This is a genomic window from Arthrobacter sp. B10-11 (genome assembly GCF_033142195.1).
In the GTDB taxonomy this organism is placed as follows: Bacteria; Actinomycetota; Actinomycetes; order Actinomycetales; family Micrococcaceae; genus Arthrobacter; species Arthrobacter oryzae_C.
Genome location: NZ_JAWMTH010000007.1, coordinates 56,177 through 112,908 on the forward strand (window position 1 = coordinate 56,177; position 56,732 = coordinate 112,908).

Genomic DNA, 56,732 nt, shown 5'->3' on the forward strand with positions numbered 1-56,732 from the left:
TTGTGGGTACGGGCGGTGCCGCAACGGCGACGCGCTTTGCAGTGAACCGCGAACCGCAGGTTACGGCGGACCGCCAGCCGGGCCCGCCCCCGGGCGCGGCCCGATGGGTTGCCCGTTAGCCGTGCCCGTTAGCCGCCCTACCGCCGGACGCCGGTAATTTTTCCCGCCACCAGGGAAACAACCGTGATGATGATTGCTGCCAGCACCGCGGTCCAGAAGAAGGAGTCAATGGTGAATTTGACCGGGGTGTAGCTGCTCAGCCAGGACGTCAGGTACAGCATCGCCGCATTGATGACGATGGTGAACAGCCCAAGCGTCAGGATGGTGATCGGCAGGGACAGCAGGCTGACAATCGGCCGCACCAGGGCATTGACCAGCCCGAAGATCAGGCCGATGAACAGGTAGGCAAGAGCGATGCCCAGCGGGTCGGTGCCCTGCGTCACGCCACCCTGGGCAACGGCTTCGGTCGTCGCGGTGGTGGAGATATCCAGGCCCGGCAGGATCCAGCTCGCAATCCAGAGAGCCAGGCCGTTGATGAGGACCCGCACGATGAAAGAAAACATGGCCCCATGCTTTCACACGGGAAAGGAAAGCGGCAGGAGTGGAGAAGTAGGCTAGTTGGCATGACTTCACCAGAGAACCCCGCCGGCGGAATCAGGCCCCGCCCGGTGGTGGACAGGCTTCCGCGCTATGCCGCCGGCAAGCCTCCAGCCGCCGTCGAGGGCCTTGCCAGCTACAAGCTGTCATCCAACGAGAACCCGCTTCCGCCCATCCCTGCAGTGTTGCAGGCCATCGCGGACCAGACCGACTTCAACCGGTACCCGGATCCCCTGAGCAGCAAGCTCCGCGGCGCGCTCTCGGACTTCCTGCAGGTCCCGGCCGAGGACATCGTCACCGGTGCCGGCAGCCTGGGCGCCCTGAACCAGCTGCTGGTGACCTTTGCCGGACAGAACGACGACGGCAAAGCCGACGAAGTCATCTACGCCTGGCGGTCCTTCGAGGCCTATCCCATCTCTGTCGGGCTGGCCGGTGCTGAAAGTGTCCGGCTCCCCCTGACCGCGGACGGGCGCCACGACCTTGATGCCATGGCCGCCGCAGTCACCGCAAGGACCAAGGTCATCCTGCTCTGCACACCGAACAACCCGACGGGGCCCATCCTCGAGAAGGAAGAAACGGAACGGTTCATCCGGTCCGTCCCGTCCGACGTCGTCATTGTCATCGACGAGGCCTACCAGGAGTTCGTGCGTGCCGGAAACGCCGTGGACGGCATTGAGATGTACCGCAAGTACCCCAACGTGGTGGTCCTGCGGACCTTCTCCAAGGCGCACGGGCTGGCTGGCCTTCGCGTTGGCTACAGTGTCTCCAACCCCGACCTCACGCAGCATCTCCGCGTAGCTGCTACGCCGTTCGCCGTCTCCCAGATCGCCGAGCGGGCAGCGGTCACTTCCTTGCAGAATTTCAGCCAGGTTGTAGAAAGGGTACAAAGCCTGGTGGACGAGCGCGACCGCGTCACGGCAGGACTGCGGGATCTCGGCTGGTTCGTACCCGACGCGCAGGGCAACTTTGTGTGGCTCGATCTGGGGGAAAACAGCGCGGAATTCGCCGCACTGGCGGGAGAGCGTGCCCTGTCCGTCCGGGCATTCGGCAATGAGGGCGTCAGGGTGAGCATCGGCGAGGCGGAAGCGAACACCCGTTTCCTCGAGCTCTGTGCGGACTATACAAAGCCGCCACGGCGTTCCTAGCGCTTAACATAACCCCCGGCGTCCGCCTACTGCGGATAAAGTAAGGGACAGTAAGCCAAAATATATGCCGGACCGGGAATGTATTCCTGATCCGGCATATATCCCAGCGAGATTGCGACGCATTCAGGTGCGGCAAGCAAGGAGACGGTATGGGCGCCACACATCTGCCCGCTACCGAGTTCGACGGAACCGGGGTAGACGATCAGCTCGAGGCGGAAGCCGAGGCCGTGCTGGGTGCGCCCGACGCCCCCATGGTCCAGCTCCTGGGGCCGGACGGCGCCCTGGGCGAGGACCCGGTCTTCTCGGAATACGCCAGCCGGCTCGACGCTGAAAAGCTGCGCGGTTTCTACGCGGACATGGCGGCCATCCGGCGGTTCGACCAGGAAGCCACAGCGCTGCAGCGCCAGGGCCAGCTGGCCCTGTGGGTTCCCCTCACCGGCCAGGAGGCGGCCCAGATCGGTTCGGGGCGGGCCAGCCAGCCGCAGGACTACATTTTCCCCACCTACCGCGAACACGGGGTCGCCCTGACCCGCAACGTGGACCTGGCCGAGTTGCTGCGCCAGTTCCGCGGCGTGTCCAACGGGGGCTGGAACCCCAAGGACACCAACTTCCACCTCTACACCCTGGTCCTGGCGGCGCAAACCCCGCATGCTGTCGGCTACGCCATGGGCATCCAGCGGGACCAGAAGCTCGCGGCCGCCAACGCCACCCCGGGCCAGCCCCAGGAGCCCAAGGCCGCCGTCATGGTCTACTTCGGGGACGGCGCCAGCTCCGAGGGCGACGTGCACGAGTCGATGGTGTTCGCGTCGTCGTACAACGCGCCGGTGGTCTTCTTCTGCCAGAACAACCACTGGGCCATCTCGGTGCCCAGCACCGTGCAAACCCGCGTCCCGCTGGCCGATCGCGCCAAGGGCTACGGCTTCCCGGGCATCCGCGTGGACGGCAACGACGTCATCGCAGTCCACGCCGTGACGGAGTGGGCACTGGAACGCGCCCGTGAAGGAAAGAGCCCGGTACTGATCGAGGCCTTCACGTACCGGGTGGGCGCCCACACCACGGCTGATGATCCCACGAAATACCGCGGCTCCGAAGAGGAAGCGCAGTGGCGGGCGAAGGACCCCCTCGAACGCCTGGAGAAGTATCTCCGCGCCGAGGGGCTGGCCGATGACGCCTTCTTCGCCAAGGTCAAGGCCGACGGCGATGAGCTCGCCGCCTACGTGCGCAAGACCACCCACGACCTCGAAACCCCGGACATCCGGACGGCGTTCGCCAACACGTACGCCGAGGCCCACCCGCTGGTGGCCGAAGAGCTGGCCTGGTTTGAGGAATACAGTGCGGGATTCGCTGATGAATCAGAAACAGCCGAAGTAAACGCCGCCGAGGCAAATACAGACGGGGCAGCCAACCGATGACCACCATGACCATCGCCAAGGCCATCAACGAGGGCCTGCGCGCAACGCTGAACAACAACCCACGCACCCTGCTCATGGGCGAGGACATCGGTCCGCTCGGCGGCGTCTACCGTGTCACCGACGGACTGATCGGCGAATTCGGCGCCGACCGCGTGGTGGACACTCCGCTGGCAGAGTCCGGCATCATCGGCACAGCGATCGGACTTGCCCTCAGCGGCTACCTGCCGGTCTGCGAAATCCAGTTTGACGGCTTCGTTTTCCCGGGCTTCAACCAGATCACCACGCAGCTCGCCAAGATGCACTCACGCAGCAACGGAAACCTCACGGTGCCCGTCGTCATCCGTATCCCGTACGGCGGCGGCATCGGCTCCATCGAACACCACTCGGAGTCCCCGGAGGCGCTGTTCGCCCACACCGCAGGACTGCGCATCATCACCCCGTCCAACCCGCACGACGCCTACTGGATGATCCAGCAGGCCGTCGACTGCCAGGACCCCGTCATCGTCTTCGAGCCCAAGCGGCGCTACTGGCTCAAAGGCGAGGTTGACACCGAATCGCCCGGCCCCTCGGGCGACCCGTTCAAGGCCCATGTCCTACGCGAAGGCACGGACGCCACCGTGGTGGCTTACGGCCCGCTGGTGCCGGTTGCCCTCGCCGCTGCCGGCGCCGCCGCCCAGGACGGCCGCAGCGTGGAGGTAATTGACCTGCGGTCCATCTCGCCGATCGATTTCGACACCGTCACAGACTCGGTCAAGAAGACGGGCCGGCTCATCGTGGCCCATGAGGCACCGACATTCGGCGGCATCGGCGGCGAAATCGCGGCCCGCGTCAGCGAGCGGGCGTTCCTGTCCCTCGAGGCCCCCGTAATCCGGGTGGGTGGCTTCCATATGCCCTATCCCGTGGCCAAGGTGGAAGAGGACTACCTGCCGGACATCGACCGCATCCTCGAGGCGCTGGACCGCGCCCTTGCCTACTGACGACGCCTTCCAAACCGAGGACCCCATGACTGTAAACAAGTTCAACCTCCCCGACGTGGGCGAAGGACTCACCGAGGCCGAGATCGTTTCGTGGAACGTCAAGCCCGGCGACAGCGTCGCGGTCAACGACATCCTCTGCGAAATCGAAACCGCGAAGTCCCTCGTGGAACTGCCGTCCCCGTTTGCGGGCACAGTCACCGAGCTGCTCGTGCCAACGGGAGTGACGGTCGACGTCGGCACCCCGATCATCAGCGTGAGTGACACGGTGGCCGGGGATCCCACACCCGCGGATGCGCCCGTTCCGCCGGCCCCGGCAGCAGCCGCACCGCGTCCGGCGCCGGCACAGCCGGTTCCGGGCACGGCCGCGGCCCCCTTGGTGGGGTCGGGTCCCAAGGCCGACGCCGTCAAGCGCCGCCCGCGCAAGTCCTCGCCGTCCCCGGCGGCAGCTTCCGCTGCAGTGCTCCAGCCAGTTCCAGCGGTCGTGCCGGCCCCGGTCGTCGAGCCTGTCGAGACCCAAGGCATCTGGATCAACGCCGGGGCACCGGACGCCACAGACACCACAGACGCCGGGGCTCACGGGGAAGCCCCGGGGCGGCCCACCCTCGGCGGTACCATCAGCGGCCTGGTGAACCGGGTCCTGGCCAAGCCTCCGGTAAGGAAAATCGCCCGGGACCTCGGGATCGACCTCGCCGACGTGGTGCCTACCGGTGCGCGCGGCGAAGTCACCCGCGAGGACCTGGTCAGCTACCAGGCCCAGCGCGACGCCGAGGTGGACAAGGCGGACACCTTCTGGGGCAAGTCCGGCCGGCCGCAGGAACAGCGCATCGAGCGGATTCCCGTCAAGGGAGTCCGCAAGGCCACGGCCAAAGCCATGGTGGAGTCCGCGTTCGCTGCACCGCACGTCAGCATCTTCGTGGATGTCGACGCCAGCCGCACCATGGAGTTCGTCAAGCGGCTCAAGGCCTCGCGCGACTTCGAGGGCATCAAGGTCTCGCCTCTCCTGATCCTGGCCAAGGCCGTGATCTGGGCGGCCGCGCGGAACCCCAGCGTCAACGCCACGTGGGTGGACAGCGCGGACGGCAGCGATTCGGCCGAGATCCACGTCAAGCACTTCATGAACCTCGGCATCGCGGCGGCAACCCCGCGCGGCCTGATGGTGCCCAACATCAAGAATGCCCAGGACCTCTCGCTCAAGGAACTGGCACTGGCGCTCAATGACCTGGCCATCACTGCACGCGCCGGAAAGACCCAGCCCGCCCAGATGCAGGGTGGCACGCTGACTGTCACCAACATCGGTGCCCTGGGCATCGACACCGGCACACCGATCATCAATCCCGGCGAGGTGGCGATCGTAGCTTTCGGCACCATCAAGCAGAAGCCGTGGGTGCTGGACGGAGAAGTCATTCCGCGCTGGATCACCACCCTTGGCGGGTCGTTCGACCACCGGGTGGTGGACGGAGACCTGTCGGCCCGCTTTATGGCCGATGTTGCGGCGATCCTTGAGGAGCCAGCCCTCCTGCTGGATTAGTACTTCTTCCAGTCGAGAGGCACCGATGGAGACGCGACACCTCAAGTACTTCATTGCGGTGGCTGAAGAGCGGCATTTCGGCCGTGCCGCGGTCCGGCTGCACATGGCCCAGCCTCCGCTGTCGCAGCAGATCCGCCAACTCGAGGAGCAGCTGGGAACACAGCTGCTGGTCCGGACCACGCGGAAGGTGGACCTGACGCCCGCCGGTCAGCTGCTCCTGGACCGGGGCCGTCAGCTGCTGCACGAACTCGAGGTGTTGGAATCGGACGTGAAGCAGGTCGGTGCCGGCGCTACGGGCGTACTCAGGGTGGGATTCACCGGAACAGCTACGTACCGGCTGATGCCGGCAGTGGTGCAGGCGGCACGGCGCACTCTTCCCGGCCTGCGGATTACTGTCCAGGGCGAAATGCTCACCCCGCAAATGGAGGCGGCACTTGAGGAGGGCCGGCTCGACGTCGCCGTTCTTCGGCCCCCGGTCCGCTCAGGTGACATTGCCTTGAAGCTGCTGGAGCAGGACCAGCTGGTGGCAGCGCTCCCGGCCGATTCGCTGCTGGCCGGAGAAGGGCCGCTGGAGCTTGCGGACTTGTCGTCGCACGATTTCATTGGTTATCCCGCGTCATCGGCGGTGAGCAGCATCGTCATCGACGCGTGCCGGCAGGCGGGGTTCCAGCCGCGGCTGGTTCAGGAGGCCAAGGAAACGTCCACGCTGTTGTCCCTCGTGGCTGCGGGCATGGGGATAGCGCTGGTGCCTATGACTTCACGGATGTTTTCGTTCCAGGGCGTGGTGTTCCGCCCGCTACGGAACCCGCCCCCGGTGGACCTTGCTGTGGCGTGGAACCGCACCAACGAAACGCCGCTCATGGAAAGTTTCCTGGCACTTTTCGATTCGCTGCCCGCGTTTCCCGTGCCCGACGTGCCAGGGGCCGAGTAGGCGGCAGCGCCCATGGGTCCGGTAGGCCCGCCTAGTACGCGGGGTAGTTTGAGAGCATCTGGGCGAGGGCGGGATCGGCGGTCATTCCGCTCAGTCCCACTGCTGCCGCGATCATCACGCCGGAAAAGCCGGTGACGCAGGCGGTGACAACCGCGAAGAATTTCCAGTCATCGCGCATGACGCTGCGGATGGTTTCCGGCAGGTTCAGGCCGGGCTCAATAAGGTTGGGCGCGGTGTCGGTGGATCCGTCGTCGAGGAACGCGATCACCCGGTCGTTGGCCCGGTCCACCCGCATGGTGCTGATGTGGTTGCCGTGGCGGGCAAGAAGGATGTCGTGGCCTACCAGCTGGCGGCGCTGAAGCGTCAGCATATCGTTCCCCTGAAGTCGTCGGTACTCGGATGTCCGCACCATCGAGCACCCTTCAATTTTATCGCCGTAAACCGCGTGATTCCGGCGAAAATGGGGTGAGACTGCCCACCAGGGGGAGTGACGCCGGTCAACCCGGGGCCGGGACGACCTAGGGCCGGGACGACCTAGGGCCGGGACGACCTAGTCGGCGTCGTCGGTCTTGGCGATATAGACGTCGCACGGCGCATTGTGCGCCACGCTGTTGGCGACGCTGCCCAGCACCCGGCCCAGCCCGCGCATCCGGCGGTTGCCCACCACGATCATGCGGGCGTCGAAGCGCTCGGCTTCCCTGATGAGGGCTTCCGCCGGCTTGCCGCGGGCCGCAGAGTAGGTGACCTTGAGGTCTTCCGTGCTCAGCCGGGCCGCTACGTCCTTGGCCACCTTCTCAGCGTCCCCGGCGTCGGAGACAATCCAGCGGTCGCTGCCGCTGCCGAACACCTCGGTGCGGTCACTGTCGAAGGCCGTGACCACGTGGAGAGTGGCCCCCAGCGATGCGGCCAGTCCCCGCGCCGTCTCGGCGGCCCGCATTGCAGTCTCGCTGCCGTCAACACCGACAACAATTATTCCGGTCATGCTCCAGCTCCTCAGGGTTCGGTCAGCCTCATGAAAGTGCCCGGCTGCATGCAGTTATGACTCAGGCTACAGCGCCGCTATGGCGTCCCGCAGTACCGGCGCGAGGCGCCGCACGCCCTCCGCGATGGTCTCCGGAGGAACGGCACTGAATGCGAGGCGCAGCTTGTTGGACGGTTCGTCCGACGGCGTGAACGCCGCTCCCGGAATGAACACTACGCCCGCGTCGATTGCCTTGCGCAACAGCGGGTACGTGTCCACGCCCTCGGGGAGGGTCACCCAGACGAAGAAGCCGCCCTCCGGCCGGGTCCAGCTCAGTCCCTCCGGCATGTACTCAGCCAAGGCGGCCAGCATGGCCTGGCAGCGCTCGGCGTAGAGCCCGCGGTAGGTTTCGATCTGCCCTTTCCAGTCGTAGTCCCGCAGGTAGGCGGAGACCAGCATCTGGTTCAGCGTCGACGGGCAGAGCGTCACGGCCTCGGAGGCCAGGTAGTAGCGGCGCTGGAGATGGGCCGGCACCAGCGCCCAGCCGATCCTCAGCCCGGGAGCGAAGATCTTCGAGAATGAGCCCATGTAGATGACGTCGTCCGGATTGGCGGCCCGCAGCGGCGCCAGCGGTTTGCCGTCGAAGCGCAGCAGCCCGTACGGGTTGTCCTCCAGGACCAAAATATTTGCTTTGCGGCATATGTCGACGATTTCCTGCCGGCGTTCCTCTGCGAGGGTGATGCCTGACGGGTTGTTGAAGTTGGGGATGGTGTACAGGAACTTGATGTTCCGTCCGGCCGTCTGGAGGGCCGCGATCCGGGCTTCCAGGAGGTCCGGAACCAGGCCGTGCTCGTCCATGGGTACGGTGGCCACCTCCACCTGGTAGGCCTCGAAGGTGTTCAGGGCGCCCACGTAGGTCGGTTCCTCCACGAGTACCACGTCGCCGGGATCGCAGAACACCTTTGTGGCCACGTCCTGGGCGGACTGGGAGCCCGCGGTGACCACCACGTTGCGGGGATCCGCGTCAAGGATTCCCTCGGCTGCCATGACCTCGCAGATCTGGGCGCGGAGCTCTTCGGTCCCTTGGCCGCTGCCGTACTGGAGGGCGGTCATGCCCTGTTCCGCGATGATCTTCGCCGCTGTCCGGCCAAGTCGTTCCAACGGCAGCGACTGCAGGTACGGGCTGCCTCCGGCGAGCGAGACAAGGCCCGGGCGCAGGGAGATGTCAAAGACGTCGCGGACCGCGGATTGTTTGATGTTTGCTGCGCGCTCCGAGAACAGTTCGTCGTGGCGGTGTGCGGACGTTGCCGCGCGTTCGATTGCATCAATTGCCTCGGCCGGCAGGACATCGGCGGCGGCATCAAGTGTTTCGTGGGTCACATCCACAGGATACAGCCATATGTTGTCCATTAGGCAACGGTTGTTCACTCAATTTGCCAAAGTCCTGGGTTCCAGCCTGAAGTGCTTTACCTGCGGCGACGCAGGGCATGGAATGGAGCCATGGCAACGAACAGTCACCTCGGATCCCTGGCCGCCTCCTTCCATGCGCTCCACGAGGGCACGGCCCCGCTGGTCCTGGTGAATGTCTGGGACGTGGCGTCCGCCCGCCTCGTGGAGGAAGCGGGAGCAGCAGCGCTGGCCACCTCCAGTTCGGCCCTCTCGTGGAGCCTGGGCTTTCCGGACGGCAACCATATGCCGCGGGAACTGGCCATGGCGGCCCTTCGCCGGATTGCGGCATCCACGGCCTTGCCGGTTACGGCAGACATTGAGGCCGGGTATGCGCATGTTGGTGGCGGGTTCGATGACGGCGAATTGCGCGAAACCGTCCGCGCTGTGCTTGCCGCCGGGGCGGTGGGCGTGAATTTCGAGGACTCCGCTGAGCAGCCGCTGACGGACGTTGACGAGCAGGCGCGCCGCATCGCCGTCGTCCGCCGCGCAGCGGAAGAGGAAGGGGTAGACCTGTTCATCAACGCCCGTACGGACACCTACCTGTCCGGCCGGTTTGCGGAGACTGCATTTACGGAGACCCTCGGAAGGGCTGAGGCCTACCTCGCCGCCGGGGCCAACGGAATATTCGTGCCCGGGGTGCAGGACCTGCACGTGCTCCACGACCTGGCGCAGCGGATTGCCGCTCCCTTGAACGCGCTGGCGGGCCTGGGGGCGCCGTCCGTGGGGGAACTTCACGACGCCGGCGTCCGCCGGATCAGCATCGGCGGCAACACGGCGAAGGCCGCGTATGCCGCGGTGTCCCGGGTGGCCGAAGACGTGCTCGGCGACGGCAACTGGTCCGAGCTCGCGGGTGCCCGCAGCCACCAGGCCATGGACGATCTGTTTGGGGGCAGCTGACTTGACCGGGTTCCCGGTCGGGGGCCGCCCGTCGGAGCGCCGCCCGGGCCTGTCGCCCGGTCCTACCGAAGGCTCAGGATGTCTGCGAGCCGGCGCCCGTCAATGTAGAACTCGGCCCGGGCCGCACCCACGGCTGATACGGCCGTGTGCGTGAGCTGGGCTTCCAGCCGGGGGATGTCGCAGGTGCCGCCCGGGCGGAGGGTCCCGGTCAGGTTCACCACCACGGTGGTGCCGTCGAAGTACGCGGAAAGGTACTTCAGCGCGGAGTTGTCCAACGAGTTGTACAGCCCCTCCGGAGGGTTTCCGCCGCCCAGCAGGATGGCGAGGGAAGTCCGGAGCGGTTCCTCCGCCGCGGCGGGGCTGTGGAAGACGGCCACCAGGCTGTCATTGCAGCCGAACCGCACGCCGGTGCTGCCGCCGTCGTCCACTGCCACGAAGTACACGGGTGTCCCGCCGGGCACCAGGCCTTCCGGCGCGGCGCGGCCGCCGGCGGCCGGCAGGGTGTCGGTGGCGGAATCGTCTATCGTGGCGGCGGCTCCGCCATTGGCACCGGCCTGCGGAGCGATGCTCTCTGCCGCCCTCGGTTTGGCGGCCGGACCGGCGGGGGCGGCAGCCGTCGGGCCGGAAGCCGCAGCCTCCGGGCCGGACGAAGCAGCCGTCGCCGGAGCCGATTCGGGGAGTGCGGCAGCGTTGCTTGTGGTACCGGTGCTTGCGGTGACCAGGAATGGTGCTGGCAGCGGCTGCGGAACCGGCATGCCGCCGGGCTGGACAGCCGTACTGACCGGTGAAGCTCCGGGAGGCAGCGAGCACGATCCGAGCCACAGCGGAAGCATCAACGCGGCAGTTGCCGCAATTGCCCGGATCCCAGGCGTGGACATCATGAACGCACCGCACTTCCAGCTCTCGCACGTCCCCGTCTCCACGTTACGGCGGAGCGTCTGTGCGCGGAATATGCGCCGAGTGACGGTTGTGCGTCAGCTCCATCACGGAATGGTGACGCAAAACGCCCCCGGCTGCTGCCGGGGGCGCTACGTGGAGTGAATCTGACGTGGTGCGTTGGATCAGGCTGCTTCGGCTGCAGTTTCCGCGTTGGCCAGGGCAGCGAAGACGCCCTTGATCTGCTCCACAACTTCGGCGTCATCCTTGGGGTGGACTTCGGCGAAGCGCACCATGGAGCCCGGAACGGCAAGCTTGGCGTCCTCGACGACCTTGGCGCCGGCGATGCCGACAGCCTTACGGGCTTCGTCCTGCGCCCAGACGCCGCCGTACTGGCCGAACGCGGTACCCACGACGGCGGTCGTCTTGCCGTTGAGGGCCCCGGCGCCGAACGGGCGGGACAGCCAGTCGATGGCGTTCTTCAGCGACGCGGGCACGGTTCCGTTGTGCTCCGGGGTGACCAGCAGCAGGACGTCGGCGTCGTTGGCGGCGGCGCGGAGGGCGGCGGCAGCAGCCGGAACCTGGCCCTCGACGTCGATGTCCTCGTTGTAGAACGGGATGTTGCCCAGGCTCTCGTGGATAACAACATCAACCTGCTCAGGCGCGTTCAGCTGGATGGCCTCGGCGAGCTTCTGGTTGGTGGATTCGGCGCGGAGGCTGCCGACCAGGGTAAGTACGGTGCTCTTGGACATGTGAACTCCTAGTGTCTGGCCGCGGGAGTACCCGCCGGCTGATTGGTCATGGAGGCTGGGTGATGCCTTCACTCATGCTAAACGGACTGCGGTCCGATTATTATTCCCGCAACTTGAATCTCCCCGTGTGAGCCTCGTCGCAACGCGCTCCCCGCCCGCCGCTCGATTAGACTCAAAGGCGGTCGCTCGTCCGTCAGCGGTTCATGATCACTGGGGAACGGGACTGCGTCCCCAATGGAAGTTCGCAGCCAAGCCCACGGAGTCGATGTGCCCCACCCCCCAGAGACAGCCGAACGCCGTGCAGCCGCGGTGGCTCAAGGCCGCCCGTCCCGGCCATGGAACCGCAAGGTCGTTGGCATCTGCCTCGGGCTCGTCGTCATGGCGGGATTCCTGCTGCTGGTTCAGCTTCAGCCTCTTAGCGGGTGGTGGGTCCTGGCACTGACAGGTGTGCTGGCCCTTGCGGTGCCAACGGCACGTCAGTTGTCGCAGCGGATAGTCATCCTGGGATGCCTGTACTTTGGCGCGGTTCCCTTGCTGTGGTGGATGCCCCTTCCCGCGGAATTCCCGGGGTGGGGCCAGCTACTCCTCGGCGGGCTGATTTCCGGGCTTGCGATGTGGATCATCGGGTCCCCGGACCGGAAGGCGGCCGCAGCCTCGCTCCTGCCGTCAGCGGGCAAGGCGGACACCCTGCTCCTGGTTGCCGCGGCACTGGCCTCAGCAGTGTTAGTGCCGTATTTTCGCGTCTCAACGGGTCCACAGGCCCTGGGGCTCCTGCTGGCCAGCTGGGACAACTCTTCCCACTTCAGCATGTACAACATGATCCGAACCCACGGCACGGTGGTCCCGATGGCCGGCATCTCGGAGAGCGGCCATCCGTGGACCTTCATGGAGTATCCGCAGGGGTTCCACACCGCTCTCGCAACCATGGCGGACCTTGCGGTGGGACATGCACCGGGGCTGCTGGGGACTGAATTGGTGACCTACAGCCGGCTGAGTTCCCTCGCTGCTGTTGGTGCCACGGTGATGGTGACCGCCGCACTCACCTCCTTGCCCTGGATCAGGGAGCGGCCCATGATGTGTACGCCTTTTGTGGTGCTGGCCATCACGGCGTGGTCCTTCGGCACCGCCTCCATAGCCACGCTCCATGCGTTCCAGAACTTTGTTGTCGGTGTTGCGTTGCTGGTTTGCCTGATGATCGTGGTGTCCTTCGCGGACTCCCTGGCAAAGCCTGTGGTTTTCACCACCTGTGCTGCCGCGGTTGTCGGAATTGCCAACACGTGGGCGCTCTTACTGCTCCTTGTTGTGCCGGTGGCCGCCTTTGCCGTCTTCCCGTGGTCGCGGCAACGGTGGCAGGGTACGAGGGCAGAATGGCTGGCAAACAGCGTGACGGCGGCGGCGGGCTTACTCGGACTGGCCCTGGTCGGCCTGCAAATTTCCCGGATCGAGACCGGCACAGTCGTGACAGCCATTGGCAGGGTTCCGAGCTCAACCCACGGCGTGGAAATCGCCACGTTCCTTGTTGCCCTGGCCGCGTCAATATTGCTGGTGCACGGTAACCTCAGGGAATTCCTGGCCGGTCAAGGACAGCTTCCTGCGGCCGCCAGGCTTGTGGTGACTCCTGTCCTCGGCCTGGCAGTTGTCATTGCGCTGGGCACGTACCAGATAGTCACTGCCGGAAAAGTCAACTACTACTCCCTCAAGCTGGCCTTGGCGGTAGAGCTCATCCTGCCCGTCATTGCGTGCGTTGCCGTGACAGCACTGGTCGGCCGGTGGCTTGCGTCCCAAAGGTATGGCCGCCCCAGGGGGCTGGCGGTCATGTCTGCGTTGGCAGCCCTGGCGTCCACGCAAGTCTTCGGGCTCACCGTCCAGGACACCCGGCCGCTCGGCATGGATCCGATGACGCCGTACCAGCAGGGGATGTCCACCATCGAGTCGCACACCAGCAAGAATGCTGATGCCGCCACGCAACTGTTCCGCGCCGCGGAGACCCACACGGCCGGTCGGGGGGATGCCATGTACATCATCAATTCCGAGCAGATAGATCCGCTCCTGGCGGCCACGTGGTACCTGGCGCTGACGGGCACCCACAACCAGAACACGAACGGGCTGGTGGAGGAACTGCGGCCGCTCCACGAGGGCTACGGAGGCAATCTGGCCCACGTCGCAGAAGATGTGCTGGAAGCGGATCCGGACGTTTCCCTTGTCCTTGATGCGGCCCTTCGAGACTTTCTTGCCTCGGAAGGACTGTCCGAGCAGCTCCTCAAGCGAACCATCAGCGTGAACTGATTTCCCCGAACAAAGCGGGGCTACAATGTCCGGTGTGAGCCTCATCCCAATCCGGTCCGGATCGCAGCTGGGCGGGGAAGCGGAACGCAGCGATGCCGTCCGCAACCGGGAGCTGCTGCTCAAGGCCGCCCGCGAACTTATTGAGGAGTGCGGCGCCGACGGCCTCACCATGGACCGGCTGGCCGAACGGGCCGGAGTCGGCAAAGGCACCGTCTTCCGGCGCTTCGGCTCCCGGGCCGGGCTGATGATGACGCTGCTGAGCGACTCGGAGGCGGAGTTCCAGGGCCGGTTCATGTTCGGCCCCCCGCCGCTCGGTCCGGGCGCACCCCCGCTGGACAGGCTCGTGGCCTTCGGCGCGGAGCGGATCGCCTACGTCCTGGAGTACGGGGAGCTGGCCCGCGCCGCGGACTCCTCCGCCTACAACCGCTTTGATGTACCGGCCGCCGTGCTGTGGCACCGGCACATCGAAATGCTCCTCCGCTCGGCCGGGGTGAGCGCGGATCCGTGGCTCATGGCGATGTCGCTGAGCTCCACCCTGGATCCGGAACGCCTGCTCTATGCGGTGCGGGTCCACCATGTGGCTCCGGAACGGCTTGCGGAGTCCTGGCGCGAGCTGGTGACGAGCCTCGTCAGATGCCCTGGCGGCGTCGACCGCCGGGAGGGCAACGGGCCTGAGGGACGGAGGATATTCCCACCGGGCGAAGCGTAAATCCACCGGCTGGCCGGCCACTCAAATCAACCATCATGATTTATTCATAACGATCTGGTACAGGACCCCCGTGTTTCCGGTTCAGGGCATCCTGGCGGCTTCTCCATATGTGGTAGTTTCCTCTGGAATGTGACCCGCAACATAGTCCACCAGGACAGTGCCCTTGGGCGTGCGGGCGGCCAGACACCCGCTGGCCATGATCCCGGATCGGCGGAGGAACCCTCGCCGGTGCGGGGGATGACGGAAGGATCGACTGCTGTGAATGCTGAAATGACACCCGCCGGGAATGGCACCTCCGCAGCGCCGCCGTCACTGCGCGGCGCGGAACTGGCACCGGCGATCCAGAGCTAGGCAGACATGTTCCGCTACCTCGCCAAAAGGGCAGCCACCTACCTGCTCATGATCTTCCTGACCACGACGGCGGGCTACTTCCTTGCCGTCAGCACACTGCAGCCCGCGCTGCTGGAACAGGAACGCATTCCACGGCCTACACCCGAGCAGGTGACCAATTCCTTCCGGCTCAAGGGCCTTGACCCGACACTCAGCCCCTGGGAACGCTACGTGGACTGGCTCACGGCGGTCGTGACCCGCTGGGACTGGGGACGAAGCCCCAACGGCGCGTTCATCAATGCCGAATTCGGCGACCGCGTTTGGATTTCCACGCGGCTGTTCCTGGCCTCCATCGTCCTGACCCTCATCATCGGCGTCGCGCTGGGCGTGTACACCGCCGCCCGGCAGTACAAATTCCAGGACCGCGTCATCACGTCCTACAGCTACCTCGTGTACATCGTGCCCGCCCCGATCGCCTACTTCCTGGTCCAGTTGGGCGCCATCAACATCAACGAATCCATCGGCGAACGGATCTTCTTCGTCACGGGCATCTCCACTCCCGGACTGGAGGGCAACGCCTGGGTCCAGTTCGTGGACATGCTGGCCCACTATGCAGTGCCCACGCTGGCCATCACGCTGGTGGGGTGGGGAACCTACCAGATCGCCCAGCGCCAGTACCTGCTGGACAACGTCAACGCCGACTTCGTCCGCACGGCCCGCGCCAAGGGGCTCACCCGCAACCAGGCCATCGCCCGCCACGCCCTGCGGGTCTCGTTCATCCCGGTGGCCCAAAGCATCGCCTTCACCATCCCGGCCATCTTCGCCGGCGGTTTCTTCGCCGAGAAGATCTTTGCCTGGCCCGGCGTCGGTTCGTGGAGCATCGACGCCATTGCCCTGCAGGACGTCAACGCGGCCACCGCCACGCTGGCCTACGGCTCCGTCATCTTCGCGATCGGCGCCATCCTCGCGGACTTCGCCACCACGCTTGTCGACCCGAGAGTGCGGGTGCAGTAACCATGACCAACCTCAATGCCATCGACCCGGCCGCCGTCGCCGAGGAAGCAAAGATTGAGAACGACGACGTCGTCATCGCCAAGTCCTCGATCATCCTGCGGCGCTTCCTGCGGAACAAGACAGCCGTGGCCGGCCTGGTCATTTTCCTCGCCCTGACGGCCTTCTCCTTCGTGGGAGGTTTCCTCTCGCCTTGGGACAAGGAAACCATCGACCCGTTCAACATCGGCATGCCGCCCTCGGCGGAGCACCTGCTGGGCACGTCCCAGGCCGGCATAGACCTCTATGCCCTGATGGTGGAAGGCACCCGGATCTCCATCCTCATCGGCCTGGTGGTCGGTCTGGTCTCGGTGCTGATCGCCGCCGTCTACGGCTGCACCATGGCCTACTTCGGCGGCAAAGTGGACAAGGTAATGCTCTTCATCCTGGAGGCCCTCATCATGATGCCGGCACTGCTGGTGGTGGCCGTGGCCACCAGCGGCGGAGGCAACGGCCTGCGGGAGAACCTGCCCAGCTGGCTGCTGCTGATCATCGTGCTCCTGGTCTTCAGCTGGATGGGCACCGCCCGCCTGATCCGCTCCCTCTCGATGTCGCTCATGCAGCGCGACTTCGTCAAGGCCGCCCAGTACATGGGCATCCCGGCCCGCCGGATTGTCTGGCGCCACCTGGTCCCCAACATCGGTTCCCTGCTGGTCCTGGACATCACCCGCGGCGTCACCGGCGCCATCCTGGCCGAGGTGGCGTTCTCCTTCATCGGCATCGGCATCAAGGTCCCGGATGTGAGCCTGGGTGTCCTCATCAACCAGGCGACCTCCCAGGTCCAGACGTTCCCGTGGATGTTCTGGGTTCCGCTCGTGGCGATGTTCCTGCTCACGGGTTCCCTGGCAATGATGAACGACGGCCTCCGCGACGCGTTCGACCCCAGCTCCAGCTCAGGTGGCCGCGCCAAGGGCCGAAACCGGAAGACTGCAGGGAAGGCCAGCAAATGAGCAGCGACACCACCGCCAGCACGGAAATGACCGCGGAGCGCCTGCACGTCGCAGGGCTGCATGCGCCGGGCGATGCCCCCGCGGACGCCATACTGTCCGTCCGGGACCTGAACGTCCGGTTCAACTCGGAGAACGGCGTGGTCCACGCGGTACGCGGCGTGGGCTTTGATCTCCTGCCCGGGAAGACGCTGGGCATCGTGGGCGAGTCCGGCTCGGGGAAGTCAGTGACCTCGCTGGCCATCATGGGCCTGCTCCCCTCGACAGCGGACATCACCGGCTCCGTGAAGCTGAACGGCACGGAACTGCTGGGCCTCAGCGACAAGGCCATGTGCCGTTACCGCGGCAACGACATCGCCATGGTCTTCCAGGATCCGCTCTCGTCCCTGACCCCGGTGTACACGGTGGGGAACCAGATCATCGAGGCGCTCACTGTCCACCATCCCAAGATGAGCAAGCAGGCCAAAGAAGCCCGCGCCGTCGAACTTCTTGGCATGGTGGGCATCCCCAGCCCGAAGGACCGCCTGAAGGCGTTCCCGCACGAATTCTCCGGCGGCATGCGCCAGCGCGTCATGATTGCCATCGCGATCGCCAATAACCCGCGGGTGCTCATCGCGGATGAGCCGACGACGGCCCTGGACGTCACCATCCAGGCACAGGTGCTGGAGGTGCTGCACACAGCGCAGGAGGAGACCGGCGCCGCCGTCGTCATGATCACGCACGATCTTGGCGTGGTGGCCGGCATGGCTGACGACATCATGGTCATGTACGCCGGAAAACCGGTGGAAACCGGCAGCGTGGACGATATCTACTACAGCCCGCGGATGCCCTACACCATGGGCCTCCTGGGCGCCGTGCCGCGCGTGGACGTCGCAGAAAAGGCCTCGCTGGTGCCCATCGAGGGCATTCCGCCGAATCTGATCCATCCACCCACGGGTTGTTCCTTCGCACCGCGGTGCCCGCTGGCGAGTGATGCCTGCCTGCAGGGCGAACCGGAGCTGTGGCCGGTCAGCGGCCCCCGGGGAGCCGGGAACGGACTGCCTGGCGGCAGGCCGACCGGCAGCGGCGCCCACAAGGCGGCCTGCATCAAGACCGATTCCCTGGGCGCGGAAGTGGATGTCCACGAGATCTTCCATGCCCCGGCCGTTCCGGTCTCCCGCTTCGACGCCGTTCCGCGGCTCGAGCGCAAGAAAGTAGTGGAACTTCGGGACGTCCGGAAACACTTTCCGCTGCTGAAGGGTGCGCTCATCAAGCGGCGCATCGGAACAGTGAAGGCCGTGGACGGGCTGAGCTTCGATATCCGCGAGGGTGAATGCTTTTCGATCGTGGGGGAGTCCGGCTGCGGGAAGACCACCACACTGCTGGAAATCATGGAGTTCCATAAGGACCAGGACGGCGAGGTGACCATCGGCGGGCTGAGCAACAAGGCGGCCTCCGACGCCAAAACGAAGACTGCCATGCGCAAGGAACTCCAGATGGTGTTCCAGGACCCCACCGGTGCCCTTGATCCGCGCTTCACGGTCTTTGAAGTCCTGTCCGAACCGCTGGAAAACGCAGGCATGGCCAAACCCGCGATCCGGAAGCGGATCATGGAACTGATGGAGCTGGTGGGCCTCCAGCCGGACCACGTCAACCGGTTCCCGAACCAGTTCTCCGGCGGCCAGCGCCAGCGCATCGGCATCGCCCGCGCGCTCGCCGTCAACCCCAAGCTGGTGGTCCTCGACGAACCCGTGTCCGCACTGGACGTGTCAGTGCAGGCAGGTGTCATCAACCTCCTGGACAAGCTCCGCGCGGAACTCGGCCTGAGCTACCTCATGGTGGCCCATGACCTGTCCGTTGTGCGCCACATTTCCAACCGCGTGGCCGTGATGTACCTCGGCAAGATCGTGGAAATCGGTGACGTGGACAGCGTTTTCGACAACCCGCGGCACCCCTACACGCGCGCGCTTCTGTCCGCGATCCCGGTGCCCGACCCGCAACTGGAACGGACCCGCGAACGCATCATCCTGCAAGGCGACCTGCCGTCCCCGCTGGATGCGCCCAGGGGCTGCAACTTCGCCACCCGCTGCCCGGTGTTTGCCGCGCTGCCCGCCGCGAAGCAGGAAAAATGCCTCACGCTTGAGCCGCCACTGGAGACCGTCTCCGGCCCGGCGGCGGCCCGCCCGCAGGCGGCGGCTCGCCCAGAAGCGGCGGAGGAATTGCCGACGGACCAGCAGTTCGCCTGCTTCTTCCCGGACGGCGAACTCGACGCGGACATGCTTGTTGTCCACGACAGCCCATGACTTGCCCGATCCCCAAAGCACCAACTCTCGCACCAACAATGAAGGGAAAACCATGAAGAATCTGACCAAGATTGGCGGGGTGGCCGCCGTAACGGCAGCGCTCGCGCTTACCGGCTGTGGCGGAGGCGGCACCCCCTCGGGCCCCGACGCGGGCAAGGGCCAGGAAGCCGGCAGCGACCTCACCAAGCTGATCAGCATTAACGCCAAGGACGCCAAGGACCTGGAACCGGGCGGCACCGTGACGCTTTCGCTGGGCAACATCGGTCCGGACTTCAACGGCTTCTCCAACAACGGCAACAGCGCGGACAACACGGCGCTGCACCGCCCGATTGACCAGGCCGGCACCTGGGGCTGCTGGAACTTCGACTTCGACGGCACGGCGACGCCGAACAAGGACTTCTGCGAGGACGTCAAGAGCGAGGTCAAGGACGGCAAGCAGACCATCACCATCAAGGTGAACGAGAAGGCCGCGTACAACGACGGCACGCCGATCGACGTCAAGGCCTTCGAGAACACCTGGAACATGCTCAAGGGTGAAAACAAGGACATCGACATTGTCAGCTCCGGCGCGTACGAGTTCGTTGATTCCGTGAAGGCAGGTGCCAGTGACAAGGAAGTCGTTGTTACCACCACCCAGCCCGTCTACCCGCTGGATGCCCTCTTCACCGGCCTGATCCACCCGGCCGTGAACACGCCGGAGATCTTCAACACCGGCTTCACTGGCGACATGCACCCGGAGTGGATGGCAGGACCCTTCAAGCTGGACAAGTACGACAGCGCCGCCAAGACTGTCACCCTGGCCAAGAACGATAAGTGGTGGGGCGCCAAGCCTGTCCTCGACAAGGTGGTGTTCCGCCAGCTGGAGAGCAGTGCCGCGATTGCAGCCTTCAAGAACGGCGAGATCGACGGTGTGTCCGCCAACACGATCACCCCGTACAAGCAGCTGGACGGCACGAAGGATTCCGAGATCCGCCGCGGTCAGCGGCTGTTCGCCGGCGGCCTGAACCTCAACGCGCAGAAGGCCCCGCTGACGGACGTCGCAATCCGCAAGGCAATCTTCACCGCCGTGGACCGTGAGGCCCTGCGCAAGGTCCGCTTCAACGGGCTGAACTGGGAAGAGACCAGCTCCGGCTCGATGATGCTGCTGCCGTTCTCCAAGTACTACCAGGACAACTACCCGGCCACGGAATCCGGTGCGGAGGCAGCCAAGAAGGTGCTGACCGATGCCGGGTACAAACCCAACTCCGCAGGCATCATGGAGAAGGACGGCGTCCCGGCCGCCTTCAAGATCAGCAACTTCGGTGATGATCCCACCACCCTGGCCTTCGTGCAGACCCTGCAGAAGCAGCTCCAGGCCGGCGGTATGGACGTAGGAATCGACCAGCGCGCCTCCGCCGACTTCGGCAAGGTCCTGGGCAGCCGCGACTTCTTCCTCAGCGTTTCCGGTTACACCGTGGGTGCTGACGCAACGGACGCCGTCAAGCAGTTCTACGACTCCAAGACCAACGAGAACGAGCTGGGCGACGCCGAGCTGGATGCCGAAATCAAGGCGCTCAGCAGCATCGAGGACAACGCCGAACGCAACAAGGCAGCCATGGAAGTTGAAAAGAAGCACATGGCCAAGTACTTCTCCATGGGCGTTGTGATGAACGGACCCCAGATCTCGTTCGTCCGCACCGGCCTGGCCAACTACGGTCCGTCCCTGTTCAAGAGCCTGTCCCAGGTTCCGGACTGGACCACCATCGGCTGGGAAAAGAAGTAACGGCAGCCTGCCAGCAGTAACGTCGGGCCGGCATCACCGTGATCCGTTCATACGGACTCTTCACGGGGGTGCCGGCCTTCGCCGTCCCCTCCGACGCTCTCTCACTTCCTGCGCCTTTCCGGGCGATCCTCTCTCACGTTTCGCGCGTTTTCCCGAGACCCTCTCTCACTTGTTGCGGGATTCCCCGGCACGCTCCCGCAGGAAGTGAGAGAGCGTGCGGGGGTAGCGTTGGACCATGAGCATAGAAGCAACGCCCGGCTCCGGCCCGGGCAAGCCCGCGATCCGGACGGCAGTCGCCGGCTTCGGACTGTCCGGCCGCGTGTTCCACGCGCCGCTGATCGCCGCCAACCCCGCGTACTCCCTGGACGCCATTTCAACGTCCGACGCCGGGAGGCAGGAAGATGCGTCCGCCAGCTACCCTGCGGCGCGGCTCGTGAACACCCCCGCCGACCTCCTGGCGCTCGCCGGCGACCTTGACCTCATAGTCCTCGGGACGCCGCCGGCCACCCACTACCCGCTGGCGAAGGCCGCGCTTGAGGCGGGACTCGACGTCGTCGTCGACAAGCCTTTTGCGGTGCGCAGCGCCGAGGGCCAGGAACTCATGGATCTCGCCGAGCGGCTGGGCCGCGTGCTGACGGTCTTCCAGAACCGCCGCTGGGACGGTGATTTCCTCACGGTCCAAGGCCTGCTGGAAAGCGGCGCCCTGGGTACTGTGACCCGGTTTGAGTCGCGGTTCGAGCGCTGGTCCCCGGAAGTTTCCAAGGCCTGGAAGGCTGATGCGACGGCGGACGACGGCGGCGGGGTGCTTTTTGATCTCGGGACGCACCTCATCGACCAGGCGCTGCAGCTATTCGGCCCGGCGACCGTCACGCACGCGGAACTTCGGGCCCGGCGGCCCGGGGAAAAGACCGACGATGACGTGTTCGTGGCACTGCAGCATGATTCGGGCGTGATGAGCCACCTGTGGATGAACATGCTTTGCGCCCAGCAGGGACCCCGCTACCGGCTCCTGGGCTCGGCGGGCGGCTTCACCAAGCACGGCGTCGACCCGCAGGAGCCGTACATCGTGGCCGGCGGCGGGCCTCTGGACGAGGAATACGGTGTCGAGGGCGCCGAATGGGCCGGTTTGCTGGGCCGCGACGGACATTTGGACCGGCTATCCACCGAACGCGGCGCCTACCCGGAGTTCTACCGGCTCCTCGCGGACAAAATCAACGACGGCGGCACCACCTCGCCTCTGCCCCTGCCAGTGGACCCCGCCGGCCCGGTCGAAGTCCTCAAGTTAATAGAAAGGGCACGCGAACTGGCGCTGCACCGAGCTTAACCAAAACTGCGCTGAACGACAGACATCCGGCAGCGTGCGTCAAAGCGACGAAGGAGCAGCACGCCGAGGATGTCTGTCGTCCAGCGCAGCGGGACGAACTAAGGAGTTATGCGGAGACCAGTTCGTGCCAGTCGCCTACGAGCGGCAGGTTGTGCGCTTCGGAGACGGAGTGGTGCGCCACGTGGCCGGCAGCGATGTTGAGGCCGGCTGCCAGGGCGGGGTCCTTCTCGAACGCGGCCTTCACACCGAGGTTGGCGAGGGCAACACCGTAGCGCAGGGTCACGTTGGTGAGTGCGTAGGTGGACGTGTTGGGAACGGCGCCGGGCATGTTGGCCACGCAGTAGAAGATGGTGTTGTGGACCTTGTACGTGGGCTCCTGGTGCGTGGTGGGGTGCGTGTCCTCGAAGCAGCCGCCCTGGTCCACGGCGATGTCCACGAGCACGGAGCCGGGCTTCATCCGGGAAACGAGTTCGTTGGTGACCAGCTTGGGGGCCTTGGCGCCCGGGATCAGGACGGAGCCGATCACCAGGTCCGCATCCACCACGGACTTCTCGATCTCGTACTTGTTGGACGCGACGGTCTTCAGCCGGCCCTGGTACTGGGCGTCGAGTTCGCGCAGGCGGTTGATGTTGATGTCCAGGATGGTGACGTCGGCACCGAGGCCCAGGGCCATGGCGGCGGCGTTGGTGCCGGCCACGCCTGCACCGAGGACAACAACCTTGGCCGGACGGACGCCCGGGACGCCGCCGAGGAGCACGCCCTTGCCGCCGGCGGGAGCCATCAGCGAGGTGGCGCCGACCTGGACGGACAGGCGGCCGGCAACTTCTGACATCGGGGCCAGCAGCGGCAGCGTGCGGCCTTCCTGGACGGTTTCGTAGGCGATCGCGGTGACGCCGGAGTTGATGAGCTCCCGGGTCAGTTCGGGCTCGGCGGCCAGGTGGAGGTAGGTGAAGAGGATCAGGCCCTTGCGGAAGCGGTGGTATTCCGCGGCGATGGGCTCCTTGACCTTCATGACCATGTCGGCGCGGGCCCAGACGTCATCGGCTTCGGTGACGATCTCGGCGCCGGCGATGGCGTATTCCTCGTCGGTGATTCCGGAGCCCAGCCCTGCACCGCGCTCCACGAGGACGGTGTGGCCGTGGGTGCGGAATTCATGCACGCCGGCTGCTGTGATGGCGACGCGGAATTCGTTGTTCTTGATCTCTTTGGGGACGCCGATGATCATTTGTGGGCTCCATCGTTGGTGGCCTCTTGGGCCGAATGTGCGGGGGAATCTGTACTTCCAGAATAAATCCGCGTGTGAGGTAGCTGACAGGATTCCGCTCCTGCCCGCCCGCCTCTTCCGCGTGTTTCCGGGGTTTTTGAAGTCTGCGCATAGACATCTGTCGAGCCGTGGGGCGTCAGGTGTCGCCTGGTGTCCGTTCACGCTTCAGCGGCGCCGGGCAGTAGTGTGGCAAGCATGCACCAGCAGGATGTGGAACAGCTCGTTGAGCAGGTGGCCGTGAAGCTTGGCCGCGGGCTTTCGCTTGAGGATCTCGACGGCGTCCTGCTCGCCTACAGCTCCAACCAGTCGCACGCGGACCGGGTCAGGGTGAACTTCCTCCTCAGCAAACGCGTGCCGGCGGACGTCAAGGCATGGCAGCTCTCGCACGGGATCGCGACGGCGGTGCGTCCCGTCGTCGTACCCGCCAATGAGGAGCTGGGGATGCTGGGTCGCGTCTGCGTCCCGCTGCTGGTGCGCGGCTTCCGCGTCGGCTACTTGTGGGTGCAGCAGGACATCGAGGACCAGAGCGCGACGGCGATCCTCACCCAGCTGCCCGGCGTCCGGGACGATCTTGAGCTGCTCTCCGGCCTGCTGCTTGAGTCGAACACGGCTGAATCGGAATTCCGGCGCCGCAGGGAACAGGAGTTCCTCAGCGCCTGCCGCGGCGAGGCCAACGCCGTGGCCGCGGTGGCCGGCTGGAAGGAAGTCCAGGGGCGCGGTCCGTGGCAGCTCGTCACGGTGCTCGACGCCGACGGCTGGGCGGAGGGATCCGACCCCATCGCCTCCACCCTGATCCACCGTTCCGCGGCGCTGCAGGCCACCATCGGCGTGGATGCGGCGCTCTTCAGCGCAGGCACCGAAACCCACGCCGTGATCCTGTTCCGGGAGTCCACCGGGCGCGCGGCGCACGCGCAGGTCCTGGTCCACTACCAGCTGGAACTCGCCAAGCGGTCCGGCCGGCCGGTGCGCCGGATCATCCTGGGAACGAGTGAAGGCTTCGCCAAACCCCGCGAAATTGCCGATGCCTACCGGCAGTCGAAGCAGGCTGCACAGGCCGCGGCGGTGGACCCCCAGCTGGGCGAACTGGTGGACTGCCGGGCCACGGGCGTTTACCAGCTGCTGGCGTCCGCCGGCGGCGGCGCGGGGGCCTGGGCCGACGCCGGTTCCGTCTACTCGCGCATCCTGGAGGACCATGACCGGAACGGTGAGCTCCTGCCCGTGCTTGAACTCCTCTACGACAATGACGGGTCGGTGCAGGACGTGGCCACCAAACTGCACCTGCACCGGAGCAGCATCTACAACCGGCTGGGCCGCATCCGGCAGGTCCTTGGCGTGGATCCGCTGAAGGGCATGGTGCGGCTGGAACTCCATGCGGCGCTCAAGGCCCGCCGCTGGGCAGGGCGGCCGCGGATTTAGCGCGGACCCGGCCGCGCACTGATACCCGCCCTCCGGCTAGCTGCCAAAGACCTTCCGGGCCAGGAACTCGTTGCGGAATTTGTGCTCCGGATCCATGCGCTCGGCGAGGTCCTTGAAGTCGGCAAAGTGCGGGTACAGCCCGGCCAGGTGGTCGGCGCCTGCGTGGAACAGCTTGCCCCAGTGCGGCCGGGCGTTGAACGGGGCAAGTGCCTCCTCCATGGCGGGGAGCACGTCCTCCACCTCGTTCTGCCGCTGCTTCCAGGTGAAATGGAATCCCACGGTGTCCTGGTCGTAGGCCCCGCTGAGCCACAGCTGGTCGGCGGCCACCGTGCGGATTTCGGACACGAGCAACAACGGGGTGATGCGGTCTGACAGGGCACGCAGTTCCGCGATGGCGGCCACCGCGTCATCGCGCCGGACGAAGAATTCACTCTGGAGCTCTTCGCCGCTGCTGGGCGTGAACGCCATGCGGAAGTGGGCCAGGCGCTCAGACCACGGCCCGGGGACGCCGAGCTGTTCGGTGCAGTTTTCGGCCGATACCCCGGGCAGCGGATGCCGCGCCGTGGCGGCCCGTGTCCCGCCGAAGAAGGTGCTGCCGGCGAACGCAGGTTCCTGGGCCGTGCCGCCGGAGGCTGCGCCCGTGGCCCGGCCTGCGGAGGCGTTGCCCGCGACAGGAACGCGGCTCTTGAGCCATGCCTGCTCGACGGTGTTGCCGCTCCAGTCCGTGAACAGGCTGACGCTGTAGGCGCTGGAGGTGGCGGCGTCGAAATTTTCCAGCACTGTTCCCCAGGGAAGCGACTCGAAGACGTCCTGCCGGACCGTGAACGTGGGTTCGATGTCCAGGGTCACCTTGGTGACCACACCCAGTGCGCCGAGGCCCACGACGGCGCCTTCGAAGTCGGGCGAGCTGCCCCGGCCCAGATGGTGGACGGTTCCGTCCGCTGCCACGATTTCCAGTGCGGCGACAGAGGTTGCCAGGTTTCCGTTGGCGTCCCCGGAACCATGGGTTGCGGTTGCGACGGCGCCGGCCACCGAAATGTGGGGGAGCGAAGCCAGGTTGGGCAGCGCAAAGCCGTTGGCCTCCAGCTTTTCCGCGAGGGTGCCGTAGCGGGTTCCGCCCGAGACGGTGACGGTGTGGGCGGCGGAGTCGATGTGGATGCCCGGATCCAGTTCGTCGAGGGAGATCAGGTCCCCGGGAGAGTCCGCGATGGCATTGAACGAGTGACGGGAGCCGAGGGCGCGGATTTTCGAGGCACCGGCCACCACTTCCTGGACTTCCTCCAGAGTGCGGGGGCGGTGGATCGCGGCGGCCGTGTAGCGGTAATTCCCCGCCCAGTTCAGTCCCGGTGCGGCGTTTCCGGATCCGGTGCCGCTGCTTAGTCCGGGGAGTTCGCTGACCTCAGTGCGCATTGCTTACCTTTCGCGCCGGACCGTGCGGCCGCCGGCAATTGTTATCGCTAACAAGTCTGGTGATCCGACCGGCTCCGTGTCAATGGCCATCCACCTGTCAGCGGTCTTCCATCGAGGTCCGTGACTGGCTTTGCTCGAGCTGGCGGACGGCCGCTTCACGGCGGCGCCTGGCGAAGTGGCTTTCCAGGCCTTTGGAGACCGCAACGAAGGCCACGCAACTGGCCATAAAAGCGGCGGTGTTGCTCAGGCCCATGGCCGTTCCCAGGGCGGCAGTCAGCAGCATGGCGGCGAACCCCGCCACAATGTGCCACCCTCTGAACTTACCCACGAATAAAGGGTAACCCCGGCCTTTGGGGCGTTTTGGCGGTAAGCGGTGATCGTTGCTTGATCCTTATCACTGCTTCACAAATGGCGTTCCGCGCTAAACCAACGGCGCTCATCAGGGCCGTTTGCCGCCGTCGTCGGCTGGCGTGGTCTTCTTCTGCGCCTCCAGCCATTCCATGATGGCCGCCAGACGGATCCGCCGGTGCGTGCCGCGGTATTCCACCGGAATTTCGCCGCGATCCGTCATGTTGCGAAGGTACGTGTGCGAAATTCCGGCGAGCTCCGCGGCCTGGGACGTGGTGAGCATTTCCTCAACACTGCTGACGGTCACTGCTTCGCCGCGGCTGAAGCGGCTGAGCAGGTCCACGACGGCGTCCCTCGCCTGGGCAGGCAGGCGGTGGACCGTGCCGTCCACGAACACCGTGATGTCGTGGCTGCCGTTGAGGGCCTGCTTCAGTTTCAGGGCTTCGTCGCCGGGGAGCCCGGCGGTCACGCGGGGAGCAATCAGTGCCATGCGGAAATCCTAGCGCCCCCGGCGTGACCCGGCCCTGTGCCGACGATCCGGCACCCCGCCGCTATTCGGCGTCGAGGTCCGTCTCCAACAGGGTGACCAAGGCATCCAGGGCCTGGTCCGCGCCGTCGCCATCGGCCCGCAGGACGACGACGTCTCCCTTGGCAGCTCCCAGCGTCATCAGCGAAAGGATGCTGGCGGCGTCGAGGGCCTCTTCCGCCGGCTCGCCCTGCATGGAAATGGTGACGTCGACGCCGGCATTGCCGGCCGCTTCGGCGAACAGCGCCGCAGGGCGGGCGTGGAGGCCGGAGCGGCTGGCGATGGTTGCGGTACGTTCGGGCATTGGTTCTCCTGGTGGATTGTCGGTGGGCGGCTGTCAGAGGCCGAGTTCGGTGAGCACGGGCAGCTTCTCGCGCACCCAGGCCCGGGCTTCGGTGGCGCTCGGTGCGGACAGTGCCAGTTTGGCCAGTTCCTGCGCTTCGGCCAGCGTGACGGTCTTGAGCACTGCGGCCACGGCCGCCAGCGACCGTGCGGTCATGGACAGCGTGGAGACGCCGAGTCCGGTCAGTACGACGGCGAGGGCCGGGTCCGCCGCTGCCTCGCCGCAGACGCCCACGGGTTTGTTGTGGCCCTCCGCGCGCGAGCCCTCGACGGTCAGGCCCACGAGACGCAGGACGGCGGGCTGCCACGGGGTGTTGAGCGCGGCCAGCGGGCCGAGCTGCCGGTCGGCCGCCATGGCGTACTGGGTGAGGTCGTTGGTGCCCAGGCTGGCGAACCCCACTTCGCGCAGGATGGCCTCGGCCGTGAGCGCGGCAGAGGGGACCTCTACCATCACGCCGGGCGTCTTGATGCCGGCGTCGGCGCACATGGAGGCGAAGCGGGCGGCCTCTTCCGCCGTGGAGATCATCGGGGCCATGACCCACACGTCCGCGTCGGACTGCTTTTCGGCCAGCGCGATGGCCTCCAGCTGGCGGTCCAGGACGCCGGGCGTGGTGAAGTCCGTGCGGTAGCCGCGGACGCCCAGCGCGGGATTGGGCTCAGTGGAGTCGGTCAGGAACGGGAGCGGCTTGTCGGCGCCGGCGTCGAGCGTGCGCAGGACCACCTTCTTGCCCGGGAAGGCATCGAAGACGCTCTTGTAGGCTGCGGCCTGTTCTTCCACAGTGGGTTCGGTGTCCCGTTCCAGGAAGCAGAACTCGGTGCGGAACAGCCCCACGCCCTGGGCGCCCAGCTTGGCGGCTGCCTCCGCGTCCTTGCCGCCGCCGACGTTGGCGAGCAGCGGCACCAGGTGGCCGTCCGCCGTCGAACCGGTGCCGCTGAACTCGGCCAGCAGGGAGGCCGTGGCCGCCCATGACTCCGCGGCGGCACGCAGGGAGTCGTCGGGCTCGGACGTGACGGTGCCGGCGGCGCCGTCCACAAAAACTTCGATGCCGTCGGGAAGTTCGTCCACGCCCACGGCGGCGACGACGGCGGGAAGGCCCAGGGAACGGGCAATGATGGCGGTGTGGGACTGGGGGCCGCCGCCTGCCGTGACGAGCGCCAGGACCTTGTTGGGGTCCAGGGTCGCGGTGTCGGCAGGCGCCAAATCCTCGGCCACCAGGACGAAGGGCGTGTTGGAGGCGGGGATGCCGGGCGCGGGCACGCCGCGCAGTTCGGCGACGATCCGCGCGCGCACGTCCAGGACGTCGGTGGCGCGTTCCGCCATGTAGCCGCCCAGGTTGTGCAGCATTTCAGAGACGGAGGAGCCGGACTCCCAGATGGCGCGTTCGCTCGATATGCCGCGGGCAACGAGCTTGGCCGCGCCCTTGATCAGCATGGTGTCCTTGGCCATCAGTGCCGTGGCTTCCAGGACCGCCTTGCCATCGCCAGTGGCGTGGGTGGCCCGGGACTTCAGTTCATCGTGTACCGCCTGGGACGCCGCCTTGAGGGCCGCGGTCGCATCCTCGGCTGTGACGCCGGCGGGCAGTTGTTCGCCTGCAGGTGGTTCGCTGATGGGCTTGGGCATTTGACGGATGGTGCCGATGATGCGGCCGGGGCTGACGCCTACTCCTGGGAAGTTCTGCACTGAAGGTCCTCGTTCTCTGCCGTAAGCAGGCCCCGCCATTCGTTGCCCGGGCGATTGCCCGGACCGTCGCGACGGCTACGTCCGACGGCTTTTGCGGTGCCTGAAAAAATTGTATGTGATGCACTTCATATAGCGTTGCTATAGGTGCTAGGGTAGCGGTTATGAGTTTCGATGGCCAGCTTCCGCCCAAAGTTCGGTTGCTGCGTGCAGCCGCCGAACTGCTGGCCAACTCCGGTGGCGCGGCAGTTTCCACCCGCCAGATCACCCAGCTGGCAGGGGTCTCCGCTCCCACCCTCTATCACCACTTCGGTGACAAGGAAGGGCTGTTTGACGCCGTCGTCGCGGCGGGTTTCGAAGAGTACGTGGCCGGCGAACGCGACTTCGCGCCGTCCGGACATCCGTTGGAAGACATTCGGCGGATGTGGGACAACCATGTCCAATTCGGGCTGAACCAGCCGGAACTCTACTTGGTCATGTTTGGCAACATTCGCCCTGAGAGCCGTCCGGCCATCGTTGCCGATGCCGAGGCGCTCATGGAGGAAATGCTGAACAAAGCAGCAGTGGCAGGGCAGTTGAATGTCCAACCGCGCGAGGCGGCCAGAAGCATCCTGGCGGCGAACGTGGGCGTGACACTCATGCTGATTGCGGAGCCTGCCGCGGAACGCAACCTTGAACTATCCACCATGACCCGTGACGCCATGATTTTCGCGGTTTCCGCGGAACAGGCCAACGGCGCCGGGCCCGATACGTCCGGCAAGTCCTCGGTTGTGGTGGCAGCGATCGCTTTGAACGCCGCGCTCCAGGCATCGCACTCGGACCAGCTCTCCAGTTCGGAACTGAAGCTCTTTCTCGAATGGCTCCACCGGATCTCTACCAGTTCCACCAGCTAGTCGTCGGAAAATATCGGACCATCCTGCGGTGCAGCAGGAATCACGGTTAGGAAATCACATGGCAACAGAGACAGTTGCAAAACCCCGTACCAGCCTGCGGGTTGGCGTGCAGAAGTTCGGGACGTTCCTGTCCGGAATGATCATGCCCAACATCGGCGCCTTCATCGCCTGGGGCATCATCACGGCGCTGTTCATCCCGGACGGTCCGTTCCCGAATGAGCAGTTCGCTGCCCTCGTAGGGCCGATGATCACCTTCCTCCTGCCGCTCCTGATCGCATATACCGGCGGCAAGATGATCCACGGAGTCCGCGGCGGCGTGGTGGGCGCGGTCGCCACCATGGGCGTGATTGTGGGTACCGACATCCCGATGTTCATCGGCGCCATGATCATGGGCCCGCTGACCGCCTGGATCATGAAGAAGCTGGACAAGGTCTGGGAGGGCCGGGTCAAGCCGGGCTTCGAGATGCTGATCGACAACTTCTCTGCAGGCATCGTCTCGGCCTTCATGGCCATCTTCGGCATGCTCGTGATTGGCCCGGTGGTGAAGTCCTTCAGCGATGGCGCCAGCGACGTCGTCGAATGGCTCGTCAACAACGGCCTGCTGCCGTTCACCAGCATCTTCATCGAACCTGCCAAAGTGCTGTTCCTGAACAACGCCGTCAATCACGGCATCCTGACGCCGCTGGGCACTGAGCAGTCCCTGGCGGACGGCAAGTCCATCCTGTTCCTGCTTGAAGCCAACCCCGGCCCCGGCATCGGCATCCTGCTGGCTTACATGGTTTTCGGCAAGGGCCTGGCCAAGGCGTCAGCCCCCGGTGCCGGCATCATCCAGTTCTTCGGCGGCATCCACGAGATCTACTTCCCGTTCGTGCTGATGAAGCCCATCATCATCCTCGCCGCGATCGGCGGCGGCATGACCGGCATTTTCACCCTGGTGCTCACCGGCGCCGGCCTGCGTTCGCCGGCTGCCCCGGGCAGTATCTTCGCAGTTTTCGCTGCCACCGCCAGTGACAGCTACTTCGGGGTGGCGCTGGCCGTGCTGCTCGCAGCCACGGTGTCCTTCCTGATCGCCTCGGTGATCCTGAAGGCCAGCAAGACGCCCGTGGGTGAAACCGAGGAGGACAGCCTCAGCGCCGCCACTTCGCGGATGGAGGCCATGAAGGGCAAGAAGAGCTCCATCTCCTCCGCCCTGACCGGCGCAGGCGCAACCACCGCCGTCATGGCAGGTCCCATCAAGAACATCGTGTTTGCCTGCGACGCCGGCATGGGCTCCAGTGCCATGGGCGCCTCGGTGTTGCGGAACAAGATCAAGGCCGCCGGCTACCCCGACGTCAAGGTCACCAACTCCGCCATCGCCAACCTGAGCGACACCTACGATGTTGTGATCACGCACCAGGACCTCACTGAGCGGGCCAAGCCCGCCACCAGCAGCGCCGTGCATGTCTCCGTGGACAACTTCATGAACAGCCCGCGGTATGACGAGATCGTGGAACTGGTCAAGAGCAGCAACACTGAGGGAACGGCAGCCGCCGGCGAAACTGCTCCTGCGGGGGCAGCGGCGCCCGCTGCCGCAGCCGCCGCACCGGAGGCCGCGCCGCCGTCGGACATCCTGGTGGCTGACAGCGTGGTCCTCAACGGCACGGCAACCACCCGTGACGCCGCAATCGACGAAGCGGGCCGGCTGCTGCTGGACCGCGGCGCCGTGGACAGCGGCTACATCGACGCCATGCACGAACGCGAGGAATCAGTGTCCACGTACATGGGCAGCTTCCTGGCCATTCCGCACGGCACCAACGCCGCCAAGGACCACATCATGAAGTCCGCGGTGTCCGTGATCCGTTACCCGAACGGCATCGACTGGAACGGCAAGGAGGTCAAGTTCGTGGTGGGCGTGGCCGGCATCAACAATGAGCACCTGCAGATCCTGTCCTCCATCGCCAAGGTTTTCACGAACAAGGCGCAGGTGGCCCAGCTCGAGGCGGCCACCACGGTTGACGAAGTTCTGGCGCTGTTCGGAAAGGTCAACGCATAGTGAAGGCTGTTCATTTTGGGGCCGGGAACATCGGCCGGGGCTTTGTGGGCCTGCTGCTGCACCAGGCAGGCTACGAGCTCGTATTTGCCGACGTCGCGGATGAACTGATCTCGCAGCTCGCCGCCGCGGACAGCTATGACGTCCACGAAGTGGGGGAGAACCCCACGGTCCGGACCGTGGACAACTTCCGGGCGCTCAACTCCGCCACCCAGGAAGCGGACGTCGTGGCGGAAATCGCGACGGCGGACGTCGTCACCACTGCGGTGGGGCCGCACATCCTGAAGTTCGTGGCGCCGGTGATTGCCAAGGGCATTGCCGCGAGGGCCGCCGGGCTGGCCCCGCTGCAGGTCATGGCGTGCGAGAACGCCATCAACGCCACGGACATCCTGCGCGACGAAGTGGCGGCGCAGTGGGATCCGGCGACGGGTCCGCTCGAGGCCGCGGCCGTGTTCGCCAACACGGCCGTGGACCGGATCGTCCCCAACCAGGAGCCGGGCAAGGGCCTGGACGTCACGGTGGAGACGTTCTACGAGTGGGTCATCGACCGCACGCCCTTCGGGGACAATGTGCCGGTCATCCCGGGTGCCACGTTCGTGGACAACCTGGAGCCGTACATTGAGCGGAAGCTCTTCACCGTGAACACCGGGCATGCTTCCGCAGCGTACTTCGGGTTCGAGGCCGGGCTTGGCAAGATCTCGGAGGCCATGGCGGACCAGGACGTCGCTGCCGATGTGCGCGCCGTCCTGGACGAAACCAAGGAGCTGCTGATCCACAAGCACGGCTTCAACCGTGAGGAGCAGGAAGCCTACGTCGAGAAGATCCTTGGCCGTTTCACCAACCCGCACCTGCCGGACACCGTGAACCGGGTAGGCCGCGCGCCGCTGCGCAAGCTCAGCCGGCACGAGCGCTTCATCGGCCCGGCCGCGGAACTGGCCGAACGCGGAATCGTGCCCGAGGCGCTGCTTGGAGCCATGGCAGCAGCCCTGCGCTTCAACGATCCCGCCGACGCCGAAGCAACTGAGCTGGCGCAGATCGTGGCATCGTCCACGGCCGCGGAGGCCACGGAAAAGGTGACCGGCCTGACGCCCGGGCACCCGCTCTTCGCGGCCGTCGAGGCGCTGGTGGAAGAGGTCAAGGCGGAGGCCAAGGTCTAGGGCCAGCCACCCACTACCCCCACTCCCCACGGACGCTCTCTCACTTCCTGCGGGATGTACACAAACGCTCTCTCACCCCGGGTCGTCAGGTGAGAGAGCGTTTGTGGTTTCCCTGCGAAAAGTGAGAGAGCGCTTGCTGTGGCAGGCTGGGCTGGTGACTTCCGCGCAACCCGACCCGGCTGCCCTGCTGACCATCGACATCGACGGCGGGACATTCCGCCTGCGTCCGGCATCGCGGGCGGACCTGCCCGAAATCCTCAAACTCCTTGCCGACGACCAACTGGGTGCAACGCGCGAGGACATTTCGGAGATGGCCCCGTATGAGCGGGCCTTCGAAGCGATTGACGCCGACCCTGCCCACCTTCTCGTGGTCGGCGAACTCGTGGAACCGGGGGAGCCGGCCCGGCCTGTCGTTGCCACGTTCCAGCTGAGCTTTATCCCGGGCCTCTCCCGCCGCGGTTCCTGGCGCAGCCAGCTCGAAGCCGTCCGGGTGTCATCACGACTGCGTGGCCTTGGGATCGGAGCCGCCATGGTCATCTGGGCAGCCGCCGAGTCCCGCCGCCGGGGGTGCTCCGTGATGCAGCTGACTACGGACAAGTCGCGCAAGGACGCCCACCGCTTCTACGAACGCCTGGGATTCACGGCAAGCCATGAGGGCATGAAACTCACGCTCTAGTCCCTGGCGAAGGGACAGATAAGACCCCTGTTCATAGTGAACAGGGGCCTTATCTGTCCGCTCGCGCGGGTGTGCCGGAATTCGTGCTCGCGCGGAACCTAGACCTTGACGGTCCCCTTCGGCACGAACAGCGTTTCCGCCTGCTCCAGCGACATGCCGTTGGTCTCCGGCACCTTGAACATCACAAAGAAGAACGACGCCGCTGCAAACAGTGCGTACATGGCGTATGTCAGCGGCAGCGAACCTGCCGCCATCACGGGGAAGCTCAGGGTGATGGCGAAGTTGGCGATCCACTGCGCGGCCGCGGCCAGGCCGAGGGCGCGGGCGCGGATCCGGGACGGGAAGATCTCACCCAGCAGCACCCACACCAGCGGACCCCACGAGGCTCCGAAGCTGATCACAAAGACGTTGGCGGCCACCAGGGCGACGGGGCCCCAGGCGCCCGGCAGCGAAATTTCCTCACCGGAGCCGGTGGCCGAAGCGAAGGCCAGGGCCATGGCACCCAGCGAAACCGCCATGCCCACCGAACCGGCCAGCAGGATGGGACGGCGGCCGATGCGGTCCACCAGCGCGATGGCCACGAGGGTGACCAGGATGTTGGTGACGGACGTGGCCACCGAAATGGTGAGGGAGTCCTTTTCCTGGAAGCCCACGGCCTTCCACAGGGTGGTGGAGTAGTAGAAGATCACGTTGATGCCGACGAACTGCTGCAGCACGGACAGGGTGATGCCGATCCACACCACGGCCTGCAGGCCAAAGACCTTGCCGCGGAGCGAGCCCTTCTGGCCGGCCAGCTTGTCTTCCTCGATGGCGGACTGGATTTCGCGGATGTGGCGGTCGGTGTCCTCGGACGGTGCGATGGTCCGGAACACCTTGCGTGCCTCGTCCTCCTTGCCCTTGAAGACCAGGAAGCGCGGGGATTCGGGCAGGGTGTACGCGATCCAGCCGTACACGACGGCGGGGACGGCGCCGGCGAGGAACATCCACCGCCAGGCCTCGATGCCGAGCCAGAGCGGCTGGTCCGCGCCGCCGGCCGAGTTCGCGAAGAGGGCGTCGGACAGCAGTGCGGCGAAAATACCGGTGGTGATGGCAAGCTGCTGCAGCGAGGCAAGCCGGCCGCGCACGTGCCGCGGCGAGATCTCCGAGATGTATGCGGGGGCAATGACAGAGGCCAGTCCGATGCCGAGGCCGCCCACCAGCCGCCAGAAGATCAGGTCCCAGACACCGAACGCGAAGCCGGTGCCGAGGGCGCTCACCAGGAACAGGACGGCGCCGAGCTTCATGGCGGGAATGCGGCCGTACTTGTCGGCCACCTTGCCCGCCATGTAGGCGCCGGCGGCGCAGCCCAGCAGGGCGACGGCGACGGCGAAGCCGGTGACGGCCTCGCTGAGGACGAACTCGTCCTTGATGGCGTCGACGGCACCGTTGACAACGGAGGAATCAAAGCCGAAGAGGAACCCGCCCACCGCTCCCGCGATTGCGAGGCCGATCACCTTGCGGGGAACGCCGGGGCGGCCTTCGGTGCTGGATGTGGACATGGATCTCCCTTGGGATTTTGACGCTTTGGGTTTCAGCTGTGCGGACATCGTTGACCACGGAACCAGCCCTGTTGGCTGGCGCACACGCGCTAAACAGTGTGCCACTTCACGCTGTGAGGTTCCACTTAGGGACGGAAGCCGACGACGGCGGGACGTCCCGCCGTCGTCGGCTCCCCGGCGTTCGTGCGAACGGGTAAGGCTAGTGTGCGGCTACCGCGGACTCGGCCTTTTCCGAAGCTGCCTTCGGGTCAGTCAGCTTCTTCTTCGGCAGCGCAAAGCTGATCAGGAACGCGATGCCGGTGAGCACGGCGGCGGTGAGCATCACGGCGTCGATGGACTGCGCGAAGCCCTCGGTGATGGGACGGGTGAGCACGGGGTTGGCCGTGTGCAGCCAACTGGTGTCGTTGAGGGAATCGTTCGTGGCGCCGTTCTGGAAGAACTCATAGAGCTTGGCGTTGGCGGGGTCGGCAGCCACCGCGGGATCCTTCAGCACCGCCAGGTAGTCGGAATCCAGCATGGCGTCCTTCATGCCCGTGGCGATGCGGTCCGCGGCCAGGCTGAACAGCATGGAAATGAAGACCGCAGTGCCCACGGCCCCGCCCATGGACCGGAAGAACGCGGCGGAGGAGGTACCCACGCCCATGTCCTTCGGCGGGACGGAAACCTGCATGGCCAGCGTGAGCGGCTGCATGCAGAAACCCAGGCCCAGGCCGAAGAACACCGCGATGACGCCAGGTACCCAGAGCCCGGTGTCCACGCCCAGCGAGAGGCCCATGGCTACGGCTGCCGCGGTCAGCACGGCGGTGCCCATGATCGGGAAGATCCGGTAGGTGCCCGACGCCGAGATGGTCCGTCCGGCGGTGATGGAACCGGTGAGGATGCCCACGGTGAACGTGATCATCATCAGGCCGGCCTCGGTGGGGGTGAGGCCCTTTACCAGCTGGAGGTACATCGGCAGCATTGCGATGGCACCGAACATGCCGATGCCGATGATGAAGTTCAGCAGCGATGACAGGCCGAAGGTAAGGTTCCGGAAGAGCCGGAGCGGAATCAGGGCGTAGTCGCCGGCGCGCTTCTCGGCCAGCAGGAACGCGATGATGCCTACGACACCCAACCCGATGCACAGCAGGGACGCCGCCGAGGTCCAGCCCCAGCTGCGGCCTTGTTCAGCGACCAGGAGCAGCGGAACGATGGCCAGCGTGATCGCGGCCGCGCCCCAATAGTCGATCTTCTGCTTCACGTGCTTGGCGGGCAGGTGCAGGTAGAGGAAGACAACGGCCAGGGCAGCCAGGCCGATGGGCAGGTTGATGAAGAACACCCACCGCCAGCCGTCGAAGCCCAGGATGTTCGCGGAGCCGGCGAAGGCACCGCCCACCACCGGGCCCAGCACGGAGGAGATCCCGAAGACGGACATGAAGTAACCCTGGAACTTGGCCCGGTCCTTCAGTGCCACAATGTCGCCGATGATGGTCAGCGCGAGGGCCAGTAGGCCGCCGGCGCCCATGCCCTGGATGCCGCGTGCGATGGCCAGTTCGGTCATCGAGTGCACCGATCCTGCGTACAGGGAGCCTGCCAGGAAGATCACGATGGCGGCCAGGTAGAGCGGGCGGCGTCCGAAGATGTCGCTGAGCTTGCCGTACAGCGGGGTGCTCACCGTGGAGGTGATGAGGTACGCCGTGGTGGCCCAGGCCTGCAGCGAGAGCCCGTCGAGGTCGTTGGCGATGGTGTAGATCGACGTGGACACGATGGTCTGGTCCAGCGAGGAGAGGAACATGCCGAGCATGAGACCCACCATCACTGTGATGGTCTGACGCTTCGTCAGGACGTCCCCGGATACGGGCCCGGCGGCGGTTTTGGACATGACTGCTCCATTACGAAGAAAGGGAATTAAGCTTGATAGTTGCTTTCAGTAACTATCTTAGGGTGAGATTTGTTCCCTTGGCCCTGCCCTGCCTCCGCGAAATGCAGACTTAACCTCAACGCTCCACGAGGATTCCGTCCGGATCGCACCAGATCATGGCGCCGGGCCGCACCGTGACGCCGTCGATCTCCAGTTCCACATCCGTTTCTCCGGCGCCGGTCTTGGCGCTCTTGCGTGGATTGCTGCCCAGCGCCTTGACGCCGAGCGGCAGGTCGGCCAGTACCTCGCGGTCCCGGATGGCCCCGTTGATAACGACGCCGGCCCAGCCGTTCGCCACGGCGCTCGCCGCGATCATGTCCCCCATGAGGGCTGTCCGAAGGGAACCGGCGCCGTCCACCACCAGTACCGCGCCGTCACCCGGAGTACCCAGGGTGGACTTGACCAGGGCGTTGTCCTCGAGGCAGCGGATGGTGCGGACCGGCCCGCTGAAGTGGGTGAGCCCGCCCAGGGACTGGAACTGGAGCCCGATGGAATTGAGTTCCTCGCCCCGCTCGTCGTAGAGGTCGGCCGTGTTGATGCTGCGGCTCTCCGCCGTGGGAGTGGTGTCTGCGTTGTCTGGGGTGCCTGCGGGGGAATCGGTCATTGGTCCTCCTCGGAATGGGTGTGGACAACCCGGGTACGGGCCGTGATGCTCACGATAGTCTGATTGCACACCGATCATCAGTTCCCGGGGAGCCGCAATGAGCCTGTCCGACTTGCCGGGGCACGTCCCGGAACCTTCCGCTGCAGCCGCGTTGCCAGGCGGAGGTTCGACAGCGGCGCTCGCAGACCCCGAACGGCGCGTCCGTCCGCTCTGGACCACCGGCGTCGTGCTGGTCAACGTGGGCATCAACGCGGCCTTCTTCGGCCCCATCCAGGTGCTGCTCGGACAGCAGGCCGCACACTTCAGCGAAGGTGACAAGGAAGCCATTCTGGCGCTCGTCACCGGCGCCGGCGCCGCCGTCTCCCTCGTGGCCAATCCGCTCTTTGGCGCTTTCAGTGACCGTACGACGTCGCGGCTGGGCCGCCGCGTCCCGTGGGTGCTGTTCGGGGCCATCCTCGGCGCCGCCGCACTGATTGCCCTGGCCGGTGCGCCGAACGTGGCCGTCATGACCATCCTCTGGTGCCTGGTCCAGGCGGGCTGCAACGGCGCATATGCCGCCATCACCGCGGCCATCCCGGACCGCGTGCCCGTGCCTCAGCGCGGCGCCGTAGGCGGGCTCGCCGCCATGGGGCAGACAGTGGGAATCCTGATCGGCGCGGTGATCGCCGCAGTCGTCAGCGGGAACTTCGGCCTGGGATACCTGGTGTGTGCGGCGGCGCTAATAGCCGGCGTCGTGCTGTACTTTTTCAAGAGTGACGACGTGCCGCTGCCAGGGGAGGCCCGGCCGCCGTTCAGCCTGGCTGGCTTCGCCAGGGGATTCTGGATCTCGCCGGCGCTCTACCCGGATTTTGCGTGGGCATGGCTGACCCGGCTGCTGGTGAACATCGGCAACCACATGGTGACCCTCTATCTGCTGTTTTTCCTGACGGATGCGGTGCATCTGAAAGAGACGCAGGGAATCGAACCGGCCTTCGGCGTCCTGATCCTCACCGGCCTGTACGCGGTCATGGTGATCATCACCAGCGTGATCGGGGGCCCGCTCAGTGACCGCATGGGCAAGCGGAAGCCGCTGGTCATCGCCTCGTCGGTGATTATCGCCGTCGCATCGCTGATCCTCGCATTTGCCCCCAACTGGGCCGGCGCCATTGCAGGCGCCTCGGTCCTGGGCATCGGCTTTGGCGCCTACCTGGCAGTGGACTTTGCCCTCATCACCCAGGTCCTTCCCAGCGCCCTGGACCGCGGCAAGGACCTGGGTGTCATCAACATCGCCAATTCGCTCCCGCAGGTCCTTGCACCCCTGATTGCGTTCCCTTTCGTTACGCTGTGGGGCGGCTACGTGTCGCTGTACATCGCGGCCGCAGTGATCGGCCTGCTGGGTGCAGTTTTCGTGGTGAAGATCAAGGGTGTGGACTGAAGCCAGGCCGCCGGCCGCCTCCCGCAGCACACCGTTTTGACTAATTGGCGCACAGATTAGCCGCAAGGCGTGTGACGTATAGTGGACTCGAATTGCTGCGGCAGTGCTCTGATGGGGATCGCCTGACCGCTGTACGAAACCCGCTCCCGGAACGCTGCTGATGCTCGAACTCAATTCAGATCTTCCCCCCATGGCCGCGCCGCCGACCCTGCCCCGACAACAAATCCGCTATGCCCGGATCCTGGATGCTGCCGCCGGCTTCGCCCGGAAAGGGCTGGACTCCGTGAGCCTGTCCGAGGTGTCCGCCAAAGCCAACGTTCCGCTCGGAACCCTGTACCGGTATTTCCCTTCCCCCACCCACCTGATGCTGGGGCTGTACCGGAAGCAGCTGGGCGATCTGCAGGTGGGAAGCTGGCCGGAGTCCAGCGGAAGCCGGGTGCATTCCCTGGGCGGCGTGGTGATGGAGATTTTCCACATGCGGCTGATGCAGCCGGCGGTGGAGCAGTGCCTGAGCAAGTGCGTCTACACGAAGGACAAGGACACTACGGTCCTGCTGCGGGAGATCGATGTCATGGCTGAGCAGGCCGTTACGGTGGCAAGCGGCGACGCCGCCAAGTCCCGCGTGCTGCTGCTGACCGTCACCGGTCTGGTCCAGGCAGTGCGATGCCGCCGATTGTCGCTGTTCGAGGCCGAGGAAGACCTGAAGAAAGCCTGTTCGCTGCTGACGCGGTGCTAGCCGCATCGCGTAACCGGTCTAGACCACTATAGGCATTCCACGGGTGAATTCCAGTGACGTAGCTCACTAAAATCTCTGATAAAACGTTTTATCAGGCGAGGTGGTCGGCCCAGTGTCCGCTCAGCCGCCTCGCGTCTGTTTACCATTGGAGAACCGGAGTGGCTAGCAGCCCGTACCTCGCAGGAGCTTCACCGCGGTCCCGCCATCCCTTGGGCCGCAGAATTTCCGCCTGACCATCTTGAGCCTCCTATGTGCTTGAGCCTCATTGTGCCGTGCGCCCACGGCTAGCCCCAGGAGACAACGACGTGTCCACTGAAACCATCACTCCCGCAGACAGCACTTCCGCCGGCACCGCCTCCGCTGAGCCCTCCACGGTCCTCACCGACCAGGAGATCTTCGAAGCCCACCAGGGCGGCAAGCTGTCCATCTCCAGCACCGTCCCGCTGTCCACCAAGCGCGACCTTTCCATTGCCTACACTCCGGGTGTAGCCCAGGTCAGCCGGGCCATCCACGCCGAACCGGAGCTTGCCAAGACCCTCACGTGGGCCGAGCGCCTCGTGGTTGTGGTCAGCGACGGCACTGCCGTCCTGGGCCTCGGCAACATCGGCCCGAGCGCGTCCCTGCCGGTCATGGAAGGCAAGTCCGCCCTGTTCAAGTCCTTCGGCGACCTTGACTCCATCCCGCTGGTCCTCAACACCACCGACGTGGACGAAATCGTGGAAACCCTGGTCCGCCTGCGCCCCAGCTTCGGCGCCGTGAACCTGGAAGACATCTCCGCTCCGCGCTGCTTCGAGCTCGAGGAAAAGCTCATCGAAGCCCTGGACTGCCCGGTCATGCACGATGACCAGCACGGCACCGCCGTCGTGGTCCTCGCCGCGCTGACCGGCGCCGCCAAGGTGACCGGCCGCGAACTCGAAGGACTCCGCGTGGTGGTTTCCGGTGCCGGTGCCGCCGGCATCGCCGTCGCTGAAATCCTGCTCACCGCCGGCATCCAGGACGTCGTCCTGCTGGACTCACGCGGCGTCATCAACAAGGACCGTGCGGACATCGCCGCCGATCCCGCCAGCAAGAAGGCCCAGATGGCGCAGCGCAGCAACCCGCGCGGCATCACCGGCGGCCCCGGCGAGGCCCTGCTCGGCGCCGACGTGTTCATCGGCGTCTCCTCCTCGAAGCTGGACGAGGAACACCTGAAGCTCATGAACCACAGCTCCATCGTGTTCGCCCTCTCCAACCCGGACCCCGAAGTCCTGCCGGAGGTCGCCTCCCGCTACGCCGCCGTTGTGGCCACGGGACGCAGCGACTTCCCCAACCAGATCAACAATGTGCTGGCCTTCCCGGGAATCTTCCGCGGCGCACTCGACGCCGGCGCCCGCCGGATCACGCCCGCCATGAAGCTTGCCGCAGCCCGCGCCATCGCTGAACTGGCCGAGTCCGAGCTGTCCGCGGACTACATCGTGCCCAGCCCGCTGGACCCGCGCGTTGCGCCGGCCGTCTCCGCCGCCGTCGCCGCGGCGGTCGAAGCGGAGTAACCGCGGTTCACCTCCGCCACGAAGTTCGACGGCGGTGCCTCCCGTGCTGGGGAGGCGCCGCCGTCGTCGTTCGTTAAGCAAGCGCCGTCCGCGGACGGTCCGGCAGGCAACCCTAGACTGGGGGCATGAACCCCGAAATCCTCGTGACTGTCCTCTGCGGCCTTGCCATCCTGGTGGGCGTGGCCGGCACCGTGATCCCCGTGCTGCCCGGCAGCATCCTCATCGGACTCAGCCTGCTGGCTTGGGCCATCTGGGGCGGCGCCGGAACAGCCGGCTGGGTGGTCTTCGGGGTGGGCATGATCTTCGTGCTCGCGGGAATGGCGGCCAGCGCCGTCCTCACGGGACGCAAACTCAGGGAACACCGCATCCCCAGCCGAAGTGTGGTGGCGGGGCTCGTCTTTGGCGTGGTGGGAATGTTCCTCATCCCGGTGGTGGGCCTGTTCGTGGGGTTTGCTGCCGGCCTGCTGCTCAGCGAATCCCACCGAACCCGTGATTTCCGGACCGCCATGACCACCAGCTGGGCGGCGTTGAAAGCCACCGGCGTGGGCATGCTGGTGGAATTCGGCCTGGCCTGCCTTGCGGCGAGCACCTGGGTGATCGGTGTCTGGGTGACTGCCGCCAGCTAGCTCTTGCAGCTGCCGCCAAGCGTGCACCACTAGCATGGAATCATGAGCGCCGGACAGACCTCAGGACCGATTTATCGCGACCACCGCGACCTCACCCCGTTCGGCAACACGCAGGTCCGCACACCGGTGCGGGACATCGCGGACGGCGTGGGCGGGATCCTGCACAGCGCCCTGGGCGGCCGGAACGGTGCGCTCCTCAGCGTGGACGGTCCCGTCCCGAGGATCAAGCGGCTGCCAGGGAAGGCAGCCAGGGCGGTGTACGACGCGATCTTCCACAACACCGACCCCAACCGGCTGATCGCCGCCGGCCGCGCCTACCCCGGCTGGGCCGGGCTCTGCTACGTCATGGCCGGGCTCCTCGCCTACAAGCAGGGCGGCTACCTGCGCGCCTCGGAATTGCTGCAGCGCGGCCTGACCACCAGGAACGACGACGACGCGAACCAGTTCGCGTCGGGCTACCTGACGCGGGTGGTCACCCGGGTTGAAGTTGCCGAACGCATCGAAGTCCCCGTGCTGTTCAGCGAGGAGGCCGTGTTCCTGGCCCTGTCGCACTCGTTCCGGGAGACGGGCCACCTTGAGGCAGCGCTGCAAACTGTGTCCTCGCTTCCGCCGTCGCTGCCCTCCGCCCTGGCGCGCTGCTCGCTGGCACACGCCCTGGGGCGCGACAAGGAAGTGGTGGTGTGGACTGAAGGGCTGCTCAACGCCGATGACCTCTCCGCCGCGCTGCTGCTGGTCCGCGCCCGTTCACTGCGGCGGCTCGGTGCCCGGGCCGCCGCCCAGCAGTCCCTGAAAGAGGTGCTGCGGCGGCGGAAAACCCATCTGGCGCTACGCAACGATGCCCTGACCGACCGGGCCTTGCTGCTGCTGGACAACGGCCGGAAATCCCTCAATCCGCGGGACTGGCTGCGCGGAAGGCCCGCAGAGCTCGAAACCTTCGAGGTCATCCGCAAGGACGTTGAGGAGCGCAGGCTCTGGGAACAGGAGTGGAAGCAGCTGGACCGGGAATGATCCCGGGACGGCGAGCCAGGTGGCCCTTGTGGGCGGTGGCGGCCCGCGGTACAACGGACCAATGAACGACGCAATCAGGCAGTGGATGGAAAAGTACGTCACGGCATGGACCACCAACAAGCCGGAGGACATCCGGGCGCTCTTCACGGAGGACGCCGTCTACGCCACCCGGCCTTATGACCCGGACGCCTGGCGCGGACACGAGCAGATCGTGGAACGCTGGCTGACCGCGGCGGACGAGCCCGATGAGTGGACGTTTGAATGGTCGCCGCTCGGTTCGGACGGAGACCTGCATTTCGTCCAGGGGCGCACCACGTACCTGGGGGACCGCCCCAGCTACGAGAACCTGTGGGTGGTCCGGCTCGGACCGGACGGGCGGGCCTCCGCCTTCACCGAATGGTTCATGGAGCGCAAACTCTGAGGGGCGCGGGCAGTACTAGTGCCAGGTTATTCCGGCTACGAGCGGAACCAGCTGCTCGGACAGCAGCACGGCACCCAGAGCCACCATGATGATCCCGCTGGCAAGGGTCACCCGCCGGGCAGCCGCCGGCCGCGAGTCCAGCAGCTTCCGGGAGAGCAGCGCCACGCAGGTGTACACCACCGCCACCAGCAAGACAAAGGTCAGGCCCAGTAGCCCGGACTGCACCGGCACCGGCAGCGGCGCTTCCGGGCTGACGAACTGCGGGACCAGCGCCACGAAGAACAGCAGCCCCTTGGGATTGATCCCGCTGGTGCCCACGCCCTGGAGGAAGGTCCGGAACTGGGTTGATTCCGCCGGGCGGGATGCCTCCGTGGAAGGCGCTCCGTCGCCGAACGTGGCGCCGCGCCACGACCGGATGGTCCCGAAGCCCAGCCACAGCAGGTAGGCCGCACCCGCAACCGTGAGCCAGCCCAGGACGCCGGGCAGCCCGGCAAGCAGGGCCGCCAGTCCGGCCACCATCAGCACCGTGTGCAGGACGTAGCCGCCGCAGAGCCCCGCCACGGCAGGGACGAAGCTGCGCTGCCTCAGGCCCGCGGCGATGGAGTAGGCCCAGTCCACCCCGGGCGTGCAGGCCAGGGCGCCGGCAACCACCAGGAATGCGAGGAACAACTGGGGATTCACGGGCGGCCTCCTACGGTCTGCTGATAGGGGAAACTCTAGGCAAAATGCCGCCATAAGTGTTCCCTGATTTCTCCGGGAAATGCCCGTTTCCGGTAAGATTATTGCGTGATTGACCATATCGACAGAAATATCTTGCGCCACCTCAAGGAGGATGGCCGGATGACTGCCACGGCGCTGGCGGCAAAGGTCGGACTGACAGTGGCGCCGTGCCACCGGAGGCTCCGCGACCTTGAGTCTTCAGGGGTGATCCGGGGCTACCGCGCGGACATTGACCCGTCCGCCGTCGGGCTCGGGTTCGAGGCAATCGTTTTCGTGACGCTCAGGCAGGTGGACCGGCCCACCATGGAGATTTTCGAAAACAGGGTGGCGGATAACCCCAACATCGTGGAGGCGCAGCGTCTGTTCGGCTCGCCGGATTACCTCCTGAAGGTCATCGCGGAGGACCTGCCCGCCTACCAGCGCTTCTACGACGCCGAGCTCACCTCGCTGCCCGGCGTGGAGCGGCTGACGTCAACGCTGGTGATGAAAAATCTCAAATCGAACGCTGGCCCGCCGGTCTAGAAGCAGCCGTTCGGTCTCGGCCCGGGCCGCCAGTCAGGCTGCGGGGCTGACGTGGACGATGATCACCTGGGTGTCCTTGGAACCGTCATACCGGAGGTCGTAGTTGACCTCCAGGCCGGTGGACGTCCCGGGAGTGATGGAAAAGTCGCTCTTCCCTTCAGGGTCTTTCTCAGTCGACGAAATCCACCGCTCAGCGGAGCCGCCGTCGATTCCATAGCGCTGCACGCCGTCGCGGATCAGGCCGAAGTACTCATCCGCCGAATCTGCGGTCAGGAAGTAGGTCACTTCACTGAAGTCGGGTCGCTTGTCCGTGGTGTTGAAGCGGATCCGGTCCGTTTCGCCCGCGATTTCGCCGTTCGGGGCCACAATCGTCAGCGTGATCTTGCCCGAGTCGCGGGTGTTGATTTCCGGGCCGGAGCTGTCCTCGGTGACCCGCACGTCAGCCTTTTTCAGCGAACCCGAGCTCATGTCCAACCGGGCGGTTTTGGTGGCGCGGATCTGGTCCACTCCGGCGGCATCGAGGGTGGAAAATTCGGAGGTGCTCACGGTGCTCCCTGCACTAGATGATGCGGCGGACGTCGGTTCGGGGGCGTTGGGACTGCTGATCTGGCAGCCGGTGAGGGCGAGACTTCCGGCCAGGCCCAACACGGGCAGGACACGGCGGAGGACGGCGGCCTGCCGCCGAAGGCGCGGGAGGCCGGCCCGCCGCGCGGGGATCACTGGTGCACCTCGGCGTCGAAACCGGAGGCAAAGCGGTCCATGATGCCCGGGATGTTGTTGGTGGGACGGTACTGGTCCACGCGGTCGTTGAAATCCGAGCCGATGATCTGCCGGGCCCCGGCCGGGTCGGTAGCCAGCAGGTCCTGGTAGGCCGGCAGGGTGTCCTGCTTGATGAGCTCCCAGCGCTGGTCGGCATTCGCGATGTTCCCGTCGGGGAAGCCGGTGGTGAAGTCCGTGCGGAACTGGGCGGGGTTGTCCCAGTTGGTGAAGGGCACGTTTTCCGGGCCCGGACTTTCCACGCTGAACTTGTAGGGGAACACTTCGGGGTAGCTCCTGGCGCCGGGGATGGATGGTTCACCGGCCAGGGTCACCATGTAGGTCACGGCTTCCCCGCCGGGGTGGCTGCGCATGGTGTCGTAGTCGTCAGCGATGATTTCGTTCTGCTCGCGATACAGGAGCGCGGTGTTGCCTGCCTGCACCTGCGCGGGGTCGCCGGAATCGACCTGGGCCCAGGCGCGTGCCGTGGGGTAGTCGATGGCACCGGAGTCGCGGAGCCGGTTGATCTCGTCCAGGCCGCCTGCCATATAGGCCTGGTGCTGCCGGGCCTGGTCCAGGAAGATCTCCTTGTTCATGTCCAGCATGCTGGTCTCGTAGAACTTGATCTCCTGGTCGGTCATGCCGGCCAGTTGTTCGATCTGGTCCAGCATCGGCAGGGGAATGTCCGATGCAGGGTTGTCTGCGATCTGCTGCGCGAGGTCCCGCATCGCGGCCATGTCCTTGAACCCGCCGGCGAACGACGGGCCGATCATGTTGGCCATTCCGGCCCACTGCAGGTCCGGGTTGGACAGGTACGCCTGCCCGTAGAAGTCATAGACCTTCTTGATGGTCTCCCAGTTGTATTCCGTGCCCTTGGACGTATCCCAGTCCGCGGGATCGATGCCCATGTCCCGCATGGCCTGCTGGTTCCAGTAGTCGGAGAGGAACGCCGAATACTCCGGCGAATTCTTCTCGATCAGTCCCGAGTCGGCGGCCGCGTCCAGGGCGGACTTTGCGGCGTCCGGGTTGGCCAGCGCCCACTGCCTGAACTCTTCGCTTGTCAGATATTCCTGGCGTTCCCCGGGGGTCATGCCGTTGAGTTTGTCCGTCAGCTCCCGCGCGGCGCCGTCCGTCTGTGGATTGCCGCCGGCGGGCCCGCGCCCGCCGTTGCCGCCGCCCGGTGACCCGGTGCTGGCTTGGTCCTGCTGGTCGGCGTTCCGCAGCAGTGCCCTGGACGCGTCCTGGATGCCGGCGGCGGCCGTGCGGAGCGCCTTGGCGTGGGAGGCGTTCCAATCGCTGCGGAACCGGTCGCCGTCGTTGCCCTTCCATGGGCTGGAGGCGATGGGCCCGCCAAGCTGCTGCCCCAGCTGCTCCAGCCTGCCGGCACCCTTTGCCAGTTCCTTGGCGAGCTGGCGCAGCTGCGCCACATCAGCGCCGTAGAAGTTCCCCGCCATGTTTCCCCCTGGTTGAAGTCCACGGCAAGCGTAACGGCTTTGACGCGGGGCGGCGATGGGGACAAGTCCCCGCCGGCAGTGTCAGGTGCCCAGCAGCCCGGTGGTGCGGTAAGGGATGACCTCGCGAAGGAACATGCTGGTGGAGGTGCGGACGATGCCGGGACAGAGGCGGATTTCCTCCGACACCCGGTAGAGGTCGTCCGGGCTTTTGGCCACCACGCGGATGAGGAGGTCGGTGTCGCCCGCCGGCGCGTGGCATTCCAGGACTTCAGGAATCCTGCGCAGTGCTGCGATGGCCTCGTTCAGGTGGCTCTGGTCCAATTCAGCGCTCACCGCCGCGGCCACGCCGCGGCCGAGCGCCGAGGGCAGTACGCGGCTGCTGTTGGGCCGGAGGGCGCCCGACGCGGTCATCCGCTCCAGGCGCGACTGGACCGTTCCGCGCGCCAGGCCCAGCTTCTGTGCCAGCACCATGATGGGCGCGCGGGGATCATCGTCCAGTGCCGCAAGGATCCTCCGGTCCGTTGGATCGAGTTCCTGCAATCTGACCACTTCCTGTCCATCCTCGGCTCCGCTGTTGATCACTCTGACCAGTGGCGCCGCGGCTCATTGCGCCAACTGTAGGTCTTCTGTTCAAATAATGGCAACAAGGGACGCAGGCTACCGCCGGATCCCGCAGGCTACAGGATCCCCGGCACACCACCCGGTCCCTGGAACAGGTTTCCCGCAAGGAGGCTGCCGCTGATTGACACTTGTTCACGCATCGTCACTCCGCAAACACGGCAAGAGCCCCTGAGCTCCCGACGTCGGATTCCCGAAGTCATCGGTAGCTGAGGGGCTCTTGTGTTTGTTCGGGACGCCGCAGATCAGCCTAGGCTGGTGCCATGACTTCAGCCGGCCGTTTCGCTCCCAGCCCCTCCGGCGAACTTCATGTGGGAAACCTCAGGACGGCCATCCTGGCCTGGCTCTTCGCCCGCTCCACCGGCCGCCGGTTCCTGATGCGGGTGGAGGACCTGGACCGCGCGCGGGCGGGCGCGGAGGCGGAGCAGCTCCGCGATCTGGCGGCCATCGGCGTGACCTGGGACGGCGGCGTCGTACGCCAGACGGACCGCGAGCCGCTGTATGCGGAAGCGATCAGCAGGCTCGCTGCGGCGGGGCTGACGTACGAATGTTTTTGCACCCGGCGCGAAATCCAGGAAGCGCCGTCCGCGCCGCATGCCCCCCAGGGGGCGTACCCGGGGACGTGCCGGAACCTCGATCAAGCTGAACGTGCCTTCAAAAGGACCATCCGGCCTGCGGCGATCCGGCTTCGTTCCGCCATGGCCGAGTGGACGGTCGAAGACCTGCTGCACGGGCTGTACACGGGTGTGGTGGACGACTTTGTGCTGCGCCGCAATGACGGCGTTACTGCCTACAACCTCGCGGTGGTGGTTGATGACGCGGCGCAGGGGATCGACCAGGTGGTGCGGGGTGATGACCTCCTGCCCTCCACGCCCCGGCAGGCATACCTGGCCTCGCTTCTGAATATTCCCCTTCCGGAATATGCTCACGTGCCGCTGGTGGTGAATTCCGACGGCGCCCGGCTGGCCAAGCGTGACGGTGCCGTGACGCTCGCGGACCTCGCAGCCGCGGGCTGGGACGCGGGCGCGGTGCGGGACATCATCCTGCAATCGCTGGGGCTCCCGCCCGGACCGCTTCCGGTGGCCCTCGCGTCCTTTGATCCTTCGGCGCTGCCGCGGGAGCCCTGGGTGTGGCCCGGAGTGCCGGTGGCAGGCGCGTAGGCTGGGACCATGCCAGCCACAGGAACCACGGACTCAAGCGTCCCCCAGCCACGATTCACTGTTGAGACGGCCAAGGTCCTTGCCGAAGTTGCCCACAACCGCCAGAAGGACAAACTCAAGCGGCCGTACCGCGACCATGTTCTCGCCGTCGGCGATGCCCTGGCGGATTTCGACGACGACATCCGGATTGCCGGCTACCTCCACGACATCGCCGAGGACACCCCCATCACACGGCAGGCCCTGCTGGACATGGGCGTCTCCGAGCGTGCTGTGGGGATCATCGAGCGCGTCACGAAACGGCTGCACGACAACCCTGACGACTACCAGGCCGGCATCCGGTTCATCGCCCAGGACCACGACGCCACGCTGGTCAAGATCGCGGACAACGCCCACAATTCGCTGCCCGAGCGCGTCAAGGCCCTGGCTGAGAAGTGGCCGGACAAGCCGCCCGTCACGCGCTATGACGAGGCCCGGCCGGTGCTCTACAACGCCGTGCCGGTGGAAGAAGTCCGGATGATCCTGGCCCGGGTGAACCCTTGGTTGCTCGAGGAACTGGACGACCGCCTGGACGAGGCGGACGATACCGACTACGAGAACCTCTCTTACGAGTCCTAGTTAGCGGATGCCCTCCCAGAGGGCCCGCTCCCACGCCCTGGGGTCGTGTATGACGCGGGATTCGGTGTCGAAGAGCATGGTGGTCCGGCGCGCGGGGTCGTAGTCCGGCCAGCCCGGATCGCCGGTAGCGGCGAAGGAAATCCACGCGGCATGCATGGCATCGGCCAGCTCCTGTGGCGGGTCTGCTCCCAGCAGCGGACCGAACAGCCTGGAGTGCGTATCCAGGGTATCGAAGACGAACGGCACCTCCACTGCGTGGACTGCGCCGAGGCCGGGGGCGGGCCAGCCAAACTCGTACATATACGTGCGGGCGGTTGTGGCTGCCGCCGCGTGGGCGTCCGCCAGGCGGAGGGCGGGGAGCCGCACCCACCAGTCGGTTTCCACCGCGGCCAGCAGATCGCCGGGGGAACCGGCCGGGTAGTGGGAACGATACTCGCGGTATGCCACGTCGGCAGGGAGCCCGTACGCGGACATGGGCGGGAACCCGTCCACGCTGTTGGAGTCCGCAAGGTCCTGCTCCGTGACCTTGGCGATCACCCCCGTAATCGCCAGGAACAGCTTCCAGTCCTCGGTATTGGTGCCCACTATGACGTCGACGGTCGCGCCGGCGCCGGCGCCGATCCGTTCGATGGGCCGCTGCGGAACGACGTCGCCGTCGATCGTCGGTTGCCAGAGCATCAGGCCCGCCACAGCATCGCGTCCCCAACGTTCCGGGTCCGGTTTGGCAAAGAGATCCGCCTTCAACTCGGCCTGCGCCGCGAGGAACCGCTGAGGAGGCACCGCTGCCATTGCCTCCCGGGTTGGCGGAACCCCGAGCTTCTCAGCGAGGAGCCCGCCGATTCGCTGGGCGGTCTCCGTGGGAATCGCATGGTGGGCTGCCCCGCTCTGCAGGATGGCCCGCCGGAACAACCCCTCGGCCCGGGGCATCGAGAGGAGCACTCCGATGCTCATGGCACCTGCCGACTGGCCAAAGACCGTGACGTTGCCGGGGTCACCGCCGAAAGCTGCGATGTTCCCGCGGACCCACTCCAGGGCTGCGACCTGGTCGAGCAGGCCCACGTTGGCCTGCCCGTCTCCAAGGTCCAGGAATCCGTCCGCGCCCACCCGCCAGTTGATCACCACACACACGACGCCGTCCCGGGCGAAGTTCCGGCCGTCATAGGCCGCCGTCGAACCGATTTCGAACGCGCCGCCCTGAATCCAGACCATTACCGGGAGGCCGGCGCCGCCCGGGTCCGGTGTCCAGACGTTGAGGTTGAGGCAGTCGTCGCCGGCCAGCTCAGTGTCCCACTCCGTGCCCGCACTTTCCGGGGGAGCCAGCTGGAAAGGGGCCGCGCCGTACCGGGTGGCGTCCCGGATTTCGGTCCAGGGCTGAACCGGCCGCGGCGGGCGGAGCCGGTTCGCGCCGGACGCCGGGGCCGCGTAGGGAATGCCGAGGAAACGGTGCACGCCGTTGTCGACGCTACCGCGCAGCTGGCCATGTGTGGTCTGGACAACAGTGTTCATGCTAGCCACCTTCACCGGCGGGGGGCTTCCCGCCCCAGTGTCACTCTGGCAGCCGCGGCGGCGCGGTTGAAGGGCCGAAGGTCACCCCTTGGTGGTCTGGCCCGTCGAGACCGCCCGTTCCATCTGCTCCAGAGCTGCGCTCATCTTGTGGGTGCCGCGTTTCTCGTCAATGACAATGGAAACGCCCAGCGCCAGCACGATCACCAGCAGGCAGACGGGCACCGAGACCCCGGCGGCGGCGAGCCCCACGCTGCCGGCCAGGGCCGCGAGGACGCCCGTGGCCACGGCAATGACCGTGCGGTCCACGCAGATCATGATGCTGAACATCGCCGTCAGGGACGCCTTGAAAATGGCCACCGGGATGGCGATGCTGGCCACTGCCACGGCGGCGCTGATGTGCGCCTCGTGGTCGATGTAGTAGGCCGCCACATGCAGGCCGGCCCCTGTCGCGGCGATGGCGGCGAAGATGGGGATATGCCCGTAGCCGAAGAAGAAGGAGCGGTGCCGCTGGAGGTGCAGGGCCGGGCCGGCGGGCAGGATGAAGTAGATCCACCACATGGCGAAGGCGAGGGCCGTTCCGCCGAAGCCCACCAGGGCGGCGTCCACGCTCCAGCCGTGGTTGGCCACGATCGCGCGGAGGGTTTCGATGGCACCGATCAGGCATTCGCCGAGGGCGATGATGGCCAGCAGTCCGTAGCGTTCCGCGATGTGGTGCGCGTGCCAGGGGGTCCGCATGGAACGTTCGGCCACGTAGGGCGTGGCCATTTCCAGCACGAAAAGAGGCACCGTCATCATGATGGTGGTCGGCACGTCCGCCTGGATGAGCAGCACCGCGATCCAGCCGAGCTGCACCACCCCCAGGTAGGTCGCATAGCGCAGGCAGGTTCGGCGGCGGGCCGGATCCTGCCGCGCTGCACGCAGCCATTGGAACACCAAGGCGAGGCGCATGATTACGTAGCCGCCCACCATCACGGCGTTGTCCACATGGTCGCCCTCCACCAGCGAGTGGAACAACGGCTCGATCCCCATGGCCAGAATGAGCACGCCGAGCAGCTGGACCATCGTGACCACTCGGAACACCCAGTCGTCGGTGTCGTAGGCGCTGGCGAACCAGGTGAAGTTGATCCAGGCCCAGATCACGGCGAACATCGTGAAGGAGAACCCCAGCAGCCCTGCACCGAAGTGGGCTTCGGCGATCTCGTGGGCGAACTGGCTTCCGGCAACTCCGAAGGCAATGACGAAGGTGAGGTCGAAGAACAGCTCCAGCGGCGTGGCGGCCCGGTGCTTCTCGTGCGGGTCGCGGCCGCCCATGCGCGCCATGGCATGCCGAAGGGGGTTGGTGGACATGGCTCACACAGTACCGCGGTAGGTGGGTCCGCTCCAGAGAGCGCTAAATACTAAGGGGGACTACACCCGGCCCAGCGAGTCGATGTCCTCGAGGAAGTCCTGGTGGACCTCCTTGCTGACCGTGGTCCGGGTGTCCCCGATCGCGTCAAGGTAGTCCTGCGTGGCGGGGCCCTTCCGGACAGCCTCGCGTACGGAGGCGCTGCCGCCGGAAGCCAGCCCGCCGTCGTCGTACACTGCCTTTTCGAGCGCCCGCTGGGACGCGCTCCGGGCGGCGTACTCAATGTCCGCGGGGGAGAAGCCCTCGGTGCGGTCCACCAGCAACGCCACATCCACGTCGTCCACCACGGTGGCCGGAATGAAGCGCTGCCACATGGCCTCGCGGGCCTGGCGGTCCGGGAGTCCGATGGGGATGACGTAGTCAAAGCGGCCGTGCCGGAGGAACGCGGTGTCGAGTGCGCGGATGAAGTTGGTGGCGCAGACCAGCAGGCGGCCGGGCTGTTCGCGGAAGGCCGGGATGATTTTGAGGAGCTCGTTGGTGACGCCCTGCAGCGGCGACGGCGGTTCGCCGGACCGCTGGGACGCGATCTCTTCCACTTCGTCTATGAACACCACGGCATGTTCCAGCTCGGCGATCTCCAGGAAGGTTTCACGGAGGGCGCCGGCGAGCCCCTTGGGATCGGCGGCGAGCCTGGAGGGGAATACTTCCACGAACGGCCATTCGAGCCGGGACGCGATGGCCTTTGCGAACGTCGTCTTTCCGGTCCCGGGAGGGCCAAAGAGGACAACGGCGCGCGGCGGCACCACGCCAAACTCGTCCGCCAGGTCGGCCTCCGCCAGGGGAAGCACCAGCCGGCGTTCCAGCAGTTCCTTTTCGTTCCGCATGCCGGCCACGTTTTCCCAGAGGTCGCGGGCCAGGATACGGCCGCCGAGGAGGCCCAGCGGCTCGAGCTCCTGGCGCTGGACGGGGATGGTGCGCTCGAAGTACCGGAGGTTCTTCTTGAGCACGAAGCCGCGGCTGAGGAACGCCTCCACCCGTGTTTCGGATTCCGGCATCAGGGCGGACAGCTTGTTCAGCCCGTGCGGCGCCATCCGGTTTTCGACGGCGGCCAGCAGTGAGGTCCCGATCCCGCGGCCGCGGTATTCGGGGAGGGTGGCCAGGAAGACGATCCAGCCCTGGTCGTGCGCGGCGCGGCCGACGGCGGCGCCCACCACCATATCGCCCTGCACCGCCACCACGGCGTGGTCCTTTTCGCAGGATGCCAGGACCTCGGACAGTGCGTAGACGGGTTCAATGTTGGTGGCCTTGAGCGACTCCCAGAGGTGCAGGATGCCGTCAAGGTCGGCCGAGTGGAAATCCCTGATCCGCCAGGTGGTCATGATCGTTTCTCCCGAGGTGGTTCGTCGTTGAGCCAGCGTGAACTTCTTAGCTGAGCATATGCGAACCGGACCGCGCCCGGGGTTGCGCCGGCGTTGCATTACGCCGGCGCAACCACGCTAGGAGGGACTGTGGGGACGGAAGGTGACCCCGGCGTCGTCAGACTCCAGCAGCCCGCCTGACGTGGCTGCCCACACACGCACGGGGCCGCCGCTGCCACTTGACGCGTCAATGGCGTACACCTCGCCTGGCAGGGTCCCGCGCGGAACCCAGCTGCTGCCGCCGTCGCGGGACTGGTGGACTGCGCCGCCTGGCTCCACCCCTATGACGTCGTTGCCGCCGACGAAAGCCACGAACCGGAGGACCGGGGCGGCGCGGTTCAACGTCCAGGTGCCGCCGCCGTCAGTGGACCGCTGCAGTCCCTCCGCGGTGGTGGCGAGCACTACGTTGCCGTCCGGGCTTCCAGCCAGGGCGGCCGGGACGAAGGATGCCGCCACCTTTTGCCATGACTTTCCGTCGGAGCTGACCCGAAGGGCGTCGTCGAACGCAACGAACCCGGAGGCCGTGGTGGTCAGGGCGTGAAAGTCGGATGCCCCCTGCCTGGAGAGGGGCTCCCAGGTGGCGCCGCCGTCGGTTGAGCGCATCAGGCCGAGCGGGTCCGGAAGTGTTGAGCCTTTCTCCGGGTGGCCCGAAGCGTACAACGTGCCCTGGTCAGGGCCGGCAGTGAACCCCATGAGGTCGTGCCCGGGCCCGATCCTGACTGCCGGGTTTGTCGAAAGGTCGAACAAGCCGTCGTGGGTAGCAAGGAGCGGCTTGCCGGTCTCCCCGTTGACGGACAGGCCATGGACGTGGCTGTTGGGCAGGCCCTGCCGGGGTGCCTGCTGACTGGCACCTCCGCTGGTTGGCTGCTGGGCGGCTGAGCAGCCCGTGAGAAATAGAACGAGGCCCGATACGGCAGCGATGAGGCGGCCGCGCCGGGCAGCATGGATTGGATACAAGGCAGGCTCCAGCGGCTTGGAATGGGTAACGGACGGTGGCGCCGAACCAGGGGTGGGCCCGGTCCGGCGCCGGGGACCGGCGGACTAAAGCGTCGCCAGCAGGTCCTGCATCTGCTTGATTTCAGCCTCCTGGGCGGTAACGATCTCCTGGGCGAGCTTTACGGCGTCGCTGTTCTGCCCGTCGGCCATTTGGGCCTTTGCCATCTGCACGGCGCCCTCGTGGTGCGCGATCATCTGGGTGAGGAACAGCTTCTCAGCTTCCGTGCCCTGGGCGGCGTCGAGCGCCTTGAGGTCGTCGTCGCTCATCATGCCGGACATGCTGTGGCCCGCTTCGCCGTGCCCGGCCATGGTGGTGGGTTCGTTCCAGCCTTTGAGCCAGCCGTTCATCTGTTCGATTTCCGGGCCCTGCGCGGCCTTGATCTTGGTGGCCAGGTCGGTGATGGCCGGGTTTACGCCCTGCTTGCCGAGCATCATGTCGCTCATTTCCACGGCCTGTGCGTGGTGCGGAATCATGGACTGGGTGAACAGCGTGTCCGCGGAATTATGGCCCATGGCAGCGCTGCCCGACGGTGCGGAACTGGAGCTCATTGCCCCGTGGTCCGCGGGCATGGACGAGGAGCCGCTGGTGGCGTTCGAGCCGCAGCCGGCGAGTGTGATGACGGCTGCCAGGGCAGCGGCTGAAAGGGTGAGTTTCTTCTTCATGTGAATGGTGTCCTTCGGGAATCCGGCATGGGCGCCGGGAGGGCGGATGCCTGGCTTCGGTGCGCGGGTGTTCAACGCGGGGAGCCGGCATCCCTGGGCAGCGGAAGCACCGGGAGCGTCACGGTGCAGGTGCCGGTTTACGTCCGGCTGATAGAGAGTTCGCCGGGCGTGGGACTGCCGGGCACGTGCGCGTAGGCGTACAGCACCCGGCCGGTGTCCGTTGCCGGTTCCGGGCCGGACAAAGATGTGGTGCCGGGGGGCGGCGCCGACAAGCCCGCGGTGGCCGGTGCAGGAATGCAGCTTGCGTGCGGGGCAGACATCTCGCCGGTTTCGCCGGTGGAAACGCACGACGGCGGCGGTTCCGGTGCGCTGCTGCCCATGGGCCGGGCGGACGCAGGATCCAAGGCTGCGGCGTGCGCTGTACCGTCCACCATGGCGCTTGGCGCGGTGTGGGCCTCTGCACTCGGTGCTGTGGCGTGGGTTGCGTGGGTTGCGAGGGTGCCGGCGGGAACGGCTGCCAGGGCCACCGGGCCGTGCTGTGTGTGCGAGGGCGCCAAGACGTGCATGCCGATGAATCCGGCCAGGATTGCGAGGACGCCCAGAAACAGGGCGGGCCGGTACCAGCGGCCCGCAGGGAAGGATCCCGCACGGAAGGACAGGGAGCCGGCAATGTGAGGCACAGCGTTCTCCCTTCCTTGGTACCGTGCGCAGTGGCTGTAGCGTCCACCCGTTCAACGACGGATGCAGGTTTTAGATTCCCAGCGTACCCATGGTGTTCCGCAACGTGTCTGCCGAATGCTGCAGCGCCGCCAGTTCGCCGTCGTCCATGGGCGTGTGAAGCACGCGGCGCACACCGCCGCGTCCCACAATGCTGGGAAGCGACAGCGCCACGCCCGAGATCCCGTACTGTCCGTCCAGCACGGTGGACACGGGCAGGACGGCGTTCTCGTCCCGGAGCAGGGCTTCCACGATCCGTGCGCCGGAGAGCCCGATGGCGTAGTTGGTAGCTCCCTTGCCGGCGATGACCTTGTACGCCGCCTGCGTCACTTCGCGGGCCGTCTCGGCGAGGTAGTCCGGTGTAAAGATGCGTTCGCCGTCGTCCTCCCACTCGCGGATGGGGACGGGGCCGATCGTGGCGCCGGACCAGACGGGAAACTCCGTGTCGCCGTGCTCGCCCACCATGCTGGCATGGACGCTGGCCACGGAGACGCCGGCACGGCGGGCAAGCA

The 56,732-nt window shown here is 66.2% G+C and carries 54 protein-coding genes (2 of these 54 running past the window's edge); 28 read left to right on the forward strand and 26 right to left on the reverse strand.

From position 1 onward, the window contains the following. On the forward strand, positions 1-119 hold the 3' end of the coding sequence (locus RW112_RS19190; RefSeq protein ID WP_317783289.1) for a hypothetical protein. 1,306 nt of this gene lie to the left of the window's left edge; only the last 119 of its 1,425 coding nucleotides appear in the window; its start codon lies off the left edge, out of view; it ends in the stop codon at positions 117-119. A gap of 18 nt (positions 120-137) precedes the next feature. Here RW112_RS19190 and RW112_RS19195 read toward each other — a convergent pair whose 3' ends face one another. Beyond that, the gene (locus RW112_RS19195) at positions 138-563 is read right to left on the reverse strand and encodes a phage holin family protein (protein ID WP_317783290.1); all 426 of its coding nucleotides are present in this window, start codon (positions 561-563) and stop codon (positions 138-140) included. Positions 564-623: 60 nt separating this feature from the next. On the opposite strand from RW112_RS19195, the gene RW112_RS19200 reads away from it, so the two are divergent. The 5 genes from RW112_RS19200 to RW112_RS19220 all read left to right on the forward strand — a co-directional run bounded on the left by RW112_RS19200 (position 624) and on the right by RW112_RS19220 (position 6,590). Beyond that, positions 624-1,742 carry a histidinol-phosphate transaminase gene (locus RW112_RS19200; protein WP_317783291.1) on the forward strand — a complete coding sequence of 373 codons (1,119 nt, stop codon included), beginning with the start codon at positions 624-626 and terminating at the stop codon, positions 1,740-1,742. A gap of 149 nt (positions 1,743-1,891) precedes the next feature. Next, positions 1,892-3,154, forward strand: coding sequence for a pyruvate dehydrogenase (acetyl-transferring) E1 component subunit alpha (gene pdhA / locus RW112_RS19205; RefSeq protein ID WP_317783292.1), 1,263 nt, complete (start codon positions 1,892-1,894; stop codon positions 3,152-3,154). Continuing rightward, complete coding sequence (locus tag RW112_RS19210; protein ID WP_317783293.1) at positions 3,151-4,131, forward strand: alpha-ketoacid dehydrogenase subunit beta; 981 nt, start codon at positions 3,151-3,153, stop codon at positions 4,129-4,131. Before pdhA ends, RW112_RS19210 begins: the two co-directional genes overlap by 4 nt. Before the next feature lie 25 nt (positions 4,132-4,156). Next, entirely contained in the window at positions 4,157-5,659 is a 1,503-nt protein-coding gene (locus RW112_RS19215) for a dihydrolipoamide acetyltransferase family protein (RefSeq protein WP_317783294.1), read from the forward strand. A gap of 25 nt (positions 5,660-5,684) precedes the next feature. Further along, on the forward strand, positions 5,685-6,590 hold the full coding sequence (locus tag RW112_RS19220) for a LysR substrate-binding domain-containing protein (RefSeq protein ID WP_317783295.1): 906 nt from the start codon (positions 5,685-5,687) through the stop codon (positions 6,588-6,590). A gap of 31 nt (positions 6,591-6,621) precedes the next feature. Here RW112_RS19220 and RW112_RS19225 read toward each other — a convergent pair whose 3' ends face one another. The 3 genes from RW112_RS19225 to RW112_RS19235 form a co-directional block, all read right to left on the reverse strand. Continuing rightward, positions 6,622-6,960 carry a hypothetical protein gene (locus RW112_RS19225; RefSeq protein WP_317783296.1) on the reverse strand — a complete coding sequence of 113 codons (339 nt, stop codon included), beginning with the start codon at positions 6,958-6,960 and terminating at the stop codon, positions 6,622-6,624. Positions 6,961-7,140: 180 nt separating this feature from the next. Continuing rightward, positions 7,141-7,572: a universal stress protein gene (locus RW112_RS19230; RefSeq protein ID WP_317783297.1), complete on the reverse strand. Its 432-nt coding sequence runs from the start codon at positions 7,570-7,572 to the stop codon at positions 7,141-7,143. A gap of 66 nt (positions 7,573-7,638) precedes the next feature. Further along, a complete protein-coding gene (locus tag RW112_RS19235; protein ID WP_317783298.1) occupies positions 7,639-8,931 on the reverse strand; it encodes a PLP-dependent aminotransferase family protein in 1,293 nt (430 codons plus the stop codon). A 120-nt stretch (positions 8,932-9,051) separates the two neighbouring features. Here RW112_RS19235 and RW112_RS19240 point away from each other — a divergent pair, with 120 nt between their 5' ends. After that, complete coding sequence (locus RW112_RS19240) at positions 9,052-9,897, forward strand: isocitrate lyase/phosphoenolpyruvate mutase family protein (protein ID WP_317783299.1); 846 nt, start codon at positions 9,052-9,054, stop codon at positions 9,895-9,897. A gap of 62 nt (positions 9,898-9,959) precedes the next feature. On the opposite strand, the gene RW112_RS19245 is transcribed toward RW112_RS19240, so the two are convergent. After that, positions 9,960-10,778 carry a GerMN domain-containing protein gene (locus RW112_RS19245; RefSeq protein ID WP_317783300.1) on the reverse strand — a complete coding sequence of 273 codons (819 nt, stop codon included), beginning with the start codon at positions 10,776-10,778 and terminating at the stop codon, positions 9,960-9,962. 180 nt (positions 10,779-10,958) lie between these two features. Beyond that, positions 10,959-11,525 carry an NADPH-dependent FMN reductase gene (locus RW112_RS19250; protein WP_317783301.1) on the reverse strand — a complete coding sequence of 189 codons (567 nt, stop codon included), beginning with the start codon at positions 11,523-11,525 and terminating at the stop codon, positions 10,959-10,961. 267 nt (positions 11,526-11,792) lie between these two features. Between RW112_RS19250 and RW112_RS19255 the strand changes: the two genes are divergently transcribed. From RW112_RS19255 to RW112_RS19285, 7 genes are all read left to right on the forward strand, one after another. Continuing rightward, positions 11,793-13,811, forward strand: a complete 2,019-nt coding sequence (locus RW112_RS19255) for a hypothetical protein (RefSeq protein WP_317783302.1) — start codon at positions 11,793-11,795, stop codon at positions 13,809-13,811. Between the two features lie 34 nt (positions 13,812-13,845). After that, entirely contained in the window at positions 13,846-14,520 is a 675-nt protein-coding gene (locus tag RW112_RS19260; RefSeq protein ID WP_317783303.1) for a helix-turn-helix domain-containing protein, read from the forward strand. A gap of 357 nt (positions 14,521-14,877) precedes the next feature. Then, positions 14,878-15,864, forward strand: a complete 987-nt coding sequence (locus RW112_RS19265; RefSeq protein WP_305942791.1) for an ABC transporter permease — start codon at positions 14,878-14,880, stop codon at positions 15,862-15,864. 2 nt (positions 15,865-15,866) lie between these two features. Then, positions 15,867-16,850 (forward strand): ABC transporter permease, encoded by a 984-nt coding sequence (locus tag RW112_RS19270; protein ID WP_317783304.1) that lies wholly within the window; start codon positions 15,867-15,869, stop codon positions 16,848-16,850. Further along, positions 16,847-19,129: a dipeptide ABC transporter ATP-binding protein gene (locus RW112_RS19275; RefSeq protein ID WP_317783305.1), complete on the forward strand. Its 2,283-nt coding sequence runs from the start codon at positions 16,847-16,849 to the stop codon at positions 19,127-19,129. The genes RW112_RS19270 and RW112_RS19275 overlap by 4 nt, the downstream gene beginning before the upstream one ends. Before the next feature lie 52 nt (positions 19,130-19,181). Further along, entirely contained in the window at positions 19,182-20,891 is a 1,710-nt protein-coding gene (locus RW112_RS19280) for an ABC transporter family substrate-binding protein (RefSeq protein WP_317783306.1), read from the forward strand. A 235-nt stretch (positions 20,892-21,126) separates the two neighbouring features. Further along, positions 21,127-22,215: a Gfo/Idh/MocA family oxidoreductase gene (locus RW112_RS19285; protein ID WP_317783307.1), complete on the forward strand. Its 1,089-nt coding sequence runs from the start codon at positions 21,127-21,129 to the stop codon at positions 22,213-22,215. Between the two features lie 106 nt (positions 22,216-22,321). On the opposite strand, the gene ald is transcribed toward RW112_RS19285, so the two are convergent. Further along, positions 22,322-23,440 carry an alanine dehydrogenase gene (gene ald / locus RW112_RS19290; RefSeq protein WP_305942786.1) on the reverse strand — a complete coding sequence of 373 codons (1,119 nt, stop codon included), beginning with the start codon at positions 23,438-23,440 and terminating at the stop codon, positions 22,322-22,324. 234 nt (positions 23,441-23,674) lie between these two features. Between ald and RW112_RS19295 the strand changes: the two genes are divergently transcribed. After that, positions 23,675-24,895 (forward strand): PucR family transcriptional regulator, encoded by a 1,221-nt coding sequence (locus RW112_RS19295; RefSeq protein WP_411709941.1) that lies wholly within the window; start codon positions 23,675-23,677, stop codon positions 24,893-24,895. A 36-nt stretch (positions 24,896-24,931) separates the two neighbouring features. On the opposite strand, the gene RW112_RS19300 is transcribed toward RW112_RS19295, so the two are convergent. The 5 genes from RW112_RS19300 to ptsP form a co-directional block, all read right to left on the reverse strand. Beyond that, a complete protein-coding gene (locus RW112_RS19300; protein ID WP_317783308.1) occupies positions 24,932-26,305 on the reverse strand; it encodes an FAD-binding protein in 1,374 nt (457 codons plus the stop codon). A gap of 97 nt (positions 26,306-26,402) precedes the next feature. Continuing rightward, entirely contained in the window at positions 26,403-26,633 is a 231-nt protein-coding gene (locus RW112_RS19305) for a hypothetical protein (protein ID WP_317783309.1), read from the reverse strand. 111 nt (positions 26,634-26,744) lie between these two features. Continuing rightward, on the reverse strand, positions 26,745-27,143 hold the full coding sequence (locus tag RW112_RS19310) for a helix-turn-helix domain-containing protein (protein ID WP_317783310.1): 399 nt from the start codon (positions 27,141-27,143) through the stop codon (positions 26,745-26,747). A gap of 61 nt (positions 27,144-27,204) precedes the next feature. Continuing rightward, the gene (locus tag RW112_RS19315; protein ID WP_011693830.1) at positions 27,205-27,483 is read right to left on the reverse strand and encodes an HPr family phosphocarrier protein; all 279 of its coding nucleotides are present in this window, start codon (positions 27,481-27,483) and stop codon (positions 27,205-27,207) included. Between the two features lie 33 nt (positions 27,484-27,516). Beyond that, positions 27,517-29,202 (reverse strand): phosphoenolpyruvate--protein phosphotransferase, encoded by a 1,686-nt coding sequence (gene ptsP, locus RW112_RS19320; protein WP_317783311.1) that lies wholly within the window; start codon positions 29,200-29,202, stop codon positions 27,517-27,519. 161 nt (positions 29,203-29,363) lie between these two features. Between ptsP and RW112_RS19325 the strand changes: the two genes are divergently transcribed. From RW112_RS19325 to RW112_RS19340, 4 genes are all read left to right on the forward strand, one after another. Further along, entirely contained in the window at positions 29,364-30,092 is a 729-nt protein-coding gene (locus RW112_RS19325; protein WP_011693828.1) for a TetR/AcrR family transcriptional regulator, read from the forward strand. A gap of 58 nt (positions 30,093-30,150) precedes the next feature. Next, on the forward strand, positions 30,151-32,124 hold the full coding sequence (locus RW112_RS19330; protein ID WP_317783312.1) for a PTS mannitol transporter subunit IICBA: 1,974 nt from the start codon (positions 30,151-30,153) through the stop codon (positions 32,122-32,124). Further along, positions 32,124-33,278: a mannitol-1-phosphate 5-dehydrogenase gene (locus tag RW112_RS19335; protein ID WP_317783313.1), complete on the forward strand. Its 1,155-nt coding sequence runs from the start codon at positions 32,124-32,126 to the stop codon at positions 33,276-33,278. The genes RW112_RS19330 and RW112_RS19335 overlap by 1 nt, the downstream gene beginning before the upstream one ends. A 151-nt stretch (positions 33,279-33,429) precedes the next feature. Next, a complete protein-coding gene (locus RW112_RS19340) occupies positions 33,430-33,954 on the forward strand; it encodes an N-acetyltransferase family protein (RefSeq protein ID WP_411709947.1) in 525 nt (174 codons plus the stop codon). Positions 33,955-34,052: 98 nt separating this feature from the next. On the opposite strand, the gene RW112_RS19345 is transcribed toward RW112_RS19340, so the two are convergent. The 3 genes from RW112_RS19345 to rraA form a co-directional block, all read right to left on the reverse strand. Continuing rightward, entirely contained in the window at positions 34,053-35,492 is a 1,440-nt protein-coding gene (locus tag RW112_RS19345; RefSeq protein ID WP_317783315.1) for a sugar porter family MFS transporter, read from the reverse strand. Between the two features lie 199 nt (positions 35,493-35,691). Continuing rightward, entirely contained in the window at positions 35,692-37,353 is a 1,662-nt protein-coding gene (locus RW112_RS19350; protein WP_317783316.1) for an MDR family MFS transporter, read from the reverse strand. A 115-nt stretch (positions 37,354-37,468) separates the two neighbouring features. Next, complete coding sequence (gene rraA / locus RW112_RS19355; protein WP_317783317.1) at positions 37,469-37,996, reverse strand: ribonuclease E activity regulator RraA; 528 nt, start codon at positions 37,994-37,996, stop codon at positions 37,469-37,471. A gap of 97 nt (positions 37,997-38,093) precedes the next feature. Here rraA and RW112_RS19360 point away from each other — a divergent pair, with 97 nt between their 5' ends. The 6 genes from RW112_RS19360 to RW112_RS19385 all read left to right on the forward strand — a co-directional run bounded on the left by RW112_RS19360 (position 38,094) and on the right by RW112_RS19385 (position 43,730). Next, the gene (locus RW112_RS19360) at positions 38,094-39,410 is read left to right on the forward strand and encodes an MFS transporter (RefSeq protein WP_317783318.1); all 1,317 of its coding nucleotides are present in this window, start codon (positions 38,094-38,096) and stop codon (positions 39,408-39,410) included. A 160-nt stretch (positions 39,411-39,570) separates the two neighbouring features. After that, complete coding sequence (locus RW112_RS19365) at positions 39,571-40,146, forward strand: TetR/AcrR family transcriptional regulator (RefSeq protein ID WP_317783319.1); 576 nt, start codon at positions 39,571-39,573, stop codon at positions 40,144-40,146. A 305-nt stretch (positions 40,147-40,451) separates the two neighbouring features. Continuing rightward, entirely contained in the window at positions 40,452-41,675 is a 1,224-nt protein-coding gene (locus RW112_RS19370) for an NADP-dependent malic enzyme (protein ID WP_317783320.1), read from the forward strand. A gap of 125 nt (positions 41,676-41,800) precedes the next feature. Continuing rightward, entirely contained in the window at positions 41,801-42,301 is a 501-nt protein-coding gene (locus tag RW112_RS19375) for a DUF456 domain-containing protein (protein WP_317783321.1), read from the forward strand. Between the two features lie 42 nt (positions 42,302-42,343). After that, positions 42,344-43,309, forward strand: coding sequence for a hypothetical protein (locus tag RW112_RS19380; RefSeq protein ID WP_317783322.1), 966 nt, complete (start codon positions 42,344-42,346; stop codon positions 43,307-43,309). Between the two features lie 61 nt (positions 43,310-43,370). Next, complete coding sequence (locus tag RW112_RS19385) at positions 43,371-43,730, forward strand: nuclear transport factor 2 family protein (protein WP_317783323.1); 360 nt, start codon at positions 43,371-43,373, stop codon at positions 43,728-43,730. A 15-nt stretch (positions 43,731-43,745) separates the two neighbouring features. On the opposite strand, the gene RW112_RS19390 is transcribed toward RW112_RS19385, so the two are convergent. Next, on the reverse strand, positions 43,746-44,411 hold the full coding sequence (locus RW112_RS19390) for a LysE family translocator (RefSeq protein WP_317783324.1): 666 nt from the start codon (positions 44,409-44,411) through the stop codon (positions 43,746-43,748). Positions 44,412-44,516: 105 nt separating this feature from the next. Here RW112_RS19390 and RW112_RS19395 point away from each other — a divergent pair, with 105 nt between their 5' ends. Then, the gene (locus RW112_RS19395) at positions 44,517-44,972 is read left to right on the forward strand and encodes an Lrp/AsnC family transcriptional regulator (protein WP_309967440.1); all 456 of its coding nucleotides are present in this window, start codon (positions 44,517-44,519) and stop codon (positions 44,970-44,972) included. 33 nt (positions 44,973-45,005) lie between these two features. Here RW112_RS19395 and RW112_RS19400 read toward each other — a convergent pair whose 3' ends face one another. From RW112_RS19400 to RW112_RS19410, 3 genes are all read right to left on the reverse strand, one after another. Continuing rightward, positions 45,006-45,692 (reverse strand): hypothetical protein, encoded by a 687-nt coding sequence (locus RW112_RS19400; protein ID WP_411709944.1) that lies wholly within the window; start codon positions 45,690-45,692, stop codon positions 45,006-45,008. Continuing rightward, positions 45,689-47,182 carry a WXG100 family type VII secretion target gene (locus tag RW112_RS19405; RefSeq protein ID WP_317783325.1) on the reverse strand — a complete coding sequence of 498 codons (1,494 nt, stop codon included), beginning with the start codon at positions 47,180-47,182 and terminating at the stop codon, positions 45,689-45,691. Before RW112_RS19405 ends, RW112_RS19400 begins: the two co-directional genes overlap by 4 nt. Before the next feature lie 81 nt (positions 47,183-47,263). Continuing rightward, positions 47,264-47,722: an Lrp/AsnC family transcriptional regulator gene (locus tag RW112_RS19410; protein ID WP_305943503.1), complete on the reverse strand. Its 459-nt coding sequence runs from the start codon at positions 47,720-47,722 to the stop codon at positions 47,264-47,266. A 341-nt stretch (positions 47,723-48,063) separates the two neighbouring features. On the opposite strand from RW112_RS19410, the gene gluQRS reads away from it, so the two are divergent. Further along, entirely contained in the window at positions 48,064-48,960 is an 897-nt protein-coding gene (gene gluQRS, locus RW112_RS19415; RefSeq protein WP_317783326.1) for a tRNA glutamyl-Q(34) synthetase GluQRS, read from the forward strand. A 9-nt stretch (positions 48,961-48,969) separates the two neighbouring features. After that, positions 48,970-49,575, forward strand: a complete 606-nt coding sequence (locus RW112_RS19420; RefSeq protein WP_317783327.1) for a phosphohydrolase — start codon at positions 48,970-48,972, stop codon at positions 49,573-49,575. Here the strand turns inward: RW112_RS19420 and RW112_RS19425 are convergent, their stop codons facing one another. The 7 genes from RW112_RS19425 to RW112_RS19455 form a co-directional block, all read right to left on the reverse strand. Beyond that, positions 49,576-51,081 carry a carboxylesterase/lipase family protein gene (locus tag RW112_RS19425; protein ID WP_317783328.1) on the reverse strand — a complete coding sequence of 502 codons (1,506 nt, stop codon included), beginning with the start codon at positions 51,079-51,081 and terminating at the stop codon, positions 49,576-49,578. Between the two features lie 81 nt (positions 51,082-51,162). Next, a complete protein-coding gene (locus RW112_RS19430; protein WP_317783329.1) occupies positions 51,163-52,428 on the reverse strand; it encodes a low temperature requirement protein A in 1,266 nt (421 codons plus the stop codon). A gap of 60 nt (positions 52,429-52,488) precedes the next feature. Continuing rightward, positions 52,489-53,805 (reverse strand): ATP-binding protein, encoded by a 1,317-nt coding sequence (locus tag RW112_RS19435; protein WP_317783330.1) that lies wholly within the window; start codon positions 53,803-53,805, stop codon positions 52,489-52,491. A gap of 117 nt (positions 53,806-53,922) precedes the next feature. Next, positions 53,923-54,801 (reverse strand): F510_1955 family glycosylhydrolase, encoded by an 879-nt coding sequence (locus RW112_RS19440; protein WP_317783331.1) that lies wholly within the window; start codon positions 54,799-54,801, stop codon positions 53,923-53,925. A gap of 84 nt (positions 54,802-54,885) precedes the next feature. Further along, positions 54,886-55,503, reverse strand: coding sequence for a DUF305 domain-containing protein (locus tag RW112_RS19445; RefSeq protein ID WP_317783332.1), 618 nt, complete (start codon positions 55,501-55,503; stop codon positions 54,886-54,888). Between the two features lie 137 nt (positions 55,504-55,640). Next, positions 55,641-56,183, reverse strand: coding sequence for a hypothetical protein (locus tag RW112_RS19450; RefSeq protein WP_317783333.1), 543 nt, complete (start codon positions 56,181-56,183; stop codon positions 55,641-55,643). Positions 56,184-56,253: 70 nt separating this feature from the next. Then, positions 56,254-56,732 carry the 3' portion of an L-lactate dehydrogenase gene (locus RW112_RS19455; protein WP_305942756.1) on the reverse strand. It continues 469 nt past the right edge of the window, so only the last 479 of its 948 coding nucleotides appear in the window; the start codon falls outside the window, past its right edge — the gene reads right to left on this strand; its stop codon occupies positions 56,254-56,256.

What these genes read in the sequence shown, in the direction of transcription:
- RW112_RS19195 (WP_317783290.1), bottom strand. Translation starts at nt 563, where the DNA reads ATGTTTTCTTTCATCGTGCGGGTCCTCATCAACGGCCTGGCTCTCTGG.
- RW112_RS19200 (WP_317783291.1), top strand. Translation starts at nt 624, where the DNA reads ATGACTTCACCAGAGAACCCCGCCGGCGGAATCAGGCCCCGCCCGGTG.
- RW112_RS19215 (WP_317783294.1), top strand. Translation starts at nt 4,157, where the DNA reads ATGACTGTAAACAAGTTCAACCTCCCCGACGTGGGCGAAGGACTCACC.
- RW112_RS19375 (WP_317783321.1), top strand. Translation starts at nt 41,801, where the DNA reads ATGAACCCCGAAATCCTCGTGACTGTCCTCTGCGGCCTTGCCATCCTG.
- RW112_RS19345 (WP_317783315.1), bottom strand. Translation starts at nt 35,492, where the DNA reads ATGTCCACATCCAGCACCGAAGGCCGCCCCGGCGTTCCCCGCAAGGTG.
- pdhA (WP_317783292.1), top strand. Translation starts at nt 1,892, where the DNA reads ATGGGCGCCACACATCTGCCCGCTACCGAGTTCGACGGAACCGGGGTA.
- RW112_RS19270 (WP_317783304.1), top strand. Translation starts at nt 15,867, where the DNA reads ATGACCAACCTCAATGCCATCGACCCGGCCGCCGTCGCCGAGGAAGCA.
- RW112_RS19240 (WP_317783299.1), top strand. Translation starts at nt 9,052, where the DNA reads ATGGCAACGAACAGTCACCTCGGATCCCTGGCCGCCTCCTTCCATGCG.
- RW112_RS19220 (WP_317783295.1), top strand. Translation starts at nt 5,685, where the DNA reads ATGGAGACGCGACACCTCAAGTACTTCATTGCGGTGGCTGAAGAGCGG.
- RW112_RS19310 (WP_317783310.1), bottom strand. Translation starts at nt 27,143, where the DNA reads ATGGCACTGATTGCTCCCCGCGTGACCGCCGGGCTCCCCGGCGACGAA.
- RW112_RS19445 (WP_317783332.1), bottom strand. Translation starts at nt 55,503, where the DNA reads ATGAAGAAGAAACTCACCCTTTCAGCCGCTGCCCTGGCAGCCGTCATC.
- RW112_RS19385 (WP_317783323.1), top strand. Translation starts at nt 43,371, where the DNA reads ATGAACGACGCAATCAGGCAGTGGATGGAAAAGTACGTCACGGCATGG.
- RW112_RS19275 (WP_317783305.1), top strand. Translation starts at nt 16,847, where the DNA reads ATGAGCAGCGACACCACCGCCAGCACGGAAATGACCGCGGAGCGCCTG.
- gluQRS (WP_317783326.1), top strand. Translation starts at nt 48,064, where the DNA reads ATGACTTCAGCCGGCCGTTTCGCTCCCAGCCCCTCCGGCGAACTTCAT.
- RW112_RS19330 (WP_317783312.1), top strand. Translation starts at nt 30,151, where the DNA reads ATGGCAACAGAGACAGTTGCAAAACCCCGTACCAGCCTGCGGGTTGGC.
- RW112_RS19420 (WP_317783327.1), top strand. Translation starts at nt 48,970, where the DNA reads ATGCCAGCCACAGGAACCACGGACTCAAGCGTCCCCCAGCCACGATTC.
- RW112_RS19325 (WP_011693828.1), top strand. Translation starts at nt 29,364, where the DNA reads ATGAGTTTCGATGGCCAGCTTCCGCCCAAAGTTCGGTTGCTGCGTGCA.
- RW112_RS19230 (WP_317783297.1), bottom strand. Translation starts at nt 7,572, where the DNA reads ATGACCGGAATAATTGTTGTCGGTGTTGACGGCAGCGAGACTGCAATG.
- RW112_RS19425 (WP_317783328.1), bottom strand. Translation starts at nt 51,081, where the DNA reads ATGAACACTGTTGTCCAGACCACACATGGCCAGCTGCGCGGTAGCGTC.
- RW112_RS19280 (WP_317783306.1), top strand. Translation starts at nt 19,182, where the DNA reads ATGAAGAATCTGACCAAGATTGGCGGGGTGGCCGCCGTAACGGCAGCG.
- RW112_RS19250 (WP_317783301.1), bottom strand. Translation starts at nt 11,525, where the DNA reads ATGTCCAAGAGCACCGTACTTACCCTGGTCGGCAGCCTCCGCGCCGAA.
- RW112_RS19245 (WP_317783300.1), bottom strand. Translation starts at nt 10,778, where the DNA reads ATGATGTCCACGCCTGGGATCCGGGCAATTGCGGCAACTGCCGCGTTG.
- RW112_RS19295 (WP_411709941.1), top strand. Translation starts at nt 23,675, where the DNA reads ATGCACCAGCAGGATGTGGAACAGCTCGTTGAGCAGGTGGCCGTGAAG.
- rraA (WP_317783317.1), bottom strand. Translation starts at nt 37,996, where the DNA reads ATGACCGATTCCCCCGCAGGCACCCCAGACAACGCAGACACCACTCCC.
- RW112_RS19315 (WP_011693830.1), bottom strand. Translation starts at nt 27,483, where the DNA reads ATGCCCGAACGTACCGCAACCATCGCCAGCCGCTCCGGCCTCCACGCC.
- RW112_RS19360 (WP_317783318.1), top strand. Translation starts at nt 38,094, where the DNA reads ATGAGCCTGTCCGACTTGCCGGGGCACGTCCCGGAACCTTCCGCTGCA.
- RW112_RS19300 (WP_317783308.1), bottom strand. Translation starts at nt 26,305, where the DNA reads ATGCGCACTGAGGTCAGCGAACTCCCCGGACTAAGCAGCGGCACCGGA.
- RW112_RS19365 (WP_317783319.1), top strand. Translation starts at nt 39,571, where the DNA reads ATGCTCGAACTCAATTCAGATCTTCCCCCCATGGCCGCGCCGCCGACC.
- RW112_RS19430 (WP_317783329.1), bottom strand. Translation starts at nt 52,428, where the DNA reads ATGTCCACCAACCCCCTTCGGCATGCCATGGCGCGCATGGGCGGCCGC.
- RW112_RS19265 (WP_305942791.1), top strand. Translation starts at nt 14,878, where the DNA reads ATGTTCCGCTACCTCGCCAAAAGGGCAGCCACCTACCTGCTCATGATC.
- RW112_RS19380 (WP_317783322.1), top strand. Translation starts at nt 42,344, where the DNA reads ATGAGCGCCGGACAGACCTCAGGACCGATTTATCGCGACCACCGCGAC.
- RW112_RS19225 (WP_317783296.1), bottom strand. Translation starts at nt 6,960, where the DNA reads ATGCTGACGCTTCAGCGCCGCCAGCTGGTAGGCCACGACATCCTTCTT.
- RW112_RS19210 (WP_317783293.1), top strand. Translation starts at nt 3,151, where the DNA reads ATGACCACCATGACCATCGCCAAGGCCATCAACGAGGGCCTGCGCGCA.
- ald (WP_305942786.1), bottom strand. Translation starts at nt 23,440, where the DNA reads ATGATCATCGGCGTCCCCAAAGAGATCAAGAACAACGAATTCCGCGTC.
- RW112_RS19405 (WP_317783325.1), bottom strand. Translation starts at nt 47,182, where the DNA reads ATGGCGGGGAACTTCTACGGCGCTGATGTGGCGCAGCTGCGCCAGCTC.
- RW112_RS19435 (WP_317783330.1), bottom strand. Translation starts at nt 53,805, where the DNA reads ATGACCACCTGGCGGATCAGGGATTTCCACTCGGCCGACCTTGACGGC.
- RW112_RS19350 (WP_317783316.1), bottom strand. Translation starts at nt 37,353, where the DNA reads ATGTCCAAAACCGCCGCCGGGCCCGTATCCGGGGACGTCCTGACGAAG.
- RW112_RS19285 (WP_317783307.1), top strand. Translation starts at nt 21,127, where the DNA reads ATGAGCATAGAAGCAACGCCCGGCTCCGGCCCGGGCAAGCCCGCGATC.